The organism is Pseudomonadota bacterium, assembly GCA_026388315.1.
In the GTDB taxonomy this organism is placed as follows: Bacteria; Desulfobacterota; Syntrophorhabdia; order Syntrophorhabdales; family Syntrophorhabdaceae; genus MWEV01.
Genome location: JAPLKA010000111.1, coordinates 1 through 41,733 on the forward strand (window position 1 = coordinate 1; position 41,733 = coordinate 41,733).

General features: G+C 46.4%; 42 protein-coding genes and 1 tRNA gene. 32 read left to right on the forward strand and 11 right to left on the reverse strand.

Annotated elements, in window-relative coordinates; genetic code table 11:
- Positions 1-133: 133 nt before the first annotated feature.
- Positions 134-472, forward strand: coding sequence for a hypothetical protein (locus NTX75_15955; protein MCX5817707.1), 339 nt, complete (start codon positions 134-136; stop codon positions 470-472).
- Between the two features lie 221 nt (positions 473-693).
- On the opposite strand, the gene NTX75_15960 is transcribed toward NTX75_15955, so the two are convergent.
- Positions 694-2,286, reverse strand: coding sequence for a DUF748 domain-containing protein (locus tag NTX75_15960; protein ID MCX5817708.1), 1,593 nt, complete (start codon positions 2,284-2,286; stop codon positions 694-696).
- 482 nt (positions 2,287-2,768) lie between these two features.
- Between NTX75_15960 and NTX75_15965 the strand changes: the two genes are divergently transcribed.
- The 14 genes from NTX75_15965 (at position 2,769) to NTX75_16030 (ending at position 13,128) form a co-directional block, all read left to right on the forward strand.
- Positions 2,769-2,990, forward strand: coding sequence for a hypothetical protein (locus NTX75_15965; protein ID MCX5817709.1), 222 nt, complete (start codon positions 2,769-2,771; stop codon positions 2,988-2,990).
- Positions 2,991-3,032: 42 nt separating this feature from the next.
- Positions 3,033-3,509, forward strand: a complete 477-nt coding sequence (locus tag NTX75_15970; protein ID MCX5817710.1) for a hypothetical protein — start codon at positions 3,033-3,035, stop codon at positions 3,507-3,509.
- A gap of 29 nt (positions 3,510-3,538) precedes the next feature.
- Positions 3,539-3,763 carry a glycine zipper domain-containing protein gene (locus tag NTX75_15975; GenBank protein MCX5817711.1) on the forward strand — a complete coding sequence of 75 codons (225 nt, stop codon included), beginning with the start codon at positions 3,539-3,541 and terminating at the stop codon, positions 3,761-3,763.
- 51 nt (positions 3,764-3,814) lie between these two features.
- The gene (locus NTX75_15980) at positions 3,815-4,717 is read left to right on the forward strand and encodes a cell wall-binding protein (GenBank protein MCX5817712.1); all 903 of its coding nucleotides are present in this window, start codon (positions 3,815-3,817) and stop codon (positions 4,715-4,717) included.
- 214 nt (positions 4,718-4,931) lie between these two features.
- Positions 4,932-5,630, forward strand: a complete 699-nt coding sequence (locus NTX75_15985) for a BON domain-containing protein (protein MCX5817713.1) — start codon at positions 4,932-4,934, stop codon at positions 5,628-5,630.
- 130 nt (positions 5,631-5,760) lie between these two features.
- Positions 5,761-5,910, forward strand: a complete 150-nt coding sequence (locus tag NTX75_15990; protein MCX5817714.1) for a lmo0937 family membrane protein — start codon at positions 5,761-5,763, stop codon at positions 5,908-5,910.
- 12 nt (positions 5,911-5,922) lie between these two features.
- Positions 5,923-6,144, forward strand: coding sequence for a DUF3185 domain-containing protein (locus NTX75_15995; GenBank protein MCX5817715.1), 222 nt, complete (start codon positions 5,923-5,925; stop codon positions 6,142-6,144).
- 20 nt (positions 6,145-6,164) lie between these two features.
- Positions 6,165-7,292, forward strand: coding sequence for a DUF1207 domain-containing protein (locus NTX75_16000; protein MCX5817716.1), 1,128 nt, complete (start codon positions 6,165-6,167; stop codon positions 7,290-7,292).
- 51 nt (positions 7,293-7,343) lie between these two features.
- Positions 7,344-7,862 carry a hypothetical protein gene (locus NTX75_16005; GenBank protein MCX5817717.1) on the forward strand — a complete coding sequence of 173 codons (519 nt, stop codon included), beginning with the start codon at positions 7,344-7,346 and terminating at the stop codon, positions 7,860-7,862.
- Positions 7,863-7,885: 23 nt separating this feature from the next.
- A complete protein-coding gene (locus NTX75_16010; protein MCX5817718.1) occupies positions 7,886-8,158 on the forward strand; it encodes a hypothetical protein in 273 nt (90 codons plus the stop codon).
- 196 nt (positions 8,159-8,354) lie between these two features.
- Entirely contained in the window at positions 8,355-9,074 is a 720-nt protein-coding gene (locus NTX75_16015; protein MCX5817719.1) for a lipid-binding SYLF domain-containing protein, read from the forward strand.
- A gap of 107 nt (positions 9,075-9,181) precedes the next feature.
- Positions 9,182-10,606, forward strand: a complete 1,425-nt coding sequence (locus NTX75_16020) for a DUF3300 domain-containing protein (protein ID MCX5817720.1) — start codon at positions 9,182-9,184, stop codon at positions 10,604-10,606.
- Positions 10,607-10,658: 52 nt separating this feature from the next.
- Positions 10,659-11,624, forward strand: a complete 966-nt coding sequence (locus NTX75_16025; protein ID MCX5817721.1) for a DUF2950 domain-containing protein — start codon at positions 10,659-10,661, stop codon at positions 11,622-11,624.
- A 106-nt stretch (positions 11,625-11,730) separates the two neighbouring features.
- Complete coding sequence (locus NTX75_16030) at positions 11,731-13,128, forward strand: phospholipase D-like domain-containing protein (protein ID MCX5817722.1); 1,398 nt, start codon at positions 11,731-11,733, stop codon at positions 13,126-13,128.
- A 35-nt stretch (positions 13,129-13,163) separates the two neighbouring features.
- On the opposite strand, the gene NTX75_16035 is transcribed toward NTX75_16030, so the two are convergent.
- The 3 genes from NTX75_16035 to lepA all read right to left on the reverse strand — a co-directional run bounded on the left by NTX75_16035 (position 13,164) and on the right by lepA (position 17,892).
- A complete protein-coding gene (locus NTX75_16035; protein ID MCX5817723.1) occupies positions 13,164-14,558 on the reverse strand; it encodes a DHA2 family efflux MFS transporter permease subunit in 1,395 nt (464 codons plus the stop codon).
- 428 nt (positions 14,559-14,986) lie between these two features.
- Complete coding sequence (gene hemW, locus NTX75_16040) at positions 14,987-16,099, reverse strand: radical SAM family heme chaperone HemW (GenBank protein MCX5817724.1); 1,113 nt, start codon at positions 16,097-16,099, stop codon at positions 14,987-14,989.
- A complete protein-coding gene (lepA, locus tag NTX75_16045) occupies positions 16,096-17,892 on the reverse strand; it encodes a translation elongation factor 4 (protein ID MCX5817725.1) in 1,797 nt (598 codons plus the stop codon). Before lepA ends, hemW begins: the two co-directional genes overlap by 4 nt.
- Before the next feature lie 137 nt (positions 17,893-18,029).
- Here lepA and NTX75_16050 point away from each other — a divergent pair, with 137 nt between their 5' ends.
- Positions 18,030-19,010: an MBL fold metallo-hydrolase gene (locus NTX75_16050; GenBank protein MCX5817726.1), complete on the forward strand. Its 981-nt coding sequence runs from the start codon at positions 18,030-18,032 to the stop codon at positions 19,008-19,010.
- A 13-nt stretch (positions 19,011-19,023) separates the two neighbouring features.
- On the forward strand, positions 19,024-20,013 hold the full coding sequence (locus NTX75_16055) for a hypothetical protein (protein ID MCX5817727.1): 990 nt from the start codon (positions 19,024-19,026) through the stop codon (positions 20,011-20,013).
- Here NTX75_16055 and NTX75_16060 read toward each other — a convergent pair.
- Together NTX75_16060 and NTX75_16065 are read right to left on the reverse strand one after the other, a co-directional pair.
- Positions 20,006-20,830, reverse strand: coding sequence for a 50S ribosomal protein L11 methyltransferase (locus tag NTX75_16060; protein ID MCX5817728.1), 825 nt, complete (start codon positions 20,828-20,830; stop codon positions 20,006-20,008). The two genes, NTX75_16055 and NTX75_16060, sit on opposite strands and share 8 nt — an antisense overlap.
- 83 nt (positions 20,831-20,913) lie before the next feature.
- On the reverse strand, positions 20,914-21,801 hold the full coding sequence (locus tag NTX75_16065; protein MCX5817729.1) for a helix-turn-helix transcriptional regulator: 888 nt from the start codon (positions 21,799-21,801) through the stop codon (positions 20,914-20,916).
- Between the two features lie 195 nt (positions 21,802-21,996).
- On the opposite strand from NTX75_16065, the gene NTX75_16070 reads away from it, so the two are divergent.
- From NTX75_16070 to NTX75_16090, 5 genes are all read left to right on the forward strand, one after another.
- Positions 21,997-22,854, forward strand: a complete 858-nt coding sequence (locus NTX75_16070) for a substrate-binding domain-containing protein (GenBank protein MCX5817730.1) — start codon at positions 21,997-21,999, stop codon at positions 22,852-22,854.
- 27 nt (positions 22,855-22,881) lie between these two features.
- Positions 22,882-24,177 (forward strand): hypothetical protein, encoded by a 1,296-nt coding sequence (locus NTX75_16075; protein ID MCX5817731.1) that lies wholly within the window; start codon positions 22,882-22,884, stop codon positions 24,175-24,177.
- A gap of 71 nt (positions 24,178-24,248) precedes the next feature.
- The gene (locus tag NTX75_16080; GenBank protein MCX5817732.1) at positions 24,249-25,070 is read left to right on the forward strand and encodes a substrate-binding domain-containing protein; all 822 of its coding nucleotides are present in this window, start codon (positions 24,249-24,251) and stop codon (positions 25,068-25,070) included.
- 146 nt (positions 25,071-25,216) lie between these two features.
- Positions 25,217-25,915: an ABC transporter permease gene (locus tag NTX75_16085; GenBank protein MCX5817733.1), complete on the forward strand. Its 699-nt coding sequence runs from the start codon at positions 25,217-25,219 to the stop codon at positions 25,913-25,915.
- 212 nt (positions 25,916-26,127) lie between these two features.
- Complete coding sequence (locus NTX75_16090; GenBank protein MCX5817734.1) at positions 26,128-26,865, forward strand: ATP-binding cassette domain-containing protein; 738 nt, start codon at positions 26,128-26,130, stop codon at positions 26,863-26,865.
- Between the two features lie 128 nt (positions 26,866-26,993).
- Here NTX75_16090 and NTX75_16095 read toward each other — a convergent pair whose 3' ends face one another.
- The 4 genes from NTX75_16095 to NTX75_16110 all read right to left on the reverse strand — a co-directional run bounded on the left by NTX75_16095 (position 26,994) and on the right by NTX75_16110 (position 31,102).
- Positions 26,994-27,974: a TRC40/GET3/ArsA family transport-energizing ATPase gene (locus NTX75_16095; GenBank protein ID MCX5817735.1), complete on the reverse strand. Its 981-nt coding sequence runs from the start codon at positions 27,972-27,974 to the stop codon at positions 26,994-26,996.
- Between the two features lie 26 nt (positions 27,975-28,000).
- Positions 28,001-28,930, reverse strand: a complete 930-nt coding sequence (locus NTX75_16100; GenBank protein MCX5817736.1) for a TRC40/GET3/ArsA family transport-energizing ATPase — start codon at positions 28,928-28,930, stop codon at positions 28,001-28,003.
- A 158-nt stretch (positions 28,931-29,088) separates the two neighbouring features.
- The gene (locus tag NTX75_16105; GenBank protein ID MCX5817737.1) at positions 29,089-29,361 is read right to left on the reverse strand and encodes a hypothetical protein; all 273 of its coding nucleotides are present in this window, start codon (positions 29,359-29,361) and stop codon (positions 29,089-29,091) included.
- Between the two features lie 55 nt (positions 29,362-29,416).
- A complete protein-coding gene (locus NTX75_16110; protein MCX5817738.1) occupies positions 29,417-31,102 on the reverse strand; it encodes a hypothetical protein in 1,686 nt (561 codons plus the stop codon).
- A 210-nt stretch (positions 31,103-31,312) separates the two neighbouring features.
- Here NTX75_16110 and NTX75_16115 point away from each other — a divergent pair, with 210 nt between their 5' ends.
- The 8 genes from NTX75_16115 to NTX75_16150 all read left to right on the forward strand — a co-directional run bounded on the left by NTX75_16115 (position 31,313) and on the right by NTX75_16150 (position 39,776).
- Positions 31,313-32,359 (forward strand): hypothetical protein, encoded by a 1,047-nt coding sequence (locus NTX75_16115; GenBank protein MCX5817739.1) that lies wholly within the window; start codon positions 31,313-31,315, stop codon positions 32,357-32,359.
- A gap of 51 nt (positions 32,360-32,410) precedes the next feature.
- Positions 32,411-33,262 carry an NAD(+)/NADH kinase gene (locus NTX75_16120; protein ID MCX5817740.1) on the forward strand — a complete coding sequence of 284 codons (852 nt, stop codon included), beginning with the start codon at positions 32,411-32,413 and terminating at the stop codon, positions 33,260-33,262.
- Between the two features lie 2 nt (positions 33,263-33,264).
- Positions 33,265-34,884: a DNA repair protein RecN gene (gene recN / locus NTX75_16125; protein ID MCX5817741.1), complete on the forward strand. Its 1,620-nt coding sequence runs from the start codon at positions 33,265-33,267 to the stop codon at positions 34,882-34,884.
- Positions 34,862-35,323 carry an N-acetyltransferase gene (locus tag NTX75_16130; GenBank protein MCX5817742.1) on the forward strand — a complete coding sequence of 154 codons (462 nt, stop codon included), beginning with the start codon at positions 34,862-34,864 and terminating at the stop codon, positions 35,321-35,323. The genes recN and NTX75_16130 overlap by 23 nt, the downstream gene beginning before the upstream one ends.
- 87 nt (positions 35,324-35,410) lie before the next feature.
- Entirely contained in the window at positions 35,411-36,715 is a 1,305-nt protein-coding gene (locus NTX75_16135) for a metallopeptidase TldD-related protein (protein MCX5817743.1), read from the forward strand.
- 1 nt (position 36,716) lies between these two features.
- Positions 36,717-37,862, forward strand: coding sequence for a UDP-N-acetylglucosamine 2-epimerase (non-hydrolyzing) (wecB, locus tag NTX75_16140; protein ID MCX5817744.1), 1,146 nt, complete (start codon positions 36,717-36,719; stop codon positions 37,860-37,862).
- An 87-nt stretch (positions 37,863-37,949) separates the two neighbouring features.
- Entirely contained in the window at positions 37,950-39,062 is a 1,113-nt protein-coding gene (locus NTX75_16145; GenBank protein MCX5817745.1) for a glycosyltransferase family 4 protein, read from the forward strand.
- A 3-nt stretch (positions 39,063-39,065) separates the two neighbouring features.
- Positions 39,066-39,776, forward strand: a complete 711-nt coding sequence (locus NTX75_16150; GenBank protein MCX5817746.1) for a methyltransferase domain-containing protein — start codon at positions 39,066-39,068, stop codon at positions 39,774-39,776.
- Here the strand turns inward: NTX75_16150 and NTX75_16155 are convergent.
- Positions 39,773-40,489, reverse strand: coding sequence for a hypothetical protein (locus NTX75_16155; protein ID MCX5817747.1), 717 nt, complete (start codon positions 40,487-40,489; stop codon positions 39,773-39,775). The genes NTX75_16150 and NTX75_16155 overlap by 4 nt on opposite strands.
- 86 nt (positions 40,490-40,575) lie before the next feature.
- Here NTX75_16155 and NTX75_16160 point away from each other — a divergent pair.
- Both NTX75_16160 and NTX75_16165 read left to right on the forward strand, forming a co-directional pair.
- Positions 40,576-40,651: transfer RNA gene (locus NTX75_16160), tRNA-His, on the forward strand.
- Between the two features lie 59 nt (positions 40,652-40,710).
- Positions 40,711-41,187 carry a nuclear transport factor 2 family protein gene (locus NTX75_16165; GenBank protein MCX5817748.1) on the forward strand — a complete coding sequence of 159 codons (477 nt, stop codon included), beginning with the start codon at positions 40,711-40,713 and terminating at the stop codon, positions 41,185-41,187.
- Positions 41,188-41,733: the final 546 nt, after the last annotated feature.

Below are 41,733 nucleotides of genomic sequence, written 5' to 3' on the forward strand. Positions count from 1 at the left end.
ATCTTTATCCATAGAACGACAATATCCTTGCAAATCCCCTAAAATACATCATATCTTTTTATGGTACGGGCACTGCTAAATATAATAATAAAGTTCGTAAAAGAATAAAGATAATGGAAAGGAGGAAGGATAGATGAAAACCAAAAAAGTATCCTTGGTCATATCGGTTTTGGGGTTGATAGCGCTCTGCCTGGTCACGGTTTCTCCTGCTCATGCCTATTCGATACTTGTGTATGGAAGGAAGAGTTGCGGCTTTACGCAGACCATGAGGCAGAACCTGGATAAAAATAAATATCATTATACTTACTATGATGTGGACAAGAATAAAGCGAAATTATCTGAGATGTGGGATAAAATACATCGCGGCTGTCCGTCATGCTCAAGCACCAGGCTACCGGTAATGGATCTTAACGGAAAGATACTCATAAGACCGTCTTTTGAAGAGGTAAAGAAGAAGATCGGCCATCCATAGATCCTGAATAAATGTGTTGGACACAAGGCAGAGGACCACGCCTTCAAGCGTTGATGAATGCATTATTATTTGCGCAGCGCGTGTATATATCAGTGCCACGGGCTTGCCCGCGGGAATCTATTACTGGGGCTTGCGTCGCCCCCTCCACCGGCAAAGCCGCCGGAGCCACCCCTTCTGCTCGCAGAAGCTCGCCTGATTCCCACGTACTTGCCCGCGGGAATCTATTCTTCCGGCTGACTCAATTTTTTTTCAAATCCCGGAATGATTGATTTGATGAATGCATTCCGGAGAAGGTTGATGAAAATCTCCCAGGTACTCGTGCCGGGACTTTCGAGAGTTCCGGAGACAGCGGCTCTGGTCGCCACCTCATTACGGGCTCTGTTTTCGAGAAGCTTTGATATGCCTCCCACCGTCCACACGTAGAGCGTATGGGAGAGGCTCTTCTCCTGTCTTGAACGACTGTCGTAAACCTTCATGTCTTTGAAGATGGGTTTTATGTAACCGTTCACTTTGTTATCTTTGATCGACAACTCCGAATAGAAGGAGAAGAGACCCGATTTGATATCAAAATTTCCGTAGACTCGGAAAAGATCGCTCATAGCCGGCATCTGAGTATTCTCAATAGCCACACTGACATTGAAATCAGGATTCTTCGTTTCCGGCCGGAAGGTGCCGGTCACTTTAGTATTGCCCGTTCCCATGAACTTGCCCTTCAATTCGAATGTTGCCGGACCCTCTGTGATCTGATTGCTGAAGTTTCTCAGGTTTGCTTCCATTTGATCGATAGAGAGGCGATAATTGGGCCGGGTCGTCCTGTTTACGTACCCGAAATTGCTTGCTTTGATCCTGAGCACCTCTATCCTGATCTTCGAGGCGGGCTCGTTACTCAGTTCTTTTGCCGTGCGCACAACCTGCCGGATCCTTTTCTTCTCCACGGCCACAGTTTGCGGAAGGTGGAGATAATCAACATCAGCCCCGTTAATGTCCAGATTCTTCAGGTTGACTGCAGTGATATGGGGGTTATATTCCAGAACTCCCTTTGCTGACAGAATTCCTCTTCGGATGGAAATATTACGGCGGGTCATAATCGGGTTGAAATAGCTCAAATCCATATCACTCAGGTCGATGCCCGCCTTGGCCCAGGGGTGAGGCTCTCCAAGAAAATTGGCATATCCGTCAACAGCGATTCTGCCTTTCTCGAAAATTCTTCCCTCCAGGTGGATGGGCGAAGGGTAGACATTGTCAGGATAATGGATATTCCGGATGTTGGAGGCCAGGAAATTGATCCTGTTCATTTGGAGTGGCTTGTAAGGTCCTTCATCCACATAGGTAACCTCCCCGTCATGGATTGTAAGTGCGTTTATCTTGAGGGGATATACGGACGCGAGGGCTTCCTGCCATCCTTTCTGTTTGAGGGGAACCTTGCTCTCCTTCTCTTTACGAACATGGGTTAAGTTGATGTAGAACTTCGGTCGGCTGAACGATAAATCACCCACCAGATGGCCGGTGAGCACTTCCCTCCAATGAACGCTTGCGTGAAGCCGGTTGATGTTCGCGATGGGCGGATTCGGATTGGCCTCCTGCACCAGAATCAGATTGTCAAGATCCAGAGAGAAGGCGAGGGGATGGAAATAAGCCTTTCCGATATGGACCGTATATCCCTTCAAATTACTATTGATCCTGTTCTCCATATACCGCCGCAGGGATTCACTGCTTATCAGATAAGAGAGTGCAACGATGCCCAGGATTACCGCGGCGATACTTGAGAGAACCCAGACTCTCCGTCTGCTTAAATGGAAAAAACTGCTATTCATGAAATGTCCCCAATTTTATTCCTTGAGTTCCGGTTTCAGAAGAAGACTGTAATCTCCATAGTCGGGACAAATTGCTATAGTATATCGACGTCCGCATGAATCCCCCATACAAGACGCACACCGGATTACCCGAGAGATACTACAAGGAATCTCTCCGTTCGACTGGAACGAATTGATACAGGAGCTTGCCGGTTATTGCTGCCTCTTTATCCTGTTTACATAATATATATAAGCACAATCATCGCTTTTGTCATAAATAATTTCTTGCGGAACAACTGTGCGGTGATAAGTAACATCTAAGTTGTCCTGCCTATAAATCAGTATTTTTATGCTCGGCTTTGCTTCATAACATCACCTAATCCCTGTAGCGAAAAAGATGACACGCTCATGCACAAAAGCGCTACAAAATAATTGTCGGTTCTGCGACAGACAAGAACGATTGCCTGTTGTATCCTGAATACAGAGGTAACAGGAGGTATAAGATGACGAACAAAATGAAACTGATCTTTGTTATTGCGGGCACTGTTTCCGCTGTCTTCTTTGTGCTGTGTACGCCGTTTGCCGTTGATATTGCCGACCAGGTACTCTCAGCAGTTGCGAATGCGCTCGGCCAGCATGAGGCGCCTACACTTTCTGCTCTGACAGTATTGGTAATTCCCGGTCTGTATATGTATCTTGCCTTCGGGCAGAGAAGATACCCATAGCTTAGACTTTTAGTACTTAAATAAGATAAGGAGGAACTATATATGAAGAAACAGAACGTATTGAGGATTTGTTTTGCAGTGGTGTTTTTGCTCGGGTTCATAGCCTGTTCTCTTAATGTGCTGGCTGAGGAGAAGACCCCCGCGCAAAAAGCGTACCAAAAAGGTCTTGAACAGGGGTTGCAGGATTCCCTGGGCATGCCGGTTCTGAAAGGAGATCTCTGGCAAAAGATGACGCGCGATTCCAAGGTGGCATTTATCTGGGGTTTTGGACATGTGGTGTCAATTGAGTATTACCTGATGGAGAAATACCCGGAGCTTAAAAGGGATAGTTTTGTATCGAAGGTTGTTGAGGGAATGGCTGATACACCCATGAATGAGGTTGTCGCCCGGGTGGACAGGTACTACGATATGCATCCGGATCAGATTGAAAAGCCAGTAACTAATGTGCTCTGGGACCTGATGATCAAGCCGAACATAAAAACGGGCATCGCTGGCCGTCCACTCAATAAGAAGCCATGAAAACGTTACAACTAAAAAGGAGATATGAAATGAAACGTATTGTAATTATTTTTGTTATGTTTGCTTTTGTTTTTACCTTTGTCGGATGTGCAGGAATGAGTAGAACACAACAGACTACACTGAGCGGGGCAGGCATTGGCGCTGTCGGCGGCGGCGTACTTGGCGCATTGGTTGGAGGAAGCCCTCTTGTTGGAGCAGCCATCGGTGCCGGTGTAGGCGGAGCCGCAGGCTACATAGTCGGCGAGCATAAGTAGGGGTATATCCGTATTCGGATATGCCTACTCAATAAAAAAGGAGAAAGTAAAATGAAAAAGACGTTTGTACGATCAATGGTTATTATGGTTATTATGGCAGTTTCTATGTTTTTCGCAGGTTCAGGTGTTGTGCAGGCGCAAGCGGCCGATGAAGCGGGGACCATGTATGTTGTCACGTATGGCAAGGGCATTATACTGACTTCGCCTGACAGCGAAACGTGGACTATTAGGAGTTACGGGGCTCAAGTACCTCTTGCCGACGTGGAATACGGTAACGGTACATTTGTGGCGGTGGGCGCCCGCGGTATGATCGTGACAGCCTCACAGGACGGGGCAACATGGACCATCCGGCAGTCCGGCGTCACCAGCGACCTCTGGGCCGTCAAGTATGCAAAAGCAAAAGGGATCTTCGTGGCAGTCGGCAGTGCGGGTACGGTCACCACTTCGCCAGACGGATACACATGGACCAAAAGGGCTAACTTGAGCCCCTATGCCATGAGGAATCTCGCCTACGGCAAGGATAATTTTGTCACCATCGGCGAGATGGGCTACATCTACAACTCACCGGACGGTATCAACTGGGTACGTCGGGGCAACCTGCAATTTACCGACCACCTCTTTGGAATGGCTTATGCTAAGGGAACGTTTACAGCCGTCGGGGCAAACGGGAGAATCATGACGTCGCCCGACGACGGAGTAACATGGACACAGCGTTATTCAGGAACGACAGAGTATCTCTCTGGTATCGCATATGGTAATCAGAGATTTGTAGCCGTGGGTGCATATGGCACGATCGTGACGTCGCCTGATTCATGGAACTGGACCACAGCAATCTCGGGTTCACAAAGCTGGCTTGGGGCAATTGTTCGTGCGGGTAAGAAATTTATTGCTGTCGGTACGGATGGCACGATATTAACATCGCCAGACGGGATAAGCTGGTCACCAAAACTCTAAAAGTAAGGGGAAATACAATCCCCGGAAATAGATTCCCCGGTTTACCGGGGGATCTATTTAAAAGGCGAATCACATGTTATGTACAATTGTAATACTGATAGTTCTGTGGCTGCTGGGACAGGCTCAAGCCCCAGTAATTGTAAGGAGGAATGCAATGAAAGTAATGTATCATGTAGCTTTGATGGTGGCTGTTGTCGCTCTGTTAGCGATCAGTGTGCCTGTGTGGGCGTCCGAGATGGATGACCGCATCGAATCATCCGCAAGGAAGTCCTATGTGTTCAAGACCTATCTTCAGGCTAATGATATTAAAATCCAGTCCATGGAGGGCGTTGTTATCTTAACGGGAACTGTCTCCAAAGAATCCCACAAGTCATTGGCCGTGGAGACCGTGGCGAGCTTGCCCGGGGTCAAGAGTGTGGACAACAGGCTGGAAGTCAAAGGGGAATCCCCCGCTGAGAACTCGGATGCGTGGCTCATGGAAAAGGTGAGAGCTACACTCGTGTTTCATAGGAGCGTAGACGCCGGTAGCACCAATATTTATGTTAAAGACGGCATCGTGACCCTGCGAGGTGATGCTGCCAGTAAGGCACAAAAGGATCTGACGACCGAATACACCAAGGATGTGGAAGGAGTCAAAGATGTAAATAATGAGATGATAGTATCCGGGGCTTCTGCAAAGCCAAAAACAACAGTAGGTGAAGATATTGATGACGCTTCCATCACCGCCCAGGTCAAGATGTCCTTACTCTACCATCGCTCGACCAGCGCCATAAACACTAAGGTAGAGACGAATAATGGTGTGGTCACATTGTATGGCAAGGCCAAAAACGCATCTGAAAAAGACCTGGCCGCCAAATTCGCCAACGACATAAGCGGTGTTAAAAACGTAAATAACCGGATGACCATCGAGTAGTCCAAATAGACTCCCGCGGCTTGCCCTGGAATCTAGGCTGCGAGCATAAGCGAGCATGAGGGGGAGGCTCCATTCAGCTTTTGCTGATGGAGGGGGCGACGCAAGCCCCAGTATTTGAAAGGAGAATCACATGTTATCGACGATTGCTGTAATACTGATAGTTCTGTGGCTGCTGGGGCTGGTGACCGGCTATACGATGGGTTATTTTATTCATATTCTACTGGTTGTTGCCATCATCGTCGTGCTGGTCAGAGTCATTCAGGGGCGACGAGTGTTGTAAGCGGGAGGTTCGATGAAACCAAAGATCATAATTGCGATCATGCTGATTGCCCTGGGAATCGCGGCATTCGCTTACCAGGGCATTACCTACACAACCAGAGAGAAAGTCGTTGATCTTGGCCCCATCCAGGTGACGGCTGAGAAAACTAAAACGTTGCCGCTGCCGCCCATTGTGGGGGCTATTGCGCTCGTGGGCGGCATCGTGCTGCTGGTTGCGGGAATAAAGAAAGACTGAAACGGAGGATCGAAGTGACCATGCTGATGTGTATCACTACCTGTCTCAATATTACCAGTTACCTGTGCGTCGCCTCTCTCTGCCTCATGCTCCTTTTCCCATCTTCCCCAGCGACGGCTGCGGACAGGGCCGGCGATGAATTTCTGACCGGTTATACTTCCTCCATCCTTGAGCGGGATTTACACTGGGAGAGAGGCAGCTATACTTTGAAGATTGTCAACGGGGCTGCCACGATTACCTTGTTTAAAGATGATCCGATGCGACGGGAGGCGGCCGACAAGCAGCTGCGCAATATCGACGGACTGCATGGGGTAACGATTGTTGTGAAGTCTGCAGACGCTGGCAAGCCGGGAGCAGTAAACAGGTTTATTGGGATAACCGGCGAAGGGGAAGCCTTTCCGGTGGGCGACCTGTTCCGGCCACTCATCGCCGACCCTAAGCAGCCACGGTTCTTTGTCGGCATCAACCGCTTCAAATCACCGGGTGGGCGGTACACCATGGCGTCAGTCGGCTTCGGAGAGACATTCGGCATGTACAGGTTCTTCGGCAGCCGTGAGGGAAACGGCCTGCAACTGAGCGTGGAAGGCGCCCTGTTCGCCCAGTTTAACATGGACACCTCTTCCTACGACCTCATCAACGCGGATTACACCATTGGTATTCCAGCTACCTACCGGTATGGCGACAATTCGTTCCGCTTCCGCATTTATCACCAGAGTTCGCACTTGGGGGATGAACTCCTCCTGAGTGCTAATCCTCCGGAACGGGTTAACCTCAGCTACGAAGCCATTGAGTTCATCTATTCCCGCGAATGTCGCGGATGGCGAGGGTACGGCGGAGGTGAGTACATGATACACAAGGAACCGGGTGATCTAAAACCAATGAGCGCCCACTGGGGGATCGAGTATCGCGGCAGCAAGCCGCTTGTGTGGAACGGCAGGCCGATTGGCGGGATGGACATGAAGAGCTTCGATGAGAATAACTGGGCCATCGATACCAGCGTCAAGGCTGGCCTCGAGTTCGGTCATCCCAACCCGGGGCAGCGTCGCCTGCGCCTCATGGCCCTGTGGTACAAGGGATTTGATCCGCATGGCCAGTTTTACAACAATAGAGTTGAATACTATGGCATGGAGATGTCTCTGGGATTCTGATGGAGTTTGTAGAGGTTAGTTAATGCGGCTTAAACCGCTAAGGAGTTAGAAATGAAAAAACGTATCTACGGAATTATTGGATTGGTCTTCCTTCTCGGGGCACTGATGCCCCTCGGTGAGATAAAAGAGACAGCCGCACAAGTGCAGGTCGACATCAACATAGGCCCGCCGCCGATTGTGGTTGCCGCGCCCCCGGCGGTGGTCATGGTTCCCCGCTCCAAGGTCTACTTCGTTCCCGACCCGCATATTGACGTCTTCTTCTACAACGGATACTGGTGGTCTCCACGCGGGAACCAGTGGTACCGCTCGAGGGCCTACAAAGGGCCGTGGGGGGTTGTGGAGCGGCGTTACGTCCCTGCCCCCGTACACCGTGTCCCCAGGGATTACCGGGTAGTGTACGAGAAGGAAAAGCACATCCCTTACGGGCAGTGGAAGAAACAATGGAAGAACCAGGCGAAAGCGGAGCGGAAAGAGGACAAGAGGGAGCAAAAAGAGAACAAAAAAGAGCAAAAGCAGGGTGGCGGACACGGTCAGGGCCAGGGCCAAGGACACGGTCAGGGCAAAAATTAGGCTGAACATGGAGGATCAAAAACATGCATCTCACTTATCGTCATGAATTAATGAAACAGACTCTACTGGCTCCAGATTATGCTGAAACAAATATGCCTTTTCATAGCGGGAATGGAAACGGAGAAGGCACTGTCAATGGCAGGGTACATAACATGCTCGCGTTAGCCTTCGTTTTCGATACGTGGTTAAAACCTCTGTCCTCACGGGCAGAAAGGCAAAACCCGAGTCCCATTCAGGAGCACGATCCTTATGTAGAGGGCTTGCTGCGATATCTCCAGAGCCAGAGAAGGGATTGAACATAACAGAATGTGGGCAATGCCATACAAATCGGAACATGTCAATGAAAATAATATAGTAACTACATTAAGGAGAGAAGAATAACGGTATTTAGAAGGGGAGATAGAAACTACATAGTTTAACAAGGCATATTCTGACCCTGATATGTTTACTATAAGAAGCCAAGGAAGATTCATAAAGAAAAAAGGAGAAAATATGAAGACAAAAAAATGTGGCTATTGGATTGTAAGAGGTTTGCTCATGGGAGCACTGCTTTTCGCCGTTTCCGGAATGGTTTCTCCGATCCGGGCAGATGATGCCAAGGACAGCACGCAACTGGTGGAAAAGGCGAGCATGACCCTGGAGAACTTTGTCAAGGCCCAGGAAATGGAGGCTTTTCGCAATCTCCTCAAGGATGCGAGAGGCGTCTTTATTGCCCCCCAGATTCTTAAAGGGGCCTTTGTCGTTGGCGTTTCCGGCGGCACCGGCGTCTTTGTGGTCCGTGACAGGAAAACGGGAACCTGGGCAGGACCAGCCTTTTACACGATTGGCGAGGCAAGTTTTGGTTTTCAGGCAGGCGGTGAGGCCTCTGAAGTGATACTCCTTGCCATGACCGACCGGGGCATCACGGCGCTCCTTGGGAACAGCGCCAAACTCGGCGTAGATGTCGGTATTGCCGTCGGGCCGGTCGGTATGGGAGCAGCAGCTTCAACGGCCAACCTCAGCGCGGATATTGTCACTTTTGCCAGTTCAAAAGGATTGTTTGGCGGAATTGCTCTTGATGGGGCCCTTGTAAAGGTGCGTAACGGATTGAATCAAGCCTATTATCATAAAAAGAAGATCACCCCTACCGATATCCTTATCCGGAAAACGGTCACTAATCCTCAGGCTGAAAGTCTGACCAAGGCAGTTGCCACGGCGGTGGAGGGAAAGTAGCGCCAGGGTTGATTAAACTAAGTCAGAGAGAGATTTGGAGTGGATCTGACAAATCTGTACCACCGTATGACGATTCAGTGAGTGGTACGTGAAAGAGAGGAAAAACGATGACCACAAAAATATGTATTAGGACATTGGTATGGTTACTTGTTCTGCTTATGGCAGTACCTCCTGGTGTTTTTGCCCAGAGTGGCGGTGTGTCTCCTGTGTTCAGGCAGGAACAGTTGGACCAGATGCTCGCCCCGATAGCACTCTACCCGGACTCACTGCTCGTTCAGATACTGATGGCTGCCACCTATCCAATGGAGGTTGTTGCGGCAAATCGTTGGGCCGCAGCAAACCGGAACTTGAGCGGAGACCAGTTCGCTATTGCCCTGGACCAGCAGGACTGGGATCCGAGCGTCAAGTCGTTGGTAAATTTCCCCTCAGTGCTGGGGATGATGGACCAGAGACTCGACTGGACGCAGAGACTGGGTGACGCCTTCTTAAGCCAGGAAGACCAGGTCATGGCCACGGTTCAGAAACTAAGGGCGGCGGCGCAGGCCCACGGTACGCTGCAAAACACAAACCAGCAAAGAGTGGTAACCCAGGGCCAGACTATTGTGATTGAGCCCGTCAACCCGCAGGTTGTATACGTGCCCGCTTACGACCCCATGGTCGTTTACGGTCCCTGGTGGTATCCCGCCTATCCTCCCTACCATTACTATCCGGTTGGAGCAGTAATAATGGGCGTCGGGATATCCTTTGGATTAGGCATAGCCATAGGAATCCCATGGGGTTATGCCTGGGGAGGTTTCGGGTGGAGCCACCATAACGTAGAGATCAATGTGTACCGGAACGCTAACTTCAACACTCATATTAACCGCACTATTTACGTCAATCGGTATGGCGATGGGGGGCATGGCACATGGCAGCACGACCCGATACACCGAAAAGGTGTCGTATATAGGGATAATGTTGTAGCCCAGCGGTACGGACAAGTGCCTAAGGGTAATCCTGATGCGAGACGTGACGTCAGAGGCCATACTCCGGACACTACGGGAATGTCAACGCAGACCCGGAACAAGGGGGACGTGCAGGAGCGTAGAGATGTTTCAGGGGTTAACCGGCCTCCGGTACAGAAAGACAAGAGTACTACCGCACGTCAGGCACCGCAACAGCAGAAAGCTCAGGCACCGCAGCAGCAGAAAGCACCCGCCGTTCTTAGCGGTGTCGGCAGCAGTGGCCGTGAGGTGAAGACACAGAGTGACCGCGGCCTTGCGAGCCGCCAGACTGTGATCACCCCGAAAGCCGGCCCGGCGCCCCGAAGCGGAAACGTAAGTCGTCCCAGCGGTGAGAAAGCAAACAAGCCGAGTGGTGCAAACGTAAGTCGTCCCAGCGGTGAGAAAGGAAACAAGCCGGGTGGTGCAAACGTAAGTCGTCCCGGGGGTGAGAAAGCAAACAAGCCGGGTGGTGCAAACGTAAGTCGTCCCAGCGGTGAGAAAGCAAACAAGCCGAGCGATAGAAAGCCTGCCGATGCAGGGCACCGTTGATGAGAGTGCGGCCAGAACCACTCACAAATATCCACTTGAGGAGGAATAACATATGATTCACATGGCTTCATATAAGAAACATATTTCGGTATATTGGTTCACTCCGGCGATTATCCTCGTTCTCATGATAACCCTCCTGGTTATTCATTCTCCTGCCAATGCTGCAGCTACCAGGCAGAAGTCTTTCTCGTCTCCTGAAGACGCGGTGCAAGCCATGGTCAGCGCATTAAAAAGTAATGACCAAAAAGTGCTCACGGCCATCTTCGGACGTGGTAGTAAAAACCTTATTTCTTCCGGCGACGAGGTTGCCGACAGAGAAAATCGTGAGCGTTTCTTAAGGTCCTATGAGGAAAAGAACAAACTGGACAGGGTGGGAGACAAAAAGGCAATACTCTATGTCGGAAACGAAGACTGGCCCCTTCCCATTCCTCTTGTGAAGAAGGGTAAATCATGGTTCTTCCACACCAAAAAAGGCAAGGAAGAGATCATTAACAGGAGGATTGGAAAGAATGAGCTTAATGTCATCCGGGTATGTATGGCCTATGTGGACACCCAGCGGGAATATGCGCTCAAGGATCGCGATGGCGACAAGCTTTTAGAGTACGCCGGCAAGTTTATAAGCGAGCCTGGAAAGAAAGACGGCCTCTACTGGGAGACAAAGGAAGGTGAGGAGTTGAGCCCTCTGGGACCTTTCATTGCGGCCGCCAGGGAGGAAGGTTATGCTACAAAGGGACCCGATGACAAACCTGTACCCTACCATGGTTACTATTACAAGATCCTTACGGCCCAGGGGAAGAGTGCTCCGGGAGGGGCTTACGACTATGTGGTCAACGGCAAGATGGTTGGGGGTTTTGCTCTTGTGGCCTATCCTGCCCGGTATGGAAGCTCCGGGATCATGACTTTTGTGGTGAATCAGGATGGTGTGGTTTACGAGAGGAATCTGGGGAAAACGACGGAAAAGATCGCACAGGCGATGGAAACGTTCGATCCGGACAAGGAATGGAAGAAGGTAGAATAAAAAGAGAACGGGGTGGCAGGCCTCGTTGTGGGGGGCGGAGTTCAGTGCAGCACGGTTGAAGGAACGCGGACGTGAATGAAGAAGTAATTTCTTGATGATATAGGAGATGAAAACAACCATGTTTTCCCTGCTGTTCTTTCTCTTAATTTCTATCTTAACCCTCAGCGGAGGATGTGCGACCCTGCCGAACGTTACTGAAACAATCCGCGAGGTGCCGGCTGCCCAGGAACCGCGTCAAATCGCTTCGGCCAAAGGACTGTTATCCCCCAAACAAAGCAAAGCCCTCATGGAACGATTGCAGCGATCTGTCAACGCGACAGACATGCTGGAACGTTATACTGCCGTAATAGAATCGGTGAGTGAAAGCCCGTTGACGAAGGGGAACAAAGTCGTGCTGCTCGTTGATGGTGCGGCCACCTATGCCGCCATGTTCAAAGCGGTAGAGAATGCCAGAGACCATATCAATCTCGAAACGTTTACCATGGAAGAGATTGAGGATGACACGGGTCGCAAGTTTGCTGATCTGTTGTTGCAAAAGCAGGCGGAAGGGGTGCAGGTGAATCTCATCTACGACAGTGTAGGCAGCTACACTACTCCCGCTGCATTCTTTCAGCGCTTGCGCGATGGGGGGATACAGGTTGTAGAATTTAACCCGATAAATCCTCTGAAGCACCGCGGAAAATGGCGTCTCGCCATATCGGACCATCGTAAAATTTTGATTGTAGACGGCAAAGCTGCCATTACCGGGGGCGTTAACATCAGCCAGGTTTATTCAAGCAGCCTTTCCGGAAGGGGAGAAGAGAAAGGGGCGCAGATGCCATGGCGTGATACGGACGTTCACATCGAAGGCCCTGCCGTGGCTGAGTTCCAAAAACTTTTTCTTGACACGTGGCAGAGGCAGAAGGGTGCGACACTCCCCGACCGGAACTATTTCCCCGATCAGAAGGAAGAGGGAAATACTCTGGTGGGAGTGCTGGGCAGTGCCCCGGGAGAGGCCAACAGGCTCACTTTCATTATGTATGTGGCCGCCATCACGTTTGCCGAGAATTCGCTCCATATGACAAATGCCTATTTTGTCCCTGACCCCCAGACGGTAGAGGCTCTCACCGATGCTGCAAAGCGCGGTGTTGATGTAAAGATTATTCTTCCCGGAACAACCGATTCTTCCCTGGCCCAATATGCAGGGCAATATCATTATTCCGATCTTTTGAAATCGGGGGTGAAGCTATACAAGCGCCGCAATGCTTTACTCCACGCAAAAACTCTGGTCATTGACGGGATCTGGTCGACAGTGGGCTCCACCAATATGGACTCCTGGAGCTTTTCAAGCAGTGACGAGGTGAACGCGGTTATTCTGAGCCGCGAGTTCGCTATTGCAATGGAGAAGGTGTTTGCCAGGGATCTTGCGGAGTCCGACCATGTTCGATGGGAAGACTGGGAAAGGAGGCCTTTGTTCCTCAAGATCAGGGAGTGGTTTTCGCATCTATTTGCCCACTGGTTGTAGGCTGTCGTCGAAAATGGGTTTGTTTAGGTTGTGATTCAAGTGGAACCTGGGTGGGCGCTAATTGGTTTTTCTCCTGAGAAAAACATCAGCATCACCGAGGCGATAAAACAAAAAACTCCCCCGGCAAAAAAAGCAGTTCTAAAGCCATCAACCGGCACTTTAAACTCGGAATAAATCGTCTCCATGACAGCAATGCCCATTGCCATAGCGATGTTCATTACTGTATTAAATACGGCTGACACACTGCCCCTGTTTATATCTGAGGCAAAACTCATAATGCAATGATTAATCGGTACGAAGAACATGCCATAGGAAGCAGCAAGCATGATAAGATAAATGACGACACCCACGAGTCCGGTGCCAAAGTCAGCCGCGAACACAAAGCCGGTAATCGAGGCAAAAAACATCGCGAAAGCGGATATCTTATTCGAAGGAACCTTACCGGAAAGGCGGCCGGCGTATAAACCTATTGGGATATAAACTACGGAAAATACCATTAATAGAAAACCTATCTGCTCAGGGCTTAATCCCTGTTGGGTTAGATAAAAAGGTAAAAGAAAATTCCCACCAAAAAACATCAGAAACCCAATTATGGTAGATAGAAGCACTATCGCAAATGCTCGCGTGCTAAAAAGCGACATGTCCAAAAGCGGATTCTTGCATTTTTTCTCCACAGCAAAAAAAGCGACAAAAGAGATAATGGAAAAAAGTTCACAAGCTAATATTATAGGAGAAACCCAACCATGTTCGCACCCCATGTTCAACGTATAAACCAATAAAAATAAACCGGCGGTTGATAGTATGAGTCCGGTAATGTCTAACCCTTGTCCCGGTGTTTTTTCCGGGCCTGCTACATCAGGGATTATCTTGTGACAAAATATTATGGCTATTATACCTGCAGGGAGATTGATCAAAAATATCCAGGGCCAACTAAAATGGCTGATGATCAAGCCTCCCGCTACCGGACCCAGAAGGACACCTAAAGCTGCAGACGTCGTCATAATCGATAAACCCCACCCAACTTTCTCGCGTGGTAAATACAATAGAATAGCGGCATAGGCGCTTACCAGCATCATCGAACCACCAAGACCCTGCACAGATCTAAAAACTATTAAGGACCAGAAATTCGGGGATATGCCGCATAGGAAAGAACTTATTGTAAAAATAATCATGCCCAGCAAATAGATGCTCTTAAGCTTGAATTGATTGCACAGCTTGCCAAACAACATCACTGCTGAAACCTGGGAAAGGACATACGACAAGGCAATCCATGAAGCCTGGCTGACGCTTATTTTGAATACATTAACAAAAGTAGGCATAGCTAAATTGACGATATAGGCATCAAAGCGCACAAAAAAGATGCTCAGAGCCAAGGCTATAACGGTAAGAATGTAATCCTTCTTAAAGTCCGTCAAATTAGAGTTTTTCATTATTTTTCTCTACTGCCCCAATGATGTTCTATAATTCCTGCAAAAGAGGGTAGCCGAGCCGTTACAATAAGTGGTTGGCCAAGCACGCCACATCGTATGAGGCTACCCCATAGGGATAGGATACCACTCAGTGAAAAACTGTGCAAGGAATTACGAATGAAACACCGGTGTCAACAGTAATGAAAAAACCTTTATTGAGAATGAATCTTTACAAATAAACTTACCACATGCAACATTCACTGTGAATGTAATTGTTGAAATCTCCGTAAAGTCAATAACTACGCTGTTTAACACGATTTCTCTTTTGAAACTTTCTGACGAGATTCAGATGGCAATCTTGTAACTCAAATTCCGTGAACCCCTGAACCCTTTTTCCTATTACAAGATACGTTCACGATTCACAGTTTACGACCATCCAGTATCCAGCATCAATCACAAAACATCAACGGAAGATGGTCTGCTATAAGGTAACCTTTTTGGGTGGGGATTATTCTGTTGTTGCGAATTGTCACAAGGCGAGATCGTTTTGCGCGCACGAGGGTTTCATCAAGTGAAGGTTTACCGCTTACATCGCCGAGGGCAACGCCCCGTTTTGTTCTGAAACCAAGGAAGAGGCGTTCCAGCCATAATTGCTCAGGCGAAAGTGTTTCAAAACCATCAATAGGTTTTTCTCCCCTGGTAAGCGCCTCACAATATTTTTCCACAGACCTGTGATTCCACCAGCGCATGCCATCTTTGAAAGAATGGGCGGCAGGGCCAAGCCCGAGACAAGGTATGTGCTGCCAGTATTTTTTGTTATGGCGCGATTCATATTTCTGAGTTCTGGCAAAATTGGATATTTCATAATGGATAAAACCGTTTGATTTCAAACGATTTGACGTTAAAAGGAATAATTTTCTTTCTTCGCATTCACCTGCGAGGCGGAGCTTCCCTTCTGCCTTTAATTGCCCGTATGGGGTTCTTTCCTCAAGGGTGAACTGATAACAGGAAAGATGGGTCGGCTCAAAGGTTAATGCATACTCCAGGGTTTTTGTCCATGTATCCTCTGTCTGGCCCGGCAGCCCGTACATGAGGTCAATACCATAATTTTTAAAACCGGATGACCTGACAAGATCGATAGCCTTTTCTGCAACAGATGCAGTGTGCCTCCTTTTCAGAAAAAGGAGTTCCTCATCATTAAAAGACTGGACGCCTATGCTTATCCTGTTCGCCCCGAGAGATTGCAGGAATACCAGTTTATCTGCTGTAATATCATCCGGGTTTACCTCAATAGTAATTTCCGTATTGTGAGCGAATGCAAAATGTGTCAGGAGGGTATTCATGAGGGTTTCCATTTGCCGGTTGCTGAGAAGGGATGGTGTCCCGCCCCCGAGATAGAGGGAATCAAAGGCGCTGAATTCTCCCTTATACAGGGCCGCCTCCTTCTGAAGGGCCTCAAGCCATGAATCCATTAAAGAAAGGTCTGTTATTGAGTAGAAATCGCAATAGGGACATTTGGTTTTGCAGAAGGGGATGTGAACATAGAGGCCTGGGCGCTTCACTCTGTATCGGTTTTCAGTACCGCCATGAAGGCGCTCTGGGGGATTTCTACCGAGCCTACCACCCTCATCCGTTTTTTTCCCTTTTTCTGTTTTTCCAGGAGTTTCCTCTTTCTTGAAATGTCCCCGCCGTAGCATTTGGCGGTTACATCCTTCCGGAATGGCGTAATGGTTGAGCGGGAGATAATTTTCCCTCCGATGGCGCCCTGAATCGCTATTTTGAACTGCTGCCTCGGTATTTCTTCCCTGAGGCTGTCACACGCCTTTACTGCCCGCTCCCTTGAGCGTTCACGATGAATGATCATGGACAGTGCATCAACCTTTTCGCCATTTACAAGGATATCGAGTTTTACAAGGTCACTCTCTCTGTAGTCAATAATCTCATAATCAAATGAACCGTATCCCTGGGTAATACTCTTTAACTTATCGTAAAAATCAAAGATCACCTCTGCAAGGGGCATATCGAAGGCGATCTCAACCCTCCCTGTCGTAGGATAGTTCAAACGCGAATTCACCCCGCGCCGCTCCATGCAGAGCTTCATCACCGCTCCCACGTAGCGCTCAGGTATCATGATACTTGCCCGTATAAAGGGCTCTTCACCCTTTTCTATTTCTGTAGGGTCAGGATAATACGTGGGGTTGTCTATCGTAACAACGCTTCCGTCAGTAAGATAAAACCGGTATTGAACACTCGGTGAAGTCATGATGATAGACTGGTCAAACTCACGCTCAAGGCGCTCCTGGACAATCTCAAGGTGAAGCAACCCGAGAAACCCGCATCTGAAACCCTGACCGAGGGCTGCTGAGGAATCTTTTTGATATATGAGCGCTGCATCATTCAATTTATATTTTTCGAGGGCATCACCGAGCGACAGGTAGTCATCAGAGGCAATAGGATAAATAGACGAAAAGACAACAGGCTTTACCTCCACAAATCCTGGAAGCAGATTCGGAGCCGGATTTGTGTCAAGGGTAATCGTGTCGCCTATCCGCGTATCACTCACTGTCTTTATGCCTGCAATGAGATAACCGACTTCGCCTGCAGAAAGTTCTTTCTTTGGCTCCATCTTTAGCTGAAAGATGCCGACCTCTTCGACTTTGTGCGTTGTGCCCATAGCCATGAGCCTGATGATATCGCCCTGCCTGACAACCCCGTCAAAGACACGGCAACTCACAATAGTGCCCCGGAATGAATCGTACTGTGCGTCAAAAATCAACGCAGTCAATGGTTTTTCAGTGTTCTCCGATGGCGGTGGTATCCGTTCAACGATGGCTTCAAAAATATCTTCAATACCTGTCCCTTCTTTTGCAGAGCAGAGTAATGCCAGCTCAGCGTCAAGGCCAAGCTCGTGTTCGATTTCGTCTTTCACACGATCAATATCAGCGGAAGGGAGGTCTATCTTGTTGATGACAGGGATGATGACAAGGTTATGCTCCATAGCAGCATAGAGATTGGCAAGCGTCTGGGCTTCAACGCCCTGAGAGGCATCAACAAGAAGGAGCGCCCCTTCGCATGACGCAAGCGCACGGGACACCTCATAGGAAAAATCCACATGCCCCGGCGTATCGATGAGGTTCAATTCAAATTCCTCACCGCTTTTGCTCGTATAAGGCAGGTTAACCGTTTGACTTTTGATGGTAATGCCTCTTTCTCTCTCAATATCCATATTGTCCAGAATCTGGTCACGGAACTGCCTTGCATCAACGAGGTTTGCATGCTGGATGAGACGGTCGGCAAGCGTGGATTTTCCGTGGTCAATGTGGGCAATAATGCTGAAATTTCTAATTTGTTTCATAACGCTGTATTATTTAACCTATAACTCACAAGAGGTAAATAGTTTTCAAACAGCTCTGTTATTTTTTAGTTGTAAATCCACCCCGTCTTATAAGAAAATGGATAGCAACATTCTTTTGTGGTGCAGGGAGGTTTATTATGAGGGTATATTTCTGGGGTACACGGGGTTCGTTACCTGCCTCTGTCTCATCTGAAACAATAAAGAAAAAGATATTCAAGGTCGTTAAAGCAGCAAGCAGTCTCAGTTTTCACAGCGATGAAGAAATAGAGAAGTTCTTGTATAAAAACTTTACCAATAATAACCTTCCGTTTTCTGCAATCGGAAGCTATGGCACCAATACGTCCTGCATCGAGATTGACGGCGGCAACGAATTCGTCCTCTGCGATGCCGGTACGGGTTTGAGAGATTTCGGCAATCATGTTTTGAGAACGATGAGCCAAAGCCACCATCAAAAACCCAATGTTTTCAATCTTTTTATGTCCCACCTTCATTGGGACCATATACAGGGATTTCCATTTTTTACCCCTGCCTATATGGCCGGTAACCATGTTAACATTTACGGGCTTCACGAGGAACTGGAAAAGGTTTTTGTGACTCAGCAGGACCCTCCGTTTTTTCCCGTACCCCTGAAATATATGAACGCCCGGATTACATTCACCGTGCTGGAACCGGGAAAAGAATACGATATTGCAGGCCTCAGGGTGAAAACCATACAACAGAATCACCCCGGCAGTTCGTATGGCTACCGGTTCGAGAAAGATGGAAAAAGTGTTGTCTATTCTACCGATTCAGAGCATAAAGACGAGGCCTATGATGACGATTATCCATTTCTGGATTTTACCAGGGATGCAGACCTTCTGATCTTTGATGCCCAGTACTCGTTGCTGGATGCCATTTCCTTCAAGGAGAACTGGGGTCATTCAAGCAACATCATGGGCGTTGAGCTCAGCGTAAAGGCCAATGTGAAACATCTCTGCATCTTCCATAACGAGCCGACGCTTGATGATGAAAGGCTCGACCAATTTTTAGATGACACGAGGAGGTATCTGAGGATTTACGCGGAATCATACCCGCTTCAGATAGACCTTGCCTACGATGGACTGCAGATTGAAATTTAGGAGGCAAAGATAATTGATTACAGGAATCGGAAGTTTCCCTTTTACAGACATAGACGAGACTATAGACGTTATTTTTTCAACATCGCAGGCAATTCCATTCTGGCCGCAACTGCCGAAAAGGTCTCCTGACGAAAATATGTATACCACATTCCTTGAAGGTGTGCCCTCTGTGGTCATTGATAAGACGAAGGAAACCGTCTTTATGGATACTGAAGACACACAGGGGATAGAGCGGTTCTATGAGAACGTTTATAACGAAAACCTTGAAGCCTTCAGGGTCTCTGAGGAGGCAGCGCCCGGTTTCTACCGTTTTCTGGAGAGGCTCAAAGAAATTGAAGGCGGTGTAAAGTTCATAAAAGGTCAACTGACGGGGCCTTTCAGCATGGGTTTAGGGCTGAAGGATGAAAAAGGTAAGCCGGTCATATATAACTACGGTTACTTCGATATTATCAAAAAAGCCCTGCACATGAAGGCAAAATGGATGATTGCAACTATAAAGGCTAATTATCCGGGGAAAGAGGTTATTATCTTCTTCGATGAACCTTACCTTGTTTCTTTCGGGTCTGCCTATGTCGCGATATCGAAGAATGAGACGATTTCCCTTTTAAATGATGTGTTGGGCGGTATCGGGGCAAAAAGGGGTGTTCATTGCTGCGGCAATACGGACTGGTCTGTCCTGCTTAATGCGGATGTCGACATTGTAAATTACGATGCCTTTAACTTCCTTGAGACTATCTTTTATTACAGGGAAGATTTGGTGAAATTTCTGGAAAGAGGCGGCTGGGTATCTCCCGGTATCGTGCCTTCGTCAGAAGAGGTGCTGAAGACACCCCCGGAGGTTTTACCGGATATTTTGAGGAAGTTTTCCGGGCTTATGGATGGCCTTAATCTGGTGAATAAACCGGAAGATTGGCTTATAACAACGAGCTGCGGACTCGGGAGTCTCAGTGTAGCAGAAGCCAAAAAGGCCATGGAACTGCTAAAAATGTTCAACGTTATTTAAATACGAAGCCGCACCAGGAATTTTTCTTTTCTGTACGTATCAGGGATAGTGGATGAAAAAGGGGCAGTACATCCTTTTTATTTTTCACAAGAACGCCTGAAATCACAATAAAACCACCCGATTTTAAAAGTTTTTTGATGTACCCGGCACGACGGGTAAATGTCTGAATATCAAGGTTTGCTAAAATGATATCGTATGTGCCCTTAATGCGGTGGAGGTCAGTACATGCTGTCTCTATCCTGTTTGCGTCATTGAGGGTAAGATTCTTTTTTACGGAAAGGATAGCATCCATATCATTATCGACGGCAATAATTGTTTTTGCTCCAAGCACATTCGCATAGAGAGACAAAATACCTGAACCGCACCCGATATCGAGGACCGATTTGTCCTCCATGTCTATGTGCCTCATGAGCTTGAGCATGAGTTTCGTGGATTCGTGTCTGCCTGTGCCGAAAGCCATCCCCGGCTCAATGACAATACATTTTTCACTTTTTCTTTTTTTGTGCCAGGGGGCAAGGATTGTCACATCTTCAATCCTGATGGGTCTGAAATATTTTTTCGTTAACTCTGCATAATCAAGAGATACTTCTTTCTCCACATTAACGTCTTTAACAGATATATTCGATTTTCGAAGGTAATCGACAAATTCCTCAACATCAGAGGGATAAGCCTTTATGATGACATCATCCCCTTTTTCTTCTATCCAGATTCCCCGGCTTGGAAGAATGTCGTATATTCCTTCCGGCAGTAGTTCTTCCGACCCTTTTTCAGCTCGAATATCTACCCTTATCTTGTATGGTTTTTCCAATGGTTTCATAGAGGATCTTTTTTATTTCTTCATACATCAGTAAGTTAAAAATTATTTTCTGTATTTTTTTGGCAGAAAATAATTTTGTAAACTTACTTATCCCGTTTATCGGGGTTAGGGAAAACTACACTTCCCGTCCTGGTTATTTCGTAGCCTGTAACATCTTTTATGCGCCCCAGAAGAGCGGGTTGTTCGAAGAAAGACAGAAAGGTTTTTACATGCTGATACAAGAAATACTCTTTCGGAATGACTAAGTGAAAATCCTCGCTGAAAAGGGGTATAAAATCCAGGTCGAGTATATGCGCCACATGCCGGATCCCGAATGCAGTGTCTGTATTGCCCTTGAGGACATTCAGCCCTGCCTGAAAATGCGACTCTACCTCATTTGTGTAGCCTTTTATTGCTGCCGGGTCTATGTCTTCTTCGCGGAGCAGGAAGTCGAGGAGGAGTCGCGTTCCTGAGCCTTCGCTCCTGTTCGTGAACGTTGCTCCTTTTACGGCAATATCCTCAAGTGTTTTGATCCCTTTCGGGTTGTTTTTCTGAATATAAATGCCCTGTTCCCTTGAAAATAGATGAATCACCACGTAATCATCTTTTGTCAGATACCTCTCAATATAAGAAAAATTATATTCGCGTTTTTTGATGTCCAGAATGTGGACACAGGACATGGTGGCCGACCCGTTTTTAAGCGCTTTGAGGCCGTTGATACTGCCTACAGGTGCATAGAAGATTGTGGATGTATGGGCTGCATTGAAAAGATCAATAATCCTTCTTAAGAGGATATCGTCACTTCCGGCGATGTAAATTTGTTTTTCTCTTTCGGTATTTTCCAGTATCCACCTGTCGATAAGCTCTCTTGTAAAGGCTATTTTCCCGCCAATTTTAATGTGCGGTAATTTGGATTCCTGAACAAGTTTATAGATTTTTTTCTCATTTATCTTCAGGTATTTTGACAGTTCTCGCGTTGATAAAATTTCCATTGATTCCATTATATCGGAAAACATCAGAGATTTGCAAATAAGATGTGAGAAATAAATAATGGTAATTAATAGTTATAATTAGTACGAATTAGTAATTAATAGTTATAATTAATGCTGATAATGCTTGATTTTTTAGACAAAGGTAACTATTATATTAGGCATATTAGGCATAATTTCTTTGACAGGAGCGCGTATATGAAAAGATGGCGTTATACAGGTTTGGTTTTGCTGTTTTTAATAATTCCATGCATTTCCTGGGCAGGAGACAGTAAATTTATCCTCTTATCGAGTACTATCGGCCCTATCGATTCGGGCATTGTGGATGTACTGGAAAATAAATTTGAGGAAGAAACCGGTATCAGGGTCAGGCATGTAGGGGCCGGGACCGGGGCTGCATTGGAGATAGCAAAAAAGGGGGATGTTGATCTTGTAATGGTCCATGCAAAATCTCTTGAGGAAAAATTTATTAAAGAAGGTTTTGGAACCGGAAGGATAGATTTAATGTACAACGATTTTGTGATTGTCGGCCCTTCCGTTGATCCCGCGGGGGTCAAGGGAATGAAGGGCGCTGCTGAAGCGCTCAGGAAGATTGCAGGTAAAGGCGCAATGTTTATAAGCCGGGGAGATAAGTCCGGTACACATGTGGCAGAGATGGTCTTATGGGAAAAGGCAGACATGAAACCATCGGGCGCCTGGTACAAAGTTTACGAAAAAGGGTCTGAAGGGAACGTATCAACGTTGCGCTACACGGACCAGAAAGGGGCCTATACCGTTATTGACCGCGCAACCTATCTCTCCCTTCAGAAGGAGATAGGACTTGTTGTTCTGGTGGAGAAAGATAAGGCCCTGCTGAACTATATCAGTCTTATACCGGTCAGCCCGAAAAGGTTTCCCGGGGTTAATTATGACGATACGATGACCTTTGTAAAATGGCTTACTGCTCCAGACAAGGGTCAGACAACCATAAAAGATTTTGGAAAAGAAAAATACGGCAGTACTCTGTTTTTCCCGAATTCAAAGCAATGGAGAGAATCTCAGGGATTAAAAGATTAATAAAATTTCACAAGGAGGTAAGAAAGGATGAAAAAGTTTGTTGTTGTATTGCTTGCCCTGTTTCTCGCAGTGCCTGCTGTTACCTATGCAGGGAGCGTAACAAGCATGTATGATGTAACCATCGGCGGGTATGTGAAGATGGATTTGGGCTGGCAGAACCAGAACCTTGGTCCGGATTATTCCGCTGCGGTACGGGGCTCCAGGCCGAACAACCAGAACAAGTATGATGAGTACGGAAGCCTTTACTCCTATGCCGGCGAGACAAGGCTGAACCTTGGCATCAAAGGCCCTGATGCATGGGGCGCAAAGACATCTGCCTTTATCGAAGGCGATTTCAGGGGCGCAAGCATCAGTTCGACGGCAGGCGTATTTGAATTGAGGCATGCTTTCATAAAATTCGACTGGGCACAGGACAGCCTGCTCATCGGCCAGTACTGGAATGACTGGGGTTACATCCCTTCATTTTTCATAGTCGGGAACGGTGACTTAAACCCTATGGGTCGTGGCAACCGGCAGCCTCAGGTCAGGTGGACACATACATGGAATAAGAACTTTTCGGGCTTCCTCGGTATCTATTCCGAATATAACACGCTTGCCGGCGGCACCATCGCAGCAAACACCCAGAATGACAATGCACGGTCACTTATGCCCCACTATATGGGCGAATTCAAGTGGCAGACCGACAGTTGCGGAAAGATCGGCCCATGGCTGACACAGTTAGCCTTCGGCGGGTTCTACGGCCAGGAGAAGAAGACCTATGTCGATACAACGGGCACCAGATGGAATGATGACAATGTGAATTCCTGGTCAATCGCACTGAAAGGCTATATCCCCATCATCCCCGAGAAAAAAGGAAATAAGGCAGGGGCGCTTGGATTCAGCGGTGCGACCTTCATGGGTCAGAACAACGGCCTCTATTACACCAGCGGCCCGGCAGTATCGTACGACGCTGCCCTGAACCCGAATGGAGCATACTACAGCGCCGCAGCAACGGTGAATTACGGCGGATGGGGACAGCTTTCCTATTACTTCACCGATAATATCTGGATAAACGGTATTTACGGAACATTCTCAAACAACTTTAATCCCAATACCTTCAGGGCAGTTGGCGCTAACGCAATCAGAACCAACCAGCACATGTTTCTCAACATCATCTACGACGTGAATCCGGCAGTCAGGCTTGGCATCGAATATGCGCGCGTTATGACAGGATATGCGGCATACGGCCCGGGTACCGCAGGTACCGATGCAGCCAATGCCAACAACCTCGACAGGTCCGGTACGATGGATTCAGTCAGGATGGCGGCCTGGTATTTCTTTTAAGGTGTAATGAGGACAGTGAGCAAAGGAGAATCTTTATGAAACAAATGAGAATTATTCCGGTAATACTAAGCATGCTGCTTGTTTTGACATGTTTTTGCGCCATATCACCCGTTTCTGCCCAGCAGAAAAACATCATTCTGGCTACAACGACGAGCACCCAGGACTCCGGCCTTCTTGATGTCCTCATTCCTGTTTTTGAGAAAAAGACAGGTTATTTCATCAAGACCATCGCCGTTGGGTCAGGTCAGGCTATGGCCATGGGGCAGAAGGGAGAAGCAGATGTTCTGCTCGTACATTCCCCTGATGCAGAGGCAAAATTTGTTGCCCAAGGCTACGGGATCAATAGAAGGCTTGTCATGCACAACGATTATATTGTTGTAGGACCAGGGAAGGACCCGGCAGGCATTAAGGGTATGAAATCAACCGTTGCGGCCTTTAAGAAGATTGCCGCCAGAAAGAGCCTGTTTATGTCAAGGGGAGATAATTCCGGAACCAACGCGAAAGAAAAGACAATATGGAAGGCATCCGGTATTGACCCTGAAAAAGAAAAATGGTATCAACAGACAGGTCTCGGGATGGGTCAGACACTCAATGTAGCTTCCGAAAAAGGGGCATATACGCTCACCGACCGGGGAACCTATCTTGCATTGAAAAAGATGCTTGGACTTGATATATTGACTGAAGGTGATGCAATGCTTCTCAATATCTATCATGCAATAGAGGTGAACCCTGCAAAATGGCCCAAGGTCAATGCAGCCGGCGCAAAGGCCTTCGCCGATTTTATGGTATCAAAAGAGGTACAGGATATTGTTAAAATCTTTGGTGTAAATAAGTACGGATCACCGCTTTTCTTTCCTGATGCCGGTAAAAAGGTGGAGGGTCTGGGGAGATAGATAGAAGCAAGAAGTCAGAAGACAGATTTAAGTCTGGCCTCAACCAAACTGTTCCTGCCTGCGCCTTGGACGAGGCAGACAGGTGTGATTTGGAAGATTGGTCAATTGGAATTTGTAGTTAAAAAACGGGAGGATCTGGGGAAATAATGGACCTGATCATTGAAGGAATTAAGAAGGCCTTTCTGCTGTTTATCAGCCTTGACCCCGAGGTAATCAATATCACACTTTTTTCTTTGAAGGTTTCCGGCATTGCTACTTTTATCAGCCTTTTTATCGGTATCTCTTCGGGTACGGCGATTGCCCTTCTCCGTTTTCCCGGGAAAAAGATTATTGTGAGTCTCGTAAACACCGGAATGGGGCTTCCTCCGGTTGTTGTAGGTCTTTTTGTGACGATTTTTCTGTGGAGGAACGGCCCCTTTGGTTTTCTGGAGATTCTCTATACCCCTTCAGCCATGATTATTGCACAGGCCATTATTGCAACGCCCATAGTGATGGGGATTACCGTTGCGGCGGTACAGCAGCTCCCTGAAAAACTCAGGTTACAGATTATAGCGTTAGGCGCTACCCGTACCCAGATGGTCTGGATGCTGGTTAAAGAGGCAAAGCTCCCCTTGCTCGCAGCAGTCATGGCCGGATTCGGCGGCGTCATATCAGAGGTCGGTGCATCCATTATGGTCGGCGGGAATATCAAGGGATATACCCGTGTTTTAACCACTGCAACAGTTATGGAAACAAGCAAAGGCAATTTCGACATAGCCATTGCCCTGAGTATAATCCTCCTTGCGATGGCATTTCTGGTAAATCTTGTCCTGACATTGGTACAGCAGAAACGGAGGCCGAACTGAGAAAGGCGAAAGAACTAAACAGTAGACAGTAAGCGCTAAAAAATACGCAACAAAGCAAAGTAGGTATTGTTTCTTTAGTTTCTTTAGTTTTTCTGGTTATTTAACCAAACAGATCAGAGAAACCAAAGAAACCTGATTAACAAAAATGGCAGCCGCAGGTTTTCCCGCCTGTCCCTCGGACCTGGCGGACAGGAACCTGCGTTAAATGAAATATGAAAAACCAGAAAATCATTCTTGAGGGCAGGAATCTTCAGGTCAAAAAAGGACGCACGGTTATCCTTGACGTTCCCGGGATACAGATACAGGAGGGGGAGTTTTTGTCAGTTATAGGCCCGAACGGGGCAGGAAAGACTACTTTGCTCCAGGCTTTATGCTGTTTGATGAAACCAGGTAGGGGGGAAGTTCTTTTCAGAGGCCGAAAAATAGGTTCAGAGTGCAATCTCATTGATTACAGAAGAAAAGTGACCATGGTCTTCCAGGAACCTTTACTTTTTGACACGACCGTTTTCAGTAATGTAGCATCCGGCCTGAAATTCCGTGGAATGAGGCAATCAGAGACAGAATCCATTGTAATGGAAAACCTTGAACGTTTTGGCATTGGCCATCTAAAAAATCGTTCTGCCAGGACGCTCTCAAGCGGAGAAGCACGTAAAACCGGTCTTGCCAGGGCACTTGCATTGAAGCCAGAGATACTTTTCCTTGATGAACCCTTCGGATCCCTTGATCCGCTCGCAAGAGATAATCTTTACAGCGACCTCGAAAAGATCATCCCCGGGTCAGGATTAACTGTAATCTTTGCAACCCATGATTGTGAAGAAGCATTGAGACTATCTCATCGGATAGCTGTAATGAACGGCGGTGAAATCATTCAGGTCGATGAGCCTGAGAAGGTGTTAAAACACCCCGTCAATAATTTTGTAGCTTCATTTTACCGATTGAACAAATCCTGATTTTATACCAAGTTGCATTCAAAGGCGCATCGAGGCAGCGACAACGAGCCGACGCAGGCGTACACAGACGTACGTCGAGGAGTGCGAGGAGGAGATAACAAAGATGAGCGAATGAAGGCGACTTGGTATTACACGAAAAGGTGATCGAGCATGCGTTTGAGCATAGGGGTGCCTTTCACCTCTGTCTCAAAGAGGGGGATCGTGGCCCTTACTTTGTCTCCGAATATCTCCCAGATTTCCTGCATATGATCATCCTGCATCTTTACGCGGTTGCGGACAAATTCAGCCGTATTTTCACCTACCTGGTCTTTCTGGATGATCCCGTTGACTACCACACCACCCACAGGGATGCCGAATTCATAAAACCAGTTGATAAACCTTGTAATAACAGCAATGGGAAGGCTCTCCGGGAGTGTGGCAAAGAAAAAGGCGGTAAGGTTATTGTCTGTAAGAAGACCCTGCACTTTTGCCATCCTGCCCTTAAACCCCAGCAGGTAGTTCATGAGGGGGTCTTCCTCGTTTTTCTTTGAAAAGGAGAGCAGCTCCCTTAAAGTTTTTGCCTCGTCCCTGCTTTTCAGCATCTTTTCCACCCAGAGGGAATATACCTTGGACATGCCGAGGAGACGCCGTGCATTTGCCGTAGGGGCAGTATCAAAAACATAGAAATCGTATTCATTCTTGAACATGATGTCTGTCATATTTTCGAACATGGCGGATTCTTCAAAGGCAGGGTTCATCGTGGCGGATTCAATGAAGTCATCGGCTTTGGTTGTAAGGTCTGCAAATTTGAGAAACCAGTTGATCTTTTCGCGGATCTCCCGTTTTGACCGTTCAATAGTATCCTTTGTATCGATCTCAAAGGCATAACAGAGCGACTCATCGCACACGGTAACGGCCTTGCCGAATACGTCCTGTCCGTAAAGGTTCGAGAGGCTGTGGACAGGGTTGGTGGAGGCAAGAAGCGTCTTTTTCCCCTGTTTTGCAGCCCATAATGCTGCCGTTCCGGCAAGTACAGTCTTCCCTACCCCTCCTTTCCCACCGAAAAAGATATACTTAAGGCCGGGGTGGTCCTTCATATATTGGGTCATACTGGTAGTAATCTGGTTCATCGTGGAACTCCTTAGCTCACAATTATTTACACGTTACCAAACATGGTAATTGCCAGTTTTTCTATCATCTCAAGCCCCGTAACGTCCCTGTCCATTTCAGGGACATAGGCAAGTATCTGGTTTTTGAATGTTTCGTCAATGACCTTCAGATATTTTTCCTGCATGACAAAACGGTTCTTCAGATATTCCGGAATCTCCTGCTGTTTCAATGTCTCGGACAAAACCCTGTTTACCACATAACCGCTTAAGGGGACATCGAATTTGGCAAAAAGTTCTGCCGCCTTCACCGTATCGGTAATAATCATCTGCTCTGCCGTAATCACAAAAAAGAATGCGGTCTTCTCCTTGTCGGTAAGGATGCCGGAAGACTTATTTATTCTCTCCTTGATGTAGAGGAGTTCATTGAGGATGGCATCTTCATCGAGCTCTTTATCCCTGCGCATGACAGCGGCAACCTGGTCATATTCCCTCATCTGCTGACGAAGGTTTGTTATTTTATCGATCCATTCGTCATATACAGATGCCATGCTCAGATAATAGAGTGCATGTCCAAGGGGAACGAGGTCATAGATGTAGTAGTCATACCCGCCCTTTACCACGATATCCACCACTTCATCAAAGATTGCGCTCTCTTCCATGGCCGGCTCAGCAGCAGCAGCCTGGATATAGCTCTCTATCTCCTCGGGAATCTTATCCATGCCGTACATGTCCAGAATCTTTTGCCTGATCTCCTGTTGATACTCTTTTACCCGGCGGTCGGCATCGATTTCCTGTGCATAGAGGTTCGGCATGATTTCTGTAGGCCCTTTGCCGAAGATGTCCCTCTTGAATATGTCGCTCAATGACGCCTGCGGGTCCACGGAAAAAACAAGGACACGCTTCCCCTGCTTTGCCAGATAATAGGCTGTTGCAGCGGAAAAGGTTGTCTTTCCCAGCCCTCCCTTGCCGCCAAACATAATGTAACGCCTGTCAGGATACTGTTCAAAAATTTTTGTCAGTGAAATAGGAACCACCCCTTTCTTTTAAATGCAGTGTTGAGTTATAAGTTTTGAGTGTTAAGTTTAAGGCTCTATTAAAACCCAAAACTCAACACTCAAAACTCAACACTGTTTTTTTATGCTAACGCATCCGTTAAATCTTTTTCCCTCAGCATTCTCCTTTTCCAGGTTGCAATCTGGGGAACAACATAAGGCAACAACCGCAAGGAATAGTACGGCGGCAGAATGGGAACACCCAGCATATCCCCCATTGTAATGAGGATAAAGAGATGCTCCATGCTTGCCCTCGATTTTAAGGCAAACCGTGCCGAATCGTGGGCAGCAACCCCGTATACGAATTCTTTAATTGCCTGGAAAAAACCGCCTTTTTTCTTTTCTTCATCTCCCATAATACATACTCCTCAAAAAAGTATTTCAAATTCGAAATCCGAAATTTAAACCAATTTACACCTTCGCTGCTGCTGCCTGGTTTTTCATTGCCCTGTAACGGTTGAAGGCCTTAAACCCTTCCCACCCTAATATGAGTGCAGCAACAACAAGGAAGAGCCCAACGAGGCCCATGAGTGTATTGCCAATGAGATCCCGGCCCTTTACAGCACCGGAAAGAACCTTCTGGAGCAGGCTGTAGGACGTGAATAACAGCGCCGCTATGGTGGTGATAAACATGAAGATCATGGGCCAGAACGTCCATGCCGCCGGTTTCCCTTCGGACATCAGCCATGCAGTCATAAGCATTAAAGCAAGGGAAGCCATCAACTGGTTTGCCCCTCCGAAAAGCACCCAAAGGTACTGCCACCACCCGGTAAGAACGAGCACCATACCAAGTATGCTGGCAATGAATGTTCCCACATGGGCATTCCTGAATATGGGACTTATATCACTTAAAAGTTCCGATGTAGCAACCCTCATGAATCTGATAACAAGTTGCATAATCGTAACGGCAAGGACGATCATCATGACGCTGCCGTAAGAACGACCCAAATTGGCAGGAAGCCCGAGGGCTCCCAGGAATTTCGCAACACCTCCTGCAAAGATAGCGCCCGGACCTTTTACGATAGCAGCTCCATATTCGGCAGGTGAGGCATAGATTGTACCGGCAATAATTAATGCGAACAAGGCAAGCATCATCTCCACAAACATGACCCCTGCGCCAACAGGCCGTGCATCCATCTCGTTTTCCAGTTGCCTCGCTGTTCCGGAGCTTGATACGATGCTGTGCCAACCGGAAATGGCGCCGCATGCGATTGTGACGAACATAATGGGCCAGATAGGACCGATCTTGATAGAAAAACCTGTATAGGCAGGAAGAGTAAAGTTAGGATGAATGATGAAAACACCGATGATCCCGAAAAAAAGTCCAAGGAAAACAATATATGAGGCAACATAATTAATGGGAAGTGCAAAACGCCAGATGGGTAAAACCGCTGCAAAATAGCAGAAGACAAATGCTGCGATTGTCCATACAACCCTGCTGTTGGCAAGGTCTGTACCGAGGATCTTATCAGAAGGCGCAACGGTTCCGACCCATATACCGATGAGGGAAATAACTACCGTGACGACAGTTGTGAGGATGATATCTTTTTTCCACCTGTAAATCATCTGCCCTGCAAGGACACCGCCTATAGTAAGAAATAACCATGCCATAGGGGCTGCCTTTAATGCAATGGCTGTGCTGACAACAACGTTACCAAAGGCCCCTGCAATGAGAAGCAGGTAGAAATAAATAAAGGAAAGGAGGATGACCCTCGCCCTTGGCGATATCAGCCTATGACTCAAGCCCCCGAAAGAGGCGCCATCGTTGCGCATGGCAACCACGGCGCTGGAATAATCCTGGACCCAGCCTATGAACAATGCGCCGCCGAGTATCCATACGAGTGCAGGAAGCCACCCCCACTGGATCGCGATGATCGGTCCTATAATCGGGGCCGCACCGGCGATTGATTTAAACTGGTAACCAAAAAGAATGTTTTTGCTTGTTGGCATGAACTCTACCCCGTCCATATACATCTTTGCCGGGGTAGCCCTTTTCGGGTCAGATTTGATGATTTTTGTATCTATGTATTTTGCGTAGTAACGGTACCCGATAAAGGCGACAATAAAACCTAAAATCAAGACAACTATTGCATTCATGTTTTACCCCCTTCCCTTTAAGGATTTCAAAAAATACCACTCATACATTTTACTTTTAACATCCTGCCGCTGTATACATATTGTGTTTTAATATTTCTATATTTTGTGCAATGATATTGTCAACTAAAATATTGTTTTTGTTAGTAAAAAAGATAACAAATACATTTTAAAAAATTGACAACCGTAATATATTACTGTTAAGGATTTTATGTGGCTAAACGTTTAAAATTCAGCGGGGATTTGTGCACCACGGCCATGGGCATTATGCCGCACGAGGATGTTCATGCAGCGCTTGATCTTGCTCTCACCATGGACATTCCTTTCTGGCCCCAGTTACCACGATTATCATTTTACGAGGATATGTATGTTCAGGCAATGGAAAATTTTCCCGGTGCTGTAATTGATGAAAGGCATACAAGGATTTATGTTGATACAAACAAATTTATTGACGATATCCCCCGATACCTTGATAATGAAGACAATCCGGCATTTTTCAGGTTGTCTGACAGGTATTCACCTGTGTACAGGGAGTTTCTCTCAAAAGAACTGCCTCATTTTACATCAATCAGAGGGCAGGCCATAAGTCCTGTCAGCCTCACACTGAAAGTTGTTGACGAGAACGATAAACCTATAGTTTATAATGATGAAATGCGTTCCCTTGCATTCTCTTTTATTCAGAAAAAGGTAAATGCCCAGTACAGGGAACTTAAAGAAAAGAACGAGAAGGCCTTTGTCTGGGTCGATGACCCAGGGTTGGAGTTCATTTTTAATGCCATGTGCGGATATGACAGCATGAAGGCAAAAAAAGAGCTGACAGAGTTTTTTGACGGCATCGAAGGCCCGAGGGGACTCCACCTCTGCGGACGGCCTGACTGGGATTTCCTCCTGTCATTGAATATCGAGATACTGTCACTCAATGCATACGCCTTCGGAGACACCTTTGTTACATATCCGGGTACAAAGGATTTTATCGAGAAAGGGAACATCGTAAGCTGGGGGATTGTGCCCACATATTTTGAGGAATTTTCACAGGAGGATGTTAAAACCATTTCGAAAAGGCTTGAGGCAATGTGGAAAGTGCTGGGGAAAAAAGGACTTGATATGGGTTTAATTGTAAAAAACAGCATGCTTGCTCCGGCAACATGCAACCTCCTTAATCCTGATAAAACAGTTACCGTTGAGAGTTCATTCAGGTTGCTCAGTGAGCTTTCGAAGCACTTGAAAGAGAAATACAGGAAGGAAATTAAGAATTATTAAAACGGATTACGCATCACGGAATACGCATCACGGAATACAAAAGGTGTTCATATGAAGAAAATCCACATTGTGTGCAAGAAAAAAAAGGATGATGCAATAAAGCTTGCACGGCATATCATTGATGAATTCGGAAAAGACAATGACATATACCTGGATGAGGAGTCAGCCCGTTCCTTAGGGTACGAAAAACAGGTAGAAATCGAGCATATCGGTGAAGGTGCCAATTTTATTATAGTCCTTGGAGGGGACGGCACTCTCCTGAGTGTCTCAAGACACGGAAGAGGAAATGATGTGCCAATCCTCGGCATAAATCTGGGCAGCCTTGGTTTTCTTACGGAAAGTTCCGTGGAGGAGCTACCTGCCATGCTTAATGCAGTAATAAAGGACAGATACAACATCTCAAAGCGGATTATGATAGATGTGAGCGTAAACCGTGAAAATGAAAAGGTCTTTGAATTTACCATACTTAACGATGCGGTAATTACCAAAGATGCCCTTGCACGGATTATTGATATTGAGACATATGTGAATAACGATTATCTCGCTACCTTCAGGGGAGATGGCCTCATACTCTCAACGCCTACCGGTTCTACAGGATATTCCCTCTCAGCGGGGGGTCCAATCCTGTATCCGTCTCTGAAAAACATTATTGTTACACCCATTTGTCCCCACACGCTCACAAACAGACCTATTATCCTCCCGGAGAATACCAAAATAAGGGCTATTTTACTTTCCAGGGATGAACGTGTTGTACTCACATTAGACGGACAGATCGGATTCCCGCTTGAATATGGCGATGAAGTAGTAGTAAAGCAGTCGTCACGTATCGTAAGCCTCATCAAGTCTTCATCAAAGGGATACTTCGAAATATTAAGAACAAAATTGAAATGGGGGGAAAGGTAGGAATGCTTACCTTTCTCAGGGTGAAAGGTTTTGCCATCATTGACGAGTTACAGGTTGAATTCGAGAACGGCTTTAATGTAATCACCGGAGAGACCGGTGCGGGAAAATCCATAATCATCAATGCCTTGTCCACATTAATGAGTGCAAAGGTGTCCTCTGAGATGGTAAGAAGCAACGTGCCGCAGGCAGAGGTAATGGGACATTTTTTCAAAGGTGATGAAGAATTTATTCTGAAACGGGTTATCAATGCATCGGGAAGATCAAGGGGGTTTCTCAATGATGACCCGGTCACATTGGCCAAACTGGAAGATCTGGGGGAAAGACTTATCAATATTTACGGTCAGAATGAATTCCAGGATCTCCTCGATAAGGGAAGTTACATCGGGGTCATAGATAATCTTCTTTCGCTCAACAGCGAAAGGGGCGCCCTTGCCGTGAAGGTGAAAGAGCTTAAAGAAGTCAGCACAAAACTGGAAATAAAGAAAAGAGAGGTAGACGGCAGGGATAAGGAGAGCGCCTTACTGGAATTCCAGATTGATGAGATTGAGAGGGAAAATATAAAACAGGGCGAGGAAGCGCAGATACGTGAGCAACTCAAAATCCTGAAGGATGCGGAGAAGATTAAAAACTGCCTCCTGGGGATTTCAGAAGGTCTTTATGAGGGTGACGGTTCTGTGCATACGATGTTCAGGACATGTATGGCCTTGCTCAAACCCTTTAGTCATATCGAAGCAATCGAAGGATTAAAAAAAAGGATCGAATCAGTCTCCTTTGATGTGGAGGAAATCCTCATTCATGTTAAGGAAATAAAAAAAAACCTCTCCGTCGACTCTGATGAACTTCAAAACCTTGAAGACAGGTTATCAAGGATATATATACTCAAGGAAAAATACGGAAAGACATATGAGGACATCCAATCCTACAAAGAGGCGGCTGGAAAAAGACTTCTCTATCTCAGAACATTGTCAACGGATATCACAGAGCTTGAAAACAGAAAGGCATTGCTCGCAGAAGAAACCGGGGAGCTTGCTGAGAGGCTTTCTGCGGCAAGGCAGGAAGGCGCCGGGAGGGTTGAAAAATTGATCATCAGTGAGCTGGGTTACCTCTCCATGGAAGGTATACAATTCACAGTTTCTGTTGCCGATAAGGGCGCCATTGATGAAGAAGGGAAGGATGACATAGAGTTTTTAATAAGCACAAACCCCGGAGAACAGCTTAAGCCTCTCAGGAAGATTGCGTCCGGAGGAGAATTATCGAGGATTATGCTCGCCATAAAGCGGGTTATTGGCGGTGATGAGGAAAAAACCCTTATATTTGATGAGATTGACGCAGGTATTGGAGGTAGAGTAGCAGACCTTGTTGGTAAAAGGTTGAAAGAACTTGCAAAATATCATCAGGTAATATGTATTACCCATCTCCCCCAGATTGCCGTATACGGGGATCATCATTTTCTGGTGGAAAAATATCAAGAGAAGGACACAACAACAACAGGCATACGGAGACTCCCGAAGGGTGAAAGGATTTCTGAGGTGGCAAGGATGTTGGGAGGTATTACCATTACTGATTTAACAATCCAAAAGGCAGAGGAGATGTTGCACAATGCTGAGAAAGGCGTCAATTAAGGATATAAAACAGATACACAGTATCGTGAATACGGCCGCATCAAATGGTGAGATGTTGCCGAGATCGCTGGGCGAATTGTACGATAACCTGAGGGATTATTTCGTTTACGTTGAGGATGGGAAGATTGCCGGTACAGGCGCCCTCCATATATGTTGGGAAGACCTTGCCGAGATACGGTCGGTCTGCGTTGTGGAATCATCAAGGAGGACGGGGATCGGCCGGAAACTCGTGAATGCCTGTCTTGAGGAGGCAAAAGAATTCCAGGTAGACAGGATATTTCTCCTTACCTATCAGGATGGATTCTTTAAAAAGTGCGGCTTCAGTGTTGTTGACAAAAAGGATCTTCCACAGAAAATATGGTCGGACTGTATTAAATGTCCCAAGTTCCCCGAGTGTGATGAGATAGCAATGGTTTTGGAAGTGAAAAGTGAAAGGTGAAAGGAGCGGAAAGGGGAAAGGGGAAAGGGGAAAGGATAAGTCCTCCGACCTCAAACCTCAAACCTCAAACATATTTTGGAGTTTATTATGGATTATGAAAAGATAGCCGAAAGAATGGGCAATGCCTTCGATAGCTGGGAGCTTTTCTTTTTAAAAGAAAAGACGAAGAAGTACGAATGCAGGGAAAAGGAATTGTACGGTGTGGAATTGAAGGAGGAAAATGGCATCGCCCTGCGGGGCATTAAAGATAGCAGGATGGTCTTCACATACACCTATGAAAACAGCGATAAAGCCGTCGAGATACTACTTGAGAACAGTAAAGCGCTTTTGCCTTTTATGGAGAAAGATGCCGATGCAGGGTTCCAGGAAAAGTATGAAGGCTACCACAAACTCGACATTTATGATAATGCGGGTCTTGCCTGTGACGATGGATACAAGACTGAACTGCTCATAGACATGGAGAAAACTATCCTCGATTTTGATAAGAGGATCGTGGTTACAAGAAATTGTGAGCTCCAGGAAAGCGACATTCATGTGATGATGATAAACTCCAACGGTTTAAGGGCCGCATCGAAAAAAACGCTTTTTACCCTGTTTGCAATGGCTGTTGCAAAAGGCGAAGACGAAGTCTCATGGTATGACTGGCTGTGGGATCATACCTTCACCAATATTAACGCAAAAACGTTCGGAACAGAGGTAGCACAAAAAACAATTTCATTTCTCTCGAGCACACAGATCGATACAGGTATCTATGAGGGGATTTTAACCCCACAGGCCTCCTGCGATATGCTGGAAATGCTCTCTCAGTCTTTTCTCGGTGAAAGCCTTTATAAAGACAAAACAAAACTCAAAGGCAAAGAAAATACAAAATGTTTTTCAGAGGTCCTCAATATTATGGATTCAGGCCTGAAAGGCATGGACAGTTTTCCCTTTGATGGAGAGGGTACGCCTTCCGGGGAACGGTATATTGTGAAGAATGGCTGCTTTACCTCCTTTCTTTATGACAGCTATTACGGACGTAAATTCGGTTTACCGTCCACTGGAAACAGTGTAAGATGGGGCATAAAAGAGCCTCCGAAATGCGCCCCAAGGTGTTTCTTTATCGAAAAGGGGCAGCGGGATATAATGAGCAGGCTTACTACAAACGGGGTTATCATCGAGGAACTGATGGGAACACATACCGCTAACCCCATAACAGGGGATTTCTCGTTGGGTGCAGTAGGTTACCTGTGCAGGAATGGTGAAAAATTGCCGTTTAACGGTGTTATTTTTTCAGGTAATGTATTTGAATTATTGAACAATGTGAGAGAGGTGGGGAATGATATAAGATTCTATGGAACCTGCGGCTCCCCTTCCCTTTATGTTGAAGGAATAAAAATCAGCGGGATATAACATGAAAAAGATACTTCTTGTTTTTGGTACACGTCCGGAAGCGATTAAAATGGCGCCTGTTGTCAATAAGCTGAAAGAATACAGCGAGCATTTCACCACTATAGTGTGTGTAACGGCCCAGCACAGGGAGATGCTTGACCAGGTACTTTCTATTTTCAACATCACCCCTGACTATGATTTAAATATCATGCAAAATAACCAGAATCTCTTCGATATTACCACAAAAGTCCTGAACGGGCTTAAAGGGGTTTTTGAAGAGGCAAAACCCGATCTTATCATGGTGCAGGGCGATACAACCACAGCCTTTGTTGCAGGTCTTGGGGCATTCTATCTAAAAATCCCGGTTGGTCATGTGGAGGCAGGCCTGAGAACATATGACAAGTACAGTCCATTCCCTGAGGAAAAGAACAGGCATCTCCTCAGCGCCCTCACCGACTACCACTTTGCACCTACTGAATGGAGCAAGTCGAACCTTTTGAAAGAAAATGTGCCGCCGGAAAGGATATGGGTAACGGGAAATACGGTGATAGATGCGTTAATGACAGTCAGCAATCGTCAGTCAGCAGTCGTCAGTCAAAAAAAATGGCTAAGGTATTTTGATAAAGAATTTAACTTAAAACTTAACACTCAACACTCAAAACTGATCTTAGTCACCGGTCACCGCAGGGAAAGCTTTGGAGAAGGATTTGAAAATATTTGCCATGCCCTCAAGACAATTGCCCGTGAAAAAAAAGATGTCATGATTGTGTACCCTGTTCATTTGAATCCGAATGTCCAGCGGCCGGTAAAGGCGATACTGAAAGGTATCGATAATGTGTTCCTGATAGAACCCCTTGAATATGAACCATTCATATTTCTCATGAATGAATCCCATCTCATTCTTACTGATTCCGGGGGCATTCAGGAAGAAGCGCCATCACTCGGAAAGCCCGTTCTTGTCATGAGGAACACGACGGAGAGACCCGAAGGCATTAAGGCCGGCGTTGTGAGGCTCGTTGGGACTGAAAAAGAGGACATTATCCGGAATACAATGGAACTGCTTGACAACCAGATACTTTACAAAAAGATGTCTCAATCGGCGAATCCATACGGGGATGGAAGGGCATCAGAGAGAATAGTGGATATACTTTTACGAGTAATTGTGTGATTGAGTGATTGAACTGCTATTTTATACAATTACTTAATTGCTTAATCGCTTATTCATTTGCATCATGGAGTAGTTGAAAAATAGCTTATGAGAGTAGTTTACGCCATTCGCCATGTAGGTATGACCGGGGGAGTTAAGGTCTTTTTCCAGCATGTCGAGCTATTGAGAAACCTTGGCCACGAGGTTCATCTCGTTGCAAGGTACATTGATGAGACATGGGGATTCAGAGTTACGCCGGAGATAGTTCCTTCATTTGATGATACACATATCCCTGAAGCCGATGCTATTGTTGTGACAACTCCGAAGGATGTTGAAGCCCTCTGGAAGGTGGCGAAAAAGAGGGGGATTCCACTCTTTCATTTTATGCAGGGCTTTGAGCCCGATTATGTCCTCGAGAGAATCCACGGTAAGGTAATTCCTGACAGGTTTCACGGAAAAGACATAACTACAAAGATACAGTACATGAAAAAAATCTGGGGATGGAAGAGGAAGCTCAAAAGATTTGATGCACTTTACAGGATTCCCTCAATAAAAATGGCCATATCTCCCCACCTTGTCCAGGGGGTTGTGAACAGGTATGGCATGGAATGTTATCTCCTCCCCAATGGGATTGACCCGAACGTCTTTTATCCAAAAGAGAAAGGGCTCGATTATTCCGGCACATTGAGGATACTCTCCGTAGGCAATGCGAATATAGAATATAAGGCGATACCTGACATCTGGAAGGCTGTAAAGATTTTGAAAGACCGGGGTGAGAATGTTTTTCTAACGAGGGTTTCGCCCACTGCTATTCCTGAAATTGAGAAAAATGCCGGAGTAGTTGACAGATTTTTTGTGAAAATATCCGAGCAGGATATGGCAGACCTCTACCGGGAGAGCCACATCCTCATATCAGCCTCCACAGAAATCGAAGGTTTCGGGCTGCCCCCTGTTGAGGCTATGAGTACAGGAACACCGGCAATACTCACGAGGGTTTCACCGTTTCTCGCTTTTGATACCGGCCATGATTATGCCTGTTTTGTCAATGTCCACAAGCCGGAAGAGATTGCAGAAGGGGTGATTGCTATAGCGCGGGACAAGACATTACGGGACAGACTTGTAGCGAGAGGGTTTGAGATTGCAAAGAAATATTCGTTGGAAATGGTGGGGGAACATCTGGAAAAAATCCTGCAAAAACACGTTACTGAAAGGAGAATATGAACCATGCTTATCGATAAAAATGCACCAGGAACCCAGGAGAAGGTATTATCGATCCTGCAAAAAATGCCTCCCGGGAAAATCCTTGATGCACCGTGCGGAGAGGGGGCATTATCCCAGCATCTTATCAGTAATAAGTTTGATGTTTTTTGCGTAGATATCGATGAAGCCTATTTTAAACTTCAGGGTGTTCCTTTCACGAAGGTCGATCTCAACAAATCGCTTCCCTTTGAAGACGGGTATTTTGACTATGTGGTTTCCATCGAGGGTATCGAACATCTCGAAAATCCATTTTCATGTATCAGGGAATTTGCAAGGGTACTCAAACCGGGAGGCAACCTGATCATTACAACCCCCAATATCATGTCAATTAAAAGTCGAACCCGTTTTTTCTTATACAGTTACCACGATTTCTTCCGTTTTATTGATATTGATGATAATTTCCGCCATACCCATCCCGGATATACCCATGAACATATCAACCCCATGACCTTCATGGAACTGAGATATGCCCTGCAAAAGGCAGGATTTCACGTAATAGGCATACATACGAACCGCTTTGTTACACCAAAAAAATGGGGTATCATGTATCCCCTCATCAAATCTCTGGTTATTCAGAAAACCAAAAGACGTTTGCCGAAAGATAAAGATTTAGTATCAAAGGAAATTCTTGAAGGGGAAATACTTATACTTCACGCCGCAAAACAATTTTTCTAACTTCTCTTTCTGCATTTCTTTATGCAGTTCTTGCACATAAGGTTTGCATTGTATAATTCATAAAACCTTTCCGGAAATCTGGAATAAAGATATTCCCATTGAACGATAGTAACTATGGACAAAATCAGAATGGAATATGTCCAGAAGGAAGGGGCATAAATTAAAGGTGAAAACGCCATAAGGTATCCCCAGTTGTTAATTCTGCAGGAATTACAGCATTTGTGCTGGATAATAGTTTTGAACGGACACCAGACCGTAATACAGAACTGGTCCATAAAAATGAAGAAGACAACGATGATGCACAGCCACATCGTGTTCAGTAACCCCACAACATGCCAGAAACCCATCATGAGAACAAGCATCGTCCAGTATACGGCAGACCGGATTGCACCGAAATTCATTTTTTTTATATAATCTCTCAATTTTTTCTGCTTCGCGGGGTTATCTTCCCCTGCACGTACAAAATTCCTTCCATATATCTTTCCCAGGTTAATTTTCGAATTCATCTGAGGGATCAGCCTTTTAATCAATATGAGGATGGTGAGGAGCCACAAGACATGATAGACCCTGAAGAACAGGATTTTATAGGTAAATAAAACCGTAAGGACGTCGGGGTAAAAAATCGCAAAAAACAGCGATGCTATTAAAATAATTCCTTTGATAATGAGTTTATCTAACCCGCCGTTGATGGACATGATTTTAAAGTTTACCATAACTATCCTGAAGTTTCTCATTAAAAACGGCAAAGCATGGCTTTCATTGACTTTTGACTGTTCTTATGCTAAAAAACAAAATAACGGTGGGTGTAGCTCAACGGTTAGAGCATCAGGCTGTGGTCCTGGGGGTTGAGGGTTCGAGACCCTTCACTCACCCCAATATATTCGCTATAAATCAAGAATGGCACAAAAAAGCTGGAAAAGATGAGGATCCTTCGATGAAGAACACGGTCCTGCTGTGGACAATCATTTTGGCATTTATGCTTTTCTCCCATTCACAGACGTATTCAGCTACAGCAGACACGGACAATAGGAGGGACACGGTGGAAGAGGAGATTTGGGCATTGGAAGAGGCGTACTTCGCAAACCTCTATAAAGCAAATTATGAGGGGGTACTTGCCATTGTGCATAGTCAATTCCTTGGATGGCCGGGCGCCGTGCCGCAACCGATTGACAGAGAAGAAAGTGCTCGTTTCATGAAGCAATTAGTCCCCAAGCCCACTTCATGCACTTTCGAGATTGAACGAGCCGGTATCCGGTTGCTGGGAGAGGTCGCACTGACTCAATACATCATTCACGTCAATTGCAGTGACACCGCCGGTGTGACGCAAACACAATCATCGCGGATAACCCATACGTGGGCAAAAGAGAGCGCTTGCTGGAAATTGCTGGGGGGCATGAGCTACGATAAATGAGCCGATTTAAAAAAACCTATCAGAGAAGGTTTACTCAGCTATCAAAAAGTTTTTCCTGCCATAGCGCAATTCATTGTATCCTTTTTATCATGCCGTATTAATATTCAATGTTCCGTGGAAGAGTCCATTTTTAACTTTTAAATCTATCGAAACCAATCCACTTTTATTTTTAAGATGCCAGAACATAAGAAAATATTTGTATTTTCCGTGTTGCAGGGTTAGAATTTCAACAAAACAATAATATCAAAAAAGACATGATAAATCTTTTTTATTTTGCCGCAGACGGACGCAGACAAAAGATGGACGGTATTTTATATCGGCCGCCGACCTGGCGCCCGATATACTCCATGCCCTTCGGGCAGAATGAAAATGTAATGTATTCGCCCATTAGGGCTGAATATTTTGGCCCGCCATTGTCGGCGGGGCAAAAAACAGAATTGCTTGTCCGCTCCTGTCCGCCTTTGTCGAGCGTAAGCGGGCGGCAAAATATAGGTTTTGATAAAACCTGAATTTAAAAAGGGGAGGAAATAATATGGCGACGAAGAA

What these genes read in the sequence shown, in the direction of transcription:
- NTX75_16035 (MCX5817723.1), bottom strand. Translation starts at nt 14,558, where the DNA reads ATGAAAAACTCTAATTTGACGGACTTTAAGAAGGATTACATTCTTACC.
- NTX75_16015 (MCX5817719.1), top strand. Translation starts at nt 8,355, where the DNA reads ATGAAGACAAAAAAATGTGGCTATTGGATTGTAAGAGGTTTGCTCATG.
- NTX75_15970 (MCX5817710.1), top strand. Translation starts at nt 3,033, where the DNA reads ATGAAGAAACAGAACGTATTGAGGATTTGTTTTGCAGTGGTGTTTTTG.
- NTX75_16165 (MCX5817748.1), top strand. Translation starts at nt 40,711, where the DNA reads ATGAAGAACACGGTCCTGCTGTGGACAATCATTTTGGCATTTATGCTT.
- recN (MCX5817741.1), top strand. Translation starts at nt 33,265, where the DNA reads ATGCTTACCTTTCTCAGGGTGAAAGGTTTTGCCATCATTGACGAGTTA.
- NTX75_16150 (MCX5817746.1), top strand. Translation starts at nt 39,066, where the DNA reads ATGCTTATCGATAAAAATGCACCAGGAACCCAGGAGAAGGTATTATCG.
- NTX75_16095 (MCX5817735.1), bottom strand. Translation starts at nt 27,974, where the DNA reads ATGAACCAGATTACTACCAGTATGACCCAATATATGAAGGACCACCCC.
- NTX75_16020 (MCX5817720.1), top strand. Translation starts at nt 9,182, where the DNA reads ATGACCACAAAAATATGTATTAGGACATTGGTATGGTTACTTGTTCTG.
- NTX75_16005 (MCX5817717.1), top strand. Translation starts at nt 7,344, where the DNA reads ATGAAAAAACGTATCTACGGAATTATTGGATTGGTCTTCCTTCTCGGG.
- NTX75_16145 (MCX5817745.1), top strand. Translation starts at nt 37,950, where the DNA reads ATGAGAGTAGTTTACGCCATTCGCCATGTAGGTATGACCGGGGGAGTT.
- NTX75_16105 (MCX5817737.1), bottom strand. Translation starts at nt 29,361, where the DNA reads ATGGGAGATGAAGAAAAGAAAAAAGGCGGTTTTTTCCAGGCAATTAAA.
- NTX75_16000 (MCX5817716.1), top strand. Translation starts at nt 6,165, where the DNA reads ATGCTGATGTGTATCACTACCTGTCTCAATATTACCAGTTACCTGTGC.
- NTX75_16090 (MCX5817734.1), top strand. Translation starts at nt 26,128, where the DNA reads ATGAAAAACCAGAAAATCATTCTTGAGGGCAGGAATCTTCAGGTCAAA.
- NTX75_16050 (MCX5817726.1), top strand. Translation starts at nt 18,030, where the DNA reads ATGAGGGTATATTTCTGGGGTACACGGGGTTCGTTACCTGCCTCTGTC.
- NTX75_16120 (MCX5817740.1), top strand. Translation starts at nt 32,411, where the DNA reads ATGAAGAAAATCCACATTGTGTGCAAGAAAAAAAAGGATGATGCAATA.
- NTX75_16030 (MCX5817722.1), top strand. Translation starts at nt 11,731, where the DNA reads ATGAAAACAACCATGTTTTCCCTGCTGTTCTTTCTCTTAATTTCTATC.
- NTX75_16155 (MCX5817747.1), bottom strand. Translation starts at nt 40,489, where the DNA reads ATGGTAAACTTTAAAATCATGTCCATCAACGGCGGGTTAGATAAACTC.
- lepA (MCX5817725.1), bottom strand. Translation starts at nt 17,892, where the DNA reads ATGAAACAAATTAGAAATTTCAGCATTATTGCCCACATTGACCACGGA.
- NTX75_16080 (MCX5817732.1), top strand. Translation starts at nt 24,249, where the DNA reads ATGCTGCTTGTTTTGACATGTTTTTGCGCCATATCACCCGTTTCTGCC.
- NTX75_15955 (MCX5817707.1), top strand. Translation starts at nt 134, where the DNA reads ATGAAAACCAAAAAAGTATCCTTGGTCATATCGGTTTTGGGGTTGATA.
- wecB (MCX5817744.1), top strand. Translation starts at nt 36,717, where the DNA reads ATGAAAAAGATACTTCTTGTTTTTGGTACACGTCCGGAAGCGATTAAA.
- NTX75_16070 (MCX5817730.1), top strand. Translation starts at nt 21,997, where the DNA reads ATGAAAAGATGGCGTTATACAGGTTTGGTTTTGCTGTTTTTAATAATT.
- NTX75_16110 (MCX5817738.1), bottom strand. Translation starts at nt 31,102, where the DNA reads ATGAATGCAATAGTTGTCTTGATTTTAGGTTTTATTGTCGCCTTTATC.
- NTX75_15965 (MCX5817709.1), top strand. Translation starts at nt 2,769, where the DNA reads ATGACGAACAAAATGAAACTGATCTTTGTTATTGCGGGCACTGTTTCC.
- NTX75_15975 (MCX5817711.1), top strand. Translation starts at nt 3,539, where the DNA reads ATGAAACGTATTGTAATTATTTTTGTTATGTTTGCTTTTGTTTTTACC.
- NTX75_16075 (MCX5817731.1), top strand. Translation starts at nt 22,882, where the DNA reads ATGAAAAAGTTTGTTGTTGTATTGCTTGCCCTGTTTCTCGCAGTGCCT.
- NTX75_16060 (MCX5817728.1), bottom strand. Translation starts at nt 20,830, where the DNA reads ATGAAACCATTGGAAAAACCATACAAGATAAGGGTAGATATTCGAGCT.
- NTX75_15980 (MCX5817712.1), top strand. Translation starts at nt 3,815, where the DNA reads ATGAAAAAGACGTTTGTACGATCAATGGTTATTATGGTTATTATGGCA.
- NTX75_15990 (MCX5817714.1), top strand. Translation starts at nt 5,761, where the DNA reads ATGTTATCGACGATTGCTGTAATACTGATAGTTCTGTGGCTGCTGGGG.
- NTX75_16100 (MCX5817736.1), bottom strand. Translation starts at nt 28,930, where the DNA reads ATGTTTGGCGGCAAGGGAGGGCTGGGAAAGACAACCTTTTCCGCTGCA.
- NTX75_16065 (MCX5817729.1), bottom strand. Translation starts at nt 21,801, where the DNA reads ATGGAAATTTTATCAACGCGAGAACTGTCAAAATACCTGAAGATAAAT.
- NTX75_15960 (MCX5817708.1), bottom strand. Translation starts at nt 2,286, where the DNA reads ATGAATAGCAGTTTTTTCCATTTAAGCAGACGGAGAGTCTGGGTTCTC.
- NTX75_16085 (MCX5817733.1), top strand. Translation starts at nt 25,217, where the DNA reads ATGGACCTGATCATTGAAGGAATTAAGAAGGCCTTTCTGCTGTTTATC.
- NTX75_16010 (MCX5817718.1), top strand. Translation starts at nt 7,886, where the DNA reads ATGCATCTCACTTATCGTCATGAATTAATGAAACAGACTCTACTGGCT.
- NTX75_15995 (MCX5817715.1), top strand. Translation starts at nt 5,923, where the DNA reads ATGAAACCAAAGATCATAATTGCGATCATGCTGATTGCCCTGGGAATC.
- NTX75_16130 (MCX5817742.1), top strand. Translation starts at nt 34,862, where the DNA reads ATGCTGAGAAAGGCGTCAATTAAGGATATAAAACAGATACACAGTATC.
- NTX75_16135 (MCX5817743.1), top strand. Translation starts at nt 35,411, where the DNA reads ATGGATTATGAAAAGATAGCCGAAAGAATGGGCAATGCCTTCGATAGC.
- NTX75_16025 (MCX5817721.1), top strand. Translation starts at nt 10,659, where the DNA reads ATGATTCACATGGCTTCATATAAGAAACATATTTCGGTATATTGGTTC.